The 41,640-nt window shown below is 59.0% G+C and carries 32 protein-coding genes; 4 read left to right on the top strand and 28 right to left on the bottom strand.

Going from position 1 to position 41,640, the window contains the following annotated elements; all coding sequences use genetic code 11:
* Nucleotides 1–158: 158 nt before the first annotated feature.
* From DWV43_RS06970 to uvrA, 25 genes are all read right to left on the bottom strand, one after another.
* Entirely contained in the window at nt 159–1,187 is a 1,029-nt protein-coding gene (locus tag DWV43_RS06970) for an ABC transporter ATP-binding protein (protein WP_006236139.1), read from the bottom strand.
* Nucleotides 1,188–2,279, bottom strand: a complete 1,092-nt coding sequence (locus DWV43_RS06975; protein ID WP_117564867.1) for an ABC transporter ATP-binding protein — start codon at nt 2,277–2,279, stop codon at nt 1,188–1,190.
* A gap of 2 nt (nt 2,280–2,281) precedes the next feature.
* Nucleotides 2,282–3,217, bottom strand: coding sequence for an ABC transporter permease (locus DWV43_RS06980; RefSeq protein WP_117584279.1), 936 nt, complete (start codon nt 3,215–3,217; stop codon nt 2,282–2,284).
* A 14-nt stretch (nt 3,218–3,231) separates the two neighbouring features.
* Nucleotides 3,232–4,269: an ABC transporter permease gene (locus tag DWV43_RS06985; protein ID WP_089572952.1), complete on the bottom strand. Its 1,038-nt coding sequence runs from the start codon at nt 4,267–4,269 to the stop codon at nt 3,232–3,234.
* Nucleotides 4,270–4,426: 157 nt separating this feature from the next.
* Nucleotides 4,427–6,103: an ABC transporter substrate-binding protein gene (locus DWV43_RS06990; protein WP_117584278.1), complete on the bottom strand. Its 1,677-nt coding sequence runs from the start codon at nt 6,101–6,103 to the stop codon at nt 4,427–4,429.
* A 290-nt stretch (nt 6,104–6,393) separates the two neighbouring features.
* Nucleotides 6,394–6,648 (bottom strand): preprotein translocase subunit SecG, encoded by a 255-nt coding sequence (gene secG / locus DWV43_RS06995; RefSeq protein ID WP_006236144.1) that lies wholly within the window; start codon nt 6,646–6,648, stop codon nt 6,394–6,396.
* A gap of 164 nt (nt 6,649–6,812) precedes the next feature.
* Nucleotides 6,813–8,366 carry a 2,3-bisphosphoglycerate-independent phosphoglycerate mutase gene (gene gpmI, locus DWV43_RS07000; RefSeq protein WP_117584277.1) on the bottom strand — a complete coding sequence of 518 codons (1,554 nt, stop codon included), beginning with the start codon at nt 8,364–8,366 and terminating at the stop codon, nt 6,813–6,815.
* Nucleotides 8,367–8,371: 5 nt separating this feature from the next.
* Nucleotides 8,372–9,139 carry a triose-phosphate isomerase gene (tpiA, locus tag DWV43_RS07005; protein WP_089572945.1) on the bottom strand — a complete coding sequence of 256 codons (768 nt, stop codon included), beginning with the start codon at nt 9,137–9,139 and terminating at the stop codon, nt 8,372–8,374.
* Nucleotides 9,132–10,322, bottom strand: coding sequence for a phosphoglycerate kinase (gene pgk, locus DWV43_RS07010; RefSeq protein ID WP_099431437.1), 1,191 nt, complete (start codon nt 10,320–10,322; stop codon nt 9,132–9,134). Before pgk ends, tpiA begins: the two co-directional genes overlap by 8 nt.
* 140 nt (nt 10,323–10,462) lie before the next feature.
* Nucleotides 10,463–11,488 carry a type I glyceraldehyde-3-phosphate dehydrogenase gene (gene gap, locus DWV43_RS07015; RefSeq protein WP_022094880.1) on the bottom strand — a complete coding sequence of 342 codons (1,026 nt, stop codon included), beginning with the start codon at nt 11,486–11,488 and terminating at the stop codon, nt 10,463–10,465.
* Nucleotides 11,489–11,681: 193 nt separating this feature from the next.
* Complete coding sequence (gene whiA / locus DWV43_RS07020) at nt 11,682–12,611, bottom strand: DNA-binding protein WhiA (RefSeq protein WP_099431435.1); 930 nt, start codon at nt 12,609–12,611, stop codon at nt 11,682–11,684.
* Between the two features lie 6 nt (nt 12,612–12,617).
* Nucleotides 12,618–13,538, bottom strand: a complete 921-nt coding sequence (gene rapZ, locus DWV43_RS07025; protein ID WP_022094878.1) for an RNase adapter RapZ — start codon at nt 13,536–13,538, stop codon at nt 12,618–12,620.
* Between the two features lie 101 nt (nt 13,539–13,639).
* Nucleotides 13,640–14,326 carry an N-acetylmannosamine-6-phosphate 2-epimerase gene (locus DWV43_RS07030; RefSeq protein WP_022094877.1) on the bottom strand — a complete coding sequence of 229 codons (687 nt, stop codon included), beginning with the start codon at nt 14,324–14,326 and terminating at the stop codon, nt 13,640–13,642.
* Between the two features lie 140 nt (nt 14,327–14,466).
* Nucleotides 14,467–15,432: an ROK family protein gene (locus DWV43_RS07035; protein WP_006236155.1), complete on the bottom strand. Its 966-nt coding sequence runs from the start codon at nt 15,430–15,432 to the stop codon at nt 14,467–14,469.
* Nucleotides 15,433–15,602: 170 nt separating this feature from the next.
* Nucleotides 15,603–16,523, bottom strand: coding sequence for a dihydrodipicolinate synthase family protein (locus DWV43_RS07040; protein ID WP_089573615.1), 921 nt, complete (start codon nt 16,521–16,523; stop codon nt 15,603–15,605).
* 68 nt (nt 16,524–16,591) lie between these two features.
* On the bottom strand, nt 16,592–17,443 hold the full coding sequence (locus tag DWV43_RS07045; protein ID WP_117584275.1) for an acetylxylan esterase: 852 nt from the start codon (nt 17,441–17,443) through the stop codon (nt 16,592–16,594).
* A complete protein-coding gene (locus DWV43_RS07050; protein ID WP_117584274.1) occupies nt 17,436–18,413 on the bottom strand; it encodes an acetylxylan esterase in 978 nt (325 codons plus the stop codon). Before DWV43_RS07050 ends, DWV43_RS07045 begins: the two co-directional genes overlap by 8 nt.
* 80 nt (nt 18,414–18,493) lie before the next feature.
* Nucleotides 18,494–19,321 carry an ABC transporter ATP-binding protein gene (locus DWV43_RS07055; protein WP_089573612.1) on the bottom strand — a complete coding sequence of 276 codons (828 nt, stop codon included), beginning with the start codon at nt 19,319–19,321 and terminating at the stop codon, nt 18,494–18,496.
* A complete protein-coding gene (locus DWV43_RS07060; RefSeq protein WP_035138893.1) occupies nt 19,322–21,337 on the bottom strand; it encodes a dipeptide/oligopeptide/nickel ABC transporter permease/ATP-binding protein in 2,016 nt (671 codons plus the stop codon).
* Between the two features lie 3 nt (nt 21,338–21,340).
* Nucleotides 21,341–22,297 carry an ABC transporter permease gene (locus DWV43_RS07065; protein WP_055251823.1) on the bottom strand — a complete coding sequence of 319 codons (957 nt, stop codon included), beginning with the start codon at nt 22,295–22,297 and terminating at the stop codon, nt 21,341–21,343.
* A 155-nt stretch (nt 22,298–22,452) separates the two neighbouring features.
* The gene (locus DWV43_RS07070; RefSeq protein WP_117584273.1) at nt 22,453–24,066 is read right to left on the bottom strand and encodes an ABC transporter substrate-binding protein; all 1,614 of its coding nucleotides are present in this window, start codon (nt 24,064–24,066) and stop codon (nt 22,453–22,455) included.
* 365 nt (nt 24,067–24,431) lie between these two features.
* Nucleotides 24,432–26,372 (bottom strand): excinuclease ABC subunit UvrC, encoded by a 1,941-nt coding sequence (gene uvrC / locus DWV43_RS07075; protein WP_324249369.1) that lies wholly within the window; start codon nt 26,370–26,372, stop codon nt 24,432–24,434.
* 6 nt (nt 26,373–26,378) lie between these two features.
* Nucleotides 26,379–27,959, bottom strand: coding sequence for a murein biosynthesis integral membrane protein MurJ (murJ, locus tag DWV43_RS07080; protein ID WP_117564878.1), 1,581 nt, complete (start codon nt 27,957–27,959; stop codon nt 26,379–26,381).
* A 105-nt stretch (nt 27,960–28,064) separates the two neighbouring features.
* Nucleotides 28,065–28,565 (bottom strand): Cys-tRNA(Pro) deacylase, encoded by a 501-nt coding sequence (gene ybaK / locus DWV43_RS07085; RefSeq protein WP_089573609.1) that lies wholly within the window; start codon nt 28,563–28,565, stop codon nt 28,065–28,067.
* A gap of 132 nt (nt 28,566–28,697) precedes the next feature.
* The gene (uvrA, locus tag DWV43_RS07090; RefSeq protein ID WP_117817435.1) at nt 28,698–31,577 is read right to left on the bottom strand and encodes an excinuclease ABC subunit UvrA; all 2,880 of its coding nucleotides are present in this window, start codon (nt 31,575–31,577) and stop codon (nt 28,698–28,700) included.
* A 193-nt stretch (nt 31,578–31,770) separates the two neighbouring features.
* On the opposite strand from uvrA, the gene DWV43_RS07095 reads away from it, so the two are divergent.
* The 4 genes from DWV43_RS07095 to DWV43_RS07110 all read left to right on the top strand — a co-directional run bounded on the left by DWV43_RS07095 (nt 31,771) and on the right by DWV43_RS07110 (nt 37,893).
* Nucleotides 31,771–33,924 (top strand): LTA synthase family protein, encoded by a 2,154-nt coding sequence (locus DWV43_RS07095; RefSeq protein ID WP_158569844.1) that lies wholly within the window; start codon nt 31,771–31,773, stop codon nt 33,922–33,924.
* Nucleotides 33,925–34,069: 145 nt separating this feature from the next.
* A complete protein-coding gene (locus DWV43_RS07100) occupies nt 34,070–34,900 on the top strand; it encodes an Mrp/NBP35 family ATP-binding protein (RefSeq protein WP_117817431.1) in 831 nt (276 codons plus the stop codon).
* The gene (locus DWV43_RS07105; RefSeq protein ID WP_117817429.1) at nt 34,901–36,172 is read left to right on the top strand and encodes an NAD(P)/FAD-dependent oxidoreductase; all 1,272 of its coding nucleotides are present in this window, start codon (nt 34,901–34,903) and stop codon (nt 36,170–36,172) included.
* Between the two features lie 80 nt (nt 36,173–36,252).
* Nucleotides 36,253–37,893, top strand: a complete 1,641-nt coding sequence (locus DWV43_RS07110) for an NAD(P)/FAD-dependent oxidoreductase (protein ID WP_117817427.1) — start codon at nt 36,253–36,255, stop codon at nt 37,891–37,893.
* Between the two features lie 65 nt (nt 37,894–37,958).
* On the opposite strand, the gene uvrB is transcribed toward DWV43_RS07110, so the two are convergent.
* Genes uvrB through coaE form a run of 3 tightly spaced genes read right to left on the bottom strand, consistent with a single transcriptional unit; the run spans nt 37,959 to nt 41,466 of the window.
* Nucleotides 37,959–40,199 carry an excinuclease ABC subunit UvrB gene (gene uvrB, locus DWV43_RS07115; RefSeq protein WP_117817425.1) on the bottom strand — a complete coding sequence of 747 codons (2,241 nt, stop codon included), beginning with the start codon at nt 40,197–40,199 and terminating at the stop codon, nt 37,959–37,961.
* Nucleotides 40,200–40,250: 51 nt separating this feature from the next.
* Entirely contained in the window at nt 40,251–40,832 is a 582-nt protein-coding gene (locus DWV43_RS07120; RefSeq protein ID WP_117817424.1) for a lytic transglycosylase domain-containing protein, read from the bottom strand.
* The gene (coaE, locus tag DWV43_RS07125) at nt 40,825–41,466 is read right to left on the bottom strand and encodes a dephospho-CoA kinase (RefSeq protein WP_117817422.1); all 642 of its coding nucleotides are present in this window, start codon (nt 41,464–41,466) and stop codon (nt 40,825–40,827) included. The genes DWV43_RS07120 and coaE overlap by 8 nt, the downstream gene beginning before the upstream one ends.
* Nucleotides 41,467–41,640: the final 174 nt, after the last annotated feature.

A 41,640-nucleotide genomic window follows, 5' to 3' on the forward strand; every position in this document is an offset into this window, starting at 1 on the left:
GGCCGAGCGCAAAATGGATTCTAAAAAAACACCTTGCCAAATAGGAGCGTCAGGACGCAAGTAACCCCCGCCGCACGAAGTGCGCAGCGGGGGTTACTTGCATGTCCGAGGACGTTCTGAAAAGTAACACCAGGGCGGGCCCGGACGAGAACAACCGACTACAGGTCGATGTGCGATTCCTTGATCGGGAACGGCTCGGCGAAGTGGCACGCGCAGCAGTGGCCCGGGGCAACTTCCTTAAACTCAGGAAGCTTCTCGGAGCAGATGCCCTGCGCGATCGGACAGCGCGTGTGGAAACGGCAGCCGGTCGGCGGATCTAGCGGCGACGGCGGATCGCCAGCGAGGATGATGCGCTTGCGGGTCTTCTGAATATCCGGATCGGGCACCGGCACGGCAGACAGCAGTGACTGCGTGTACGGGTGGTGCGGCTCGCTATAGAGTGTCTTCCAGTCCGAAACCTCGACCATCTTACCCAGATACATAACGGCAACGCGATCGGAGATGTGCTGCACGACGGACAGGTCGTGGGCGATAAACAGATACGCCGTACCGAACTTGTCCTGAAGTTCCTTGAGCAGGTTCAGAACCTGGGCCTGAATGGAAACATCCAGAGCGGAAACGGGCTCGTCGCAGATGATCAGCTTGGGCTTCAGAGCGAACGCGCGGGCGATGCCGACACGCTGACGCTGACCGCCCGAGAACTCGTGCGGATAGCGGTTGATGTGCTCGGGGTTGAGGCCGACGACGTCCAGCAGCTCACGGACACGCTCAATGCGCTCCTCCTTGGTGCCCACGCCATGAATAGTCATGGGCTCGGAGACGATCTCGCCGATGGTCATACGAGGATTGAGCGAAGCATAGGGGTCCTGGAAGATGAACTGCATCTCACGACGCATGTCCTTGATCTCATGCTTGCTCATCTCGGCAACGTCTTTGCCCTGGAAGAACACCTTACCTGCCGTCGGCTTGGTCAGGCGCATGATGGTGCGGCCCGTGGTGGACTTACCGCAACCAGACTCGCCGACCAGGCCAAAGGTCTCGCCCGGATAAATCTCGAACGAAATGTCATTCACAGCAGAGACGACGCGCTTGGAAAAACGCTTGGCGAACATGCCGGACTCTGCGGGGAACTCCTTAGAAAGATGCTCGACCTTCAGCAGCGGAGTGCGCTCGTTATTGTCTGCCATTTACGCCTCGCCTCCCTTCTTGGAATCCTTGCGCGTGCGGGACGTCTCAGGGGCGTTCTTGAGGAACTCGGGGTCACCGGAATAATGGCACGCAGAATAGTGGCCGGACTCGGTGACAACGCGCTCGGGGCGCTGCTTGCGGCACTTGTCGGTCGCATAGGGGCAGCGAGGAGAGAAGACGCAGCCCTCGGGCAGGTTCATGAGCGAAGGCGGGTTGCCGTGAATCGGCGTCAGCGGCTTCTTCTCATCGATGGCCTGCTCCGGGATGGAGCGAATAAGACCCCAGGTGTAGGGATGGCGGCTCTCGTAGAAGATTTCCTCAGCAGTACCGAACTCGACGGGACGGCCGGCGTACATAACCATAATCTTATCGGCCATATCGGCGACGACGCCCAGGTCATGGGTAATCATAATAATGGCGTTGCCGTTCTTCTCCTGCATCTCCTGCATGAGCTCGATAATCTGAGCCTGAATGGTAACATCCAGAGCCGTCGTGGGCTCGTCGGCAATCAGGATATCGGGATCGCAGGCAAGAGCCATAGCGATCATGACACGCTGACGCATACCGCCGGAGAACTGGTGCGGATACTCATTGACGCGCTTCTCGGGCTCGGGGATACCCACGAGGTCCAAAAGCTCGGTAGCGCGCTTGAGCGCCTCCTGCTTGGAGTAGCCGCGGTGCAGACGAAGGCCCTCGCCCACCTGCTTGCCGATCTTATAGACCGGGTTCAAGGAGGTCATAGGATCCTGGAAGATCATCGCGATGTCGTTACCGCGAATGTGCTGCATCTCTTCCTCGGTCATCTCGAGGATAGAACGGCCGCGATAGCGAACGTCGCCGCCCTCAATCTTTCCCGGAGGCATCGAGATAAGACCCATGATGGTCATGGCGGTCACAGACTTACCGGAGCCGGACTCACCGACGACACCGAGGGTCTCGCCGCGATCGAGCGTGTAGGAGACACCGTCGACAGCGCGAACAACGCCATCTTCGGTGTGGAAATACATCTTAAGGTCATCGACCTCGAGCAGATGCTGGCCCTCGGGAACCGGCTGGTCCTTCAGGTCCACATAGTTCTTGTTCTTCTTCATCCTTATGCGTCCTTCATCTTGACGTCGAGGGCGTCGCGCAAACCGTCACCCAGCAGGGTGAAGGCGAGCACCGTCGAGAGAATTGCCAGACCGGGCATGATCATCATCCAGGGAGCAGTCAGAAGATACTGCTGACCGTCCTGAATCATGGAGCCCCACGAAGGCGTAGGCGGAATAACGCCCATGCCGAGGAAGGACAGAGCGGACTCGGTCAGAATAGCGCCGCCGATGTTCATGGTCGCGTAGACCACGATGGAAGCAACGGAGTTCGGGAAGATATGGCGCATAACGATACGGGCATCGGATGCACCCATGGCGCGGGCGGCGTCAACATAGTCGTTCTCTTTGACCGTGAGGATCGCGGATCTAAAGACGCGCGCAATCGAAGGCCAGCCGAGAATACCGATGGCGATAAAGACGTTCTGAAGGCCACGGCCGATAACGGCGATCATGGCGACGACGAACAGCACGTACGGGAACGCCAGGAAGATGTCCGCGCAGCGCATGATAATCGTATCCCAGATGCCGCCATAGAAACCGGCAAGGGCGCCCATGACCAGACCGATCACCGTGGAGATGGCGGTGGCCATAATACCGACGGAAAGCGAAACACGTGCACCGTAGATAACACGAACGAGAATGTCGCGGCCAAGGGCGTCGGTGCCAAACGGGTGCTCGGCACACGGAGCCAGCAGCGACGTCTCGGCCATGGTGGTCGAGTCGGAAGCCGTCGGCGAACCGAGCCAGGGCTTAGCCCACAGATCTGCGGTCAGGGCAACCAAAACGACGACGATGATCCAGCAGACACCGATAACGGCGAGCTTGTTCTTGCGAAGACGCTTAAAAGCGTCGCCCCACAGCGTGCGGGACTTGGCGGGAGCAGATGCGGCCTTGGTGGCGGTAGCCTGCTCCTGAGACTGAGAATCAGTTTCCTGCATGAGACGTACCTCCCTTAGGCCTTATCCGACGGACCGCCAAGGCGGATGCGCGGGTCGAGGAATGCATAGCTAATGTCGACGAGCAGGTTGATCACCATGACGACGACGACGATGAGCGTAACGCCGCCCATAACGATGGGCCAGTCACGCATGCTAATGGCGCGATAGACCTCATAGCCGATACCGGGCCAGTTAAAGACCGTTTCGGTCAGGATGGCACCCGAAAGCATGCCGCCAAAGTCGACACCAATATAGGTAACGACGGGGATGAGTGCATTCTTAAGCGCATGCTTGATGATGATCGCGCGATTGGAGAGACCCTTGGCCTTTGCCGTACGGATGTAATCTTGGTTCATGACGTCAAGCAGCTGTGAACGCATAATGCGGGCAGCATAAGCGGTCGAAACCGAAGCCAGCGTAATGGTCGGAAGCACATAGTGCATCCAATCCTGATACTGAGAGCTGGAACCGCCGGCACCCGAAATCGGCATGGAGAATGCGCCGCCGGTGAGATCCTTAAGGATGACGCCGAAGAACAGCTGCAGCAGCATGCCGAGCCAGAAGGCGGGAACGGCAACGAGGATCGACGTGGTGAGCGTTACCAAAATATCCCAGAAGGAATAACGCTTTACCGCCGAAATGATACCCGCACCGATACCCATGATCGCCTCGAGCACGATGGCGCACGCGGCGAGTTTGACCGTATACGGATACTTCTGGGCAAAGATTTCCGTAACCGGCAGCTTGCGCTGGTACGAATTACCCAGATCGCCATGAAGCAGACCGTTCATGTAATACAGATAACGGTCTACAAGCGACGTCTGAACGGGATCGCCGTTCTCGTCAAGGATCGCGTTACCGTCCTCGTCCGTCTGGACCAGGTGATAGCGTACGCGAAGCTGAAGCTCTACCTCGGGGGACAGAGCCTTGTCTCCACCGATCAACTTGATCGGATCTCCCGGCACGATATTCTGGAGGGCGAACAGAATCAGCGTGACGCCCAAAAACACCGGGATGAACTGAAGCACACGTTTAACGATGTACTTACCCATACCACTCCCCTATCTAGGGATTAACCTAAATGGGATGCCGATCGCCAGACCGGCATCCCAAAATTACCATCAGCCAGTTTACCCCAGGTTAGGGGGAACTGTATGTTTCCCATGAGGTCTACGTAAATACTTGACCCTCACGGAAGCTGCAAAACTCTTAGGCGAGCTCAGCGGTACCCAGATCGGCGTGCTTCTGCGGATCAACGTAGAGGTACTTGACGCGGTCGGAGCCAGCGATGGTGTGCGTGTAGAACATCACCGGGATGACCGGGCAGTCGGCGGCGACCATGGCGTCGGCCTCCTGCATCTTGGCGATACGCTCGTCGTCGTCAACCGTGGCACGGGCCTCGTCAACCTTGGCGTCAAAGTCGGGGTTGCTGTAACCGGAGCGGTTGTCGCCACCCAGGGAGTCGGAGTGGAACAGCGGATACAGGAAGTTGTCCATGATCGGGTAATCGGCGATCCAGCCCAGACGGCCGAACTGATAGTTGAAGTTCTGATACTGCTCGAGCAGGGCAGACCACTCAGGGGTATCGGAGACGGCGGTGACGCCCACCTTGGCGAGGTCGCCGATGATGGACTCCATGATCTCCTTGTGGCCGCCGTCCTGGTTGTAGGACAGGGTCACATTGATGCCACGATCGCCGTTAGCGCCAGCGGGAGCGACCTTGTCGAGGTACTCGTTAGCCTTGTCGACGTCGTAGGCGCAGAACTCCCATGCGCCCTCCTTGTAGCCGGCGATTCCCGGAGGAACGATGCCGTCAGCGGGGGTACGGGTGCCCTTGAAGATGGTCTTGCAGATGGCCTCACGGTTGATAGCCAGGGAGATGCCCCTACGCAGGTCAGCGTTGTTGAACGGCTCGGCCGTGGTGTTGCACGTCAGATAGTACGTGGAAGGCTCGGAACCGAGCAGCATGCGCGCACCATCACTCATGGTGTAGCCATCCTTGGACTCGCCGCGGTCCTTCTTGGCGGCGTCGATCTGAGCAACGGGAACGTCGCAGACATCAAGGTTACCGGCCTGGAACTCCTTGTAAGCGGTCTCCACGTCCTTGATGACCTGGAAGTGGATGGCGTCGATCTTGGCCTTGTCGCCATAATAATCGTCGAACTTCTTGAGGTTGATCTCCTGACCATCCTCCCACTTACCGTCCATCATGAACGGGCCGTTGCCGACCGGGGCAAGATAGAAGCTCTTGACATCGGTCTCGGCGCACTCGGGAACCGGGGACAGAGCCGGGTGAGAGGCGACGAAGGGGAAGTCGGCGTAGGCGGAAGTCAGCTTGACGACGAGGGTCTCGTCATCCGGGCAGGTAACGCCGGACAGCTCGGTAGCATTACCGGCAAGCAGATCGTCATAGCCCTCGACCATGGAAAGGTGGTAGGAGACCTCGGAAGGACCATACTCGGTAGCGATGGCCGACTTAGTGTTGACCAGGCGCTCCCAGCCGAGCTTGAAGGACTTGGAGGTAACGTCGTCACCGTTGTGGAACTTGGCCTTCTTGATCTTGAAGGTGAACTCGGTGGCGTCGTCGTTAGCCTCAAAGGACTCGCAAGCCAGCGGAACGATCTCGCCCTTCTCGTTATCGTACTCCGTCAGAGCGTCGAAGAGCTGGTACTCGACCTGAGTGCCCTGATCCTCCTGGACGTTGTAGGGGTCGATGCAGACCGGGTTGTTGATGTAGAAGTTCAGCGTCGAACCGGACTCAGAACCGGAAGCGTCGCCGCCCTTCTTGCCGCATGCGGCAAGAAAAGCCATGGAGCTCGCAGCGAGGGTGCCGCCAACAAAGGCGCGACGACCCATAACGGGCTGGTGGAACATAGAATCAGCCATGCCATCCTCCTTATGAGATAGGACAAAGTGAATTCGGCCGGGCAACGTCAAGACAGCCCGATCGAACCATTCAAACGCGGTCCGCCGTTATGGCTGGTTATGCAGTGCGGACCAACGTTTCGCAATACAGTAGCGCATTTTATGCACAATATGGCGCTAATTCCGGTTAACGGTCGAGAATTTCTTTAGTTAGGCGAAGTATGTGGGGATATTTTGACTCTATTACAAGTCTGTAAACAAAAAGGGCCCCGCACATGCGGGACCCTTTACAAACGTATATACGCCGATGCTTAGTAGCCGACGATGCCCTGCGGGAAGAAGAACATGCACAGAACGACACACACAGCAAAAACGACGGCCATAATTACCGTCAGGCGATCGAGGTTCTGCTCCATGACGCCCGTGGCAGAGCTGGAGTTATACAGCGAGCTAGCGATCATATCCGAAACGCCGGTGCCCTTACCGGAATGCATCAGAACGAGAATCGTCAGCGCCACGGCAGAAACAGCCCAAACGACAAACAGAAGAATCTGGAACGGACCCATAGATAAGCTCCTTAATAGAACAATTCAAACTCCAGTACTGTACCACAACCTTCAACACTCCCCCACCTGCCATTTAGGGACGGGGTAGAAATGGCAGAAATACCAAAAAGGGGGTCGTCCGGTTGTGGACAACCCCCTTACTAGAAAACGGTATTTGTTTTCTATTAGGCCTCGGTGGCGAGCACGCGACCCGTCATCTCGGCGGAAGGCTCAATACCAGCCATGGTGAGCATGGTCGGAGCGATATCGGAAAGACGGCCGTCCTCGATACCGGTGAGCTTGGCCTTATCATCAACGATGATGAACGGCACGCGGTTGGTGGTGTGAGCCGTAAACGGATGCTTGGAACCGTCGGAAGCAACGTCAAACATGTGATCGGCGTTGCCATGGTCGGCGGTAATCAGCGCAAAGCCGCCCTTGGCGAGAATCGCCGGGACAACCTTGGACAGAGCATCGTCAACAGCCTCGACGGCCTTAACGGCGGCGTCGAAGACACCGGTGTGGCCAACCATGTCGCAGTTCGCGAAGTTCACGATGTAGAAATCAGCGCGATCCTCGTTAATAGCGGCGACGAGCTTCTCGGTAACCTCGGGAGCGCTCATCTCGGGCTGCAGATCGTAGGTAGCAACCTTGGGGGAAGCGACGAGCACGCGCTCCTCGCCCTCCTTGGGCTCCTCGATGCCGCCGTTGAGGAAGAACGTCACATGGGCGTACTTCTCGGTCTCGGCGGTGTGCAGCTGCTTCAGGCCATTGGCGGCGATAACGTCGGCCAGAACGTTCTCGGGGAACGTCTTGGGGAAGGCGACCTCGACGTCAAACGTCGGATCGTACTCGGTCATCGTCACAAAGTGCGAAAGCTTAATCTGCTCGCGCTCAAAGCCGTCGAACTCCTTGTCCGTGAACACGCGAGTCATCTGACGAGCGCGGTCGGGACGGAAGTTGAAGAAGATGGCCGCGTCGCCCTCGTGAATGCCCTCGTTGTGGGCAGCAAAGGGCTCGACGAACTCGTCGCCGCGCGGATCCTTCTCGTAGTAGGCCTTGATACCGGCAACGGGGTCGGTATCGGCATCGGACGCGTTGACCATGACGTCGTAGGCACGCTGGATGCGCTCCCAGCGGTTGTCGCGGTCCATGGCCCAATAGCGGCCCGAAACGGTGGCAACGCGAGCGTCGCAACCGGTCTCCTCGGAGATCTTAGCCAGAAAAGCGCAGAACTCGCTCATGTAGCCGGCACCGGACTGCGGGTCGACGTCGCGGCCATCCATGAAGGCGTGGACGCGAACGGTCTTGACGCCATGCTGGGCAGCCATCTTGACCAGAGCCTCGACGTGGTTCATGTGAGAATGAACACCGCCAGGGCTCATAAGGCCCATAAGGTGGAGAGTCTTGCCGTCAGCCTTGACGTCGTCCATAGCCTTGACGAAGACCTCGTTCTTGGCGATGGAGCCGTCCTTGATGGCGTTGTTGATGCGCGAAAGCTCCTGGAACACGATGCGGCCGGCACCGATGTTGAGGTGACCCACCTCGGAGTTGCCCATCTGGCCGTCGGGAAGGCCCACGTCCTCGCCCGAAGCACCGAGCGTGGTGTGAGGATACTTCTCGTACAGGCTATCAAGGAAGGGCGTCTTGGCAGCGGCGACGGCGTTCTCGCCATCAGCCGGAGCAAGGCCGCAGCCATCCATGATGATCAGGAGTGCAGGAAGATGACGCTGTGCCATATGTCCTACTCGCCTGCCTTGACGACCATAGAGGCGAAGTCGGCAGCCTTGAGCGAAGCGCCGCCCACGAGGGCGCCGTCAACGTCGGGCTTGGCGACGAGCTCGGCAATGTTGCCGGGCTTAGCGGAACCACCGTACAGGACGCGGATACCGTCGGCGAGCTCCTCGCCAAACATCTCCTTGAGGGTCTCACGGATAGCGCCGCAGACCTCCTGAGCGTCCTCGGCGGTAGCGGTCTTGCCGGTGCCGATGGCCCAGATGGGCTCGTAGGCGACGACGACCTGCTTGGGGCAGGTGATCTCAAGACCAGCAAGGCCAGCTTTGACCTGGTTCACGACGTGCTCGACATAGGTGCCAGCCTCGCGGACCTCGAGGGACTCGCCGCAGCAGAAGACGGGAACAAGACCGGCGGCAACGAGGGCCTTGGCCTTCTTGTTCTGGTCCTCGTCGGTCTCGTGGAAGTAGTCGCGACGCTCGGAGTGACCGATGATGCAGTAGGTGCAGCCAGCGGACTTGAGCATGTCGCAAGAGGACTCACCGGTGAAGGCACCCTTGGCCTCCCAGTACACGTTCTGTGCACCGAGGGCGATGGGGGCAGCCTGAATGCGGTCATGAACCGTGGTGATGTCAATGGTCGGAGGGCAGACGAGCACCTCGACGCCAGCCGGAACCTCGGGCAGAGCCTGAGCCAGCTCGTCGGCGAGCTTGGCGGCCTCGGCGACGTCGTTGTTCATCTTCCAGTTACCAGCGATAAGAAGGGTGCGATTAGGCATCGAGAAGCGCCTCCACTCCGGGCAGGGCCTTACCCTCGACGAGCTCCATGGAAGCGCCACCACCGGTGGAGATCCAGCTCATCTTGTCGGCCAGGTTGAACTTGTTGACAGCCGCGACAGAGTCACCACCGCCGATGATCGAGGTGCAGTCGGCCTCGGCGACGGCCTCGGCGATAGCCTGGGTGCCGTGAGCGAAGTTGTCGAACTCGAAGACGCCCATGGGGCCGTTCCAGAACACGGTCTTGGCGCCCTTGACGGCCTCGGCGTAGAGCTCCTCGGTCTTGGGGCCGATGTCCATGCCCTCACGATCGTCGGGGATAGCGTCGGAAGCGACAACCTCGGGGACAGCGTCCTCGCCAAAGTGATCGGCAACGCGGTTGTCGATGGGGAGCAGGATCTTGACGCCCTTCTCCTCGGCCTTCTTGAGCATCTCGCCGGCGCGCTCGACCCAGTCCTCTTCCTTGAGGGACTGACCGACGGTCAGGCCCTGAGCCAGGAAGAAGGTGTAGGCCATGCCGCCACCGATGATCAGGGTGTCAGCGGAGTCGATGAGGTGATCGAGAACGCCGATCTTGGAGGAAACCTTGGAACCGCCGACGATAGCGACGAAGGGGCGCTCGGGCTCGGCGAAGATGCCGGTCAGCGTGTCGACCTCCTTCTCGAGCAGGAAGCCGGCGACGGCAGGCAGGTAAGCGGCGGGGCCCACGACGGAACCCTGGGCGCGGTGAGCGGTGCCGAAGGCATCGAGAACGAAGACGTCACCATAGGAAGCGAGCTTCTTGGCGATCTCGGGATCGTTCTTCTTCTCACGCTTGTCGAAACGGACGTTCTCGAGAACGAGGACCTTGCCCGGCTCGACGGCGGCGACAGCCTCAGCAGCCTTCTCGCCGTAGGTGTCGGCGACAAAGGCAACATCGAGACCAGAGAGCTCAGCGAGCTTCTTGGCGACAGGCTCAAGGGAGAGCTCAGGCTGGAAGCCGGTGCCCTCGGGACGGCCGAGGTGGCTCATGAGAATGACGCGAGCGTTGTGCTCAACGAGGTAGTTGATGGTGGGCAGGGCAGCCTTGATGCGGGTGGTGTCGCCAACGACGCCATCCTTGATAGGCACGTTGAAGTCAACGCGGACGAGAACGCGCTTGCCGTCGACATCGATGTCGCGGACGGTCTTCTTGGTAAAGGCCATGTTTGCTTCTACCTTTCGTACGTGTCTGCCTCCCATTACGGCAGACGATTTCCTATAAAAAGGGCGCGACCCTAGGGTGTAAGCCCTATAAGGCCGCGCCCTTCTTTAGACGCTCAACGAGCTATTCGCTAAAAGCTAAATTAAGCAACGAACTTCTCGAAGTACTTGATGGTGCGGACCATCTGAGAGGTGTAAGAGTTCTCGTTGTCGTACCAAGAGGTGACCTGAACGAGGGTCTGGCCGTTGCCGAGATCAGAGCACATGGTCTGAGTGGCGTCGAAGATGGAGCCGTGGGTCTCGCCGATGATGTCGGTGGAGACGATGTCGTCCTCGTTGTAACCGAAGGTCTCGGAGATGGTGGCAGCGTAGGCCTTCATAGCGGCGTTGACCTCGTCGACGGTGACCTTCTTGTCAACGACAGCGTAGAGGTTGGTGATGGAGCCGGTCGGCGTCGGGACGCGCTGGGCGGCACCGATGAGCTTACCGTTGAGCTCGGGGAGAACCAGGCCGATAGCCTTGGCAGCACCGGTGGTGTTGGGGACGATGTTGACGGCGCAGGCGCGGCTACGACGCTTGTTGCCCTTGCGCTGCGGGCCGTCGAGCGGCATCTGGTCGCCAGTCCAGGCGTGAATGGTGGTCATGATGCCGGACACGATGGGAGCGAAGTCGTTCAGACCCTTGGCCATCGGGGCGAGGCAGTTGGTGGTGCAGGAAGCAGCAGAGATGATGTTGTCCTCAGCGGTCAGCGTCTCGTGGTTGACGTTGTACACGATGGTGGGCAGATCGCTGCCGGCCGGAGCGGAGATGACGACCTTCTTGGCGCCAGCGTTGATGTGGGCCTGAGCCTTAGCCTTGCTGGTGTAGAAGCCGGTGCACTCGAGAACGACGTCGACGTCGAGGTCGCCCCAAGGCAGGTTGTTGGCGTCGGCCTCCTTGTAGATCTTGATCTCCTTGCCGTCAACGGTGATGGAATCCTCGCCAGCAACGACCTCGTGATCGCGAGCGTAGTTGCCCTGCGTGGAGTCGTACTTCAGCAGGTAAGCGAGCATATCGGGAGAGGTGAGGTCGTTGATAGCGACGATCTCGGAGCCCTCATGACCGAACATCTGACGGAAAGCCAGACGACCGATGCGACCGAAGCCGTTAATAGCAACCTTTACTGCCATTGTGTCTCCTTTCGTAAGGCCCCCGCAAGCTACAGCGCCCGCCGTTGAGGCCCACAAACTAACCACTCGCCTAATATACCTTTTTTTTGACTTGAATTTCACGAGAATAGTCGAAATTGAAAATCAAATTTACGTTAAAACGTTTTAAAGAATAAAATAGCAGCTAAATCCGTATATAAGTCGATACTTTAAACTACCGGTTTGCTTCAATGAGCTTTTCAAGCCTCAAAACTCGATGGTAGAGGGCCGACTTCGACAAGGGAGGGTCAGCCATCTCACCTAAATCACGCAGCGACAGATCGGGATAGCGCTCGCGCAGGTCGCAAAAGACCGCCAAGGCATCCGGAAGCGCATCGCGAAGGCCGCGCTGCTCGAGCTCATCGATAAGCGCAAGCTGATGTTGGGCAGCACCGGCGCTTCTGGTCTGGTTGGCGAGCTCGGCGTTCACGCGACGGTTCACATCGTTCTTAACCAACTTGACCGCGCGCGCCTCCTCAATCTCGGCAACGCTGCGCTTGGCACCAATCAGCTTTAATAGATGCTCGATTTCCTCGGCGCTCTTAATGTACACGGCATATGACCCCCGCCGTGCATTAACACGAGCATGGACCCCAATCTGCCCCAACAGGTCGCAAAGCCCCTTAGCATATTGCTCGCCCTGCACCGCGATCTCCAAATGAAAATCGCCGCGTGGATCGGCCACGAAGCCGCCCGCGATGAGCGCGCCGCGGATGTAGGCAAGCCTGCAGCAGGGACGGGCAACGATGTGTCGGGGAACACCAGCGACGAGCCCTCCCCTGCGGTCTAGAATGCCCAGCAGCACCAGAGCCTTGTCCAGGTCGGGTTGATCGGGCAGGGTAATGAGATAGTTACGGACCTTATGCAAGACCGATTTACGAACGGTGAATTCCGTTTTGAGCTTAAGAATGCGATGCGTCAGCGTGATCATCGTGCGCGCGACGGCTCCCGTCTCGGTCGCGACCGTCAAACGATACCGCCCGGAGCCGGCCAACGAAAGCGTACCGCTCACACGCGTCAGGGCGGCAAGCGTCGACAAATCGCAGTATTCACATTCGGGTTCGCAGCGCGCAAGCTCGTCACGCACCTCGGCGGTAAACGACATGCAGGCCTATGCCTTCGTGTTGGCGCGCGACAGGTCGCGGTGGGAGATGCTCACGTGATACTGGGCGCCTTCCAGGTAACGGGCCGTGGCCTCGGCGATGGCGACGCTACGGTGCTGTCCGCCCGTGCAGCCGATGGCGATAGAAAGCTGCGGCTTACCCTCCGCGATATAGCCCGGCATCACCGTATCGAGCAGCTGCGTCCAGGCCTTCCAGAACTCCTGGGTCTTGGGATGGTCCAGAACAAAGTCGGAGACCTTTTTATCGAGACCGGTCATGGTGCGCATCTCGGGATCGTAGAACGGATTGGGCAGGAAGCGAACGTCGATCATAATGTCCGCCTCGACGGGCATACCGTGCTTAAAGCCAAACGAGAACACGTGAACGTCCATGAGCTGCTGGTCGGACAACTCGGAGAACGCCATGCGCAATTTGTTGCGCAGCGCAGAGGTGCGTAGGCGGCTCGTGTCGATAATCATATCGGCTCGATCGCGCACACCCTGCAGCTGCAGGCGCTCGCGCTGAATCGCATCGGCCGTAGTCTCCCCCGGCTTGGCAATGGGATGACGGCGGCGATTTTCGCTGTAGCGACGAATCAGTACCTCGTCAGAAGCCTCCAGGAACACGATGTCGCAGCTCATCTCGCGCTCTTCGAGCGCGGCGACCGCATCGAGCAGCTCATCGAACAAGCCCTGGCTACGCAAATCGCAGGTGACGGCGAGATGCCTGCCCACGCCCGTATTAATGCCGACGAGCTCGGCAAGCTGGGCGATCAGACGCGGAGGCAGGTTATCGATGCAAAAATAGCCCATGTCCTCGAACACGTGCATGGCCTGCGTGCGGCCCGATCCGGACATTCCGGTGATGATGACGATATCGGGGATGCGCTCCGAGCGCTCCGCCGCATCCATGGCATCTCCCTTTTGCATGTGCTGCCTCCCGAAAACAAGCACGGGACCCAGCAACCCGGATCCCGCGCGGTCAATTGCCTTTATTGAGTATACCGCCCCGAGCGGATACGAGGCCTGTCTTACGCCTCAAGCGCAGCCTTGAACCAACTTGTAATACTCGTGGGGTGCGTGATGGCGGTGCCGACGACAACGGCCCAGGCGCCAGCATCGATCGCGGCGCGAGCCTCCTCGGGCGTATGCACGCGACCCTCGCAAATGATGGGAAGGCCGGGGAATTCCTCGGTCGCCTGACGCAGGAGCGGCAGGTCGGGGCCATCGGCCATGGTGCAGTCGATGGCGGCGACACCGTGAGAGAGCGTGGTAGATACCAGGTCGAAGCCCATATCAACCGCACGGCGAATGTCCTCGATGGTGGCACAATCCGCCATCAGGAGCACACCCTCCTCGTGCAGCGGACGGAAGGTATCCTCGACCGTCTTGCCATCGGGGCGCGGACGATCGGTGGCATCGATCGCCACGATATCGGCACCAGCAGCAACGCAGGCGCGGGCGTGACGCAGCGTCGGCGTGATGTAAACGCCCTCGTGTCCATCCTTCCATAGGCCAATAACAGGAACCTCACAGCGACCCTTAATGGCGGCAATGTCGGCAAGGCCCTGGCAGCGAATGGCGGCGGCGCCGCCGAGTTCGCAAGCGCGAGACATTTGAGCCATGGTCTCGGGCGTACGAAGCGGCTCGCCCATATACGCCTGAACGCTCACGACGAGCTTTCCCTTCAGGGATTGAATCAAAGGATCAACGGTCATGTGCGACTCAACCTTTCTCAAAACAGCCTTCTGAGACACCGCACCTTGACGTTCAAACCGTCGCTCGCGTACCGAAGTACGCTTCGCTCCTCTTTCACGTCAATCTGCGGCACCTCAGAAGGCGCACTTGGTAGTTATGTTTACTTCAACGACGCAAGAAGGTGTTCGGCGGCACCGATAAGCGGCGCGTCGCCCTCCAGAGAACCGATGAGGATCGGCGTGTCCTGAAGCGGGTCGAGCGCCTGGCTGGCATAGCCCTCGTGCACCGAGTCCTTCCACGTCTGCGAACGCCAATCGGGACCCTGATGAATTACGCCGCCCGAAAGCACGATGACCTCTGGATCCAGAATATTGGCAAGCGAGCCCAAGCTGGCGCCCAGCGCAAAGCCGGCGTCATGGATGACCTCGGTCGCCTTTGCGTCGCCAGCACGACACAGGTCGTTCACATCGCGACCGACCGAAGGACGGCTGGGGTCGACGCGGCCAAAACGCTCATCGTACATTCGACCAATGGAAGTGCCCGAAGCAACCGACTCCAGATGGCCGGAACGCCCGCAGGCGCAGGGAATGCCGGCGGCAGCCGAGCACTCGATGTGGCCCATATGGCCGGCAGCACCGTGGAAGCCTTGCATCACGCGGCCGTTCTCGACATATGCGCCGCCGATACCCGTACCGATGCCAAGACACAAGACGGAGAACTTGCCCTTGCCGACGCCCCAGTGGGCCTCGCCCAGAGCATGAGCCTGCACGTCGCCTACAACGGCAACGGGAAGACCGAGATCCTCGCGCAGACGCGGCCCCAACTGAACGCCGGACCAGCCGGGCATGATCTCATTGGCATACGCGATGGCGCCCGTCTTGGGATCGACGACGCCAGCGGCACCGATACCGACGCCAAGGACCTCGACATCGGGATTCGCCTCGAGAGCAGCCTTGATGGATGCCTCGATACGCTGGAAGACGGCCTCGCCGCCCTCTTGGGCCTCGGTGGGAACCTCAGCTTCAAAGACCGGATGGGGCACGCCGCCATCAGCCGGATACTCCATAATGGCAGTCGCAATCTTGGTGCCACCGATATCGACGGAGCAAACGTACTTGTTCTCCATGTCGCTCTCCTTAGGAGATAAAAACAACTACAGGAAATGAGGGCAGAATTATCGCCACAGGTTGATAAAGGTTTCCCAGGTGCCCGAGGTTGGGGTGAAAGTGGTCGGGCGTTGACCTAATGGGTCACGCCCGACCACTTGAGCCCCAAGATCGGGTGCCTGGGGAAGCTTTACAGGAGACCGTTGTCCTGAAGGACCTTCCTAATCGCCTCGACGTTCTCGCCAGTCATGGCCTTCACCGGGCGCGGCATGGTCGGGCTGTCGAAGATGCCCATGAGGTTCATAGCGGTCTTGAAGGCGCCGACGCCACCGGCATAGCCCTGGACGCCCGAGGTGACATCCCAGATGTGGGAGATCTCGTTGAGGCGATCCTGCTCGGCCTTGACGGTAGCCCAGTCACCGGCCTGAGCGGCCTTCCACTGGCGCACGTAGCCCTCGGGCTCAACGTTGGCAAGGCCCGGGACAGAACCGTCGGCGCCACCGAGGTAAGCGCCGTCGACGACAACCTCGTGACCGGTGAGGATACTCATCGGATGACCGTTCTTCTCGTTCTCCTGAACGAGGTAGCGGAACGAGATGTCATCACCCGAGGAATCCTTGACGCCAGCAAGGACGCCCTCGGCGCCGAGCTTGGCAAGGAGCTTCCAGGGGAGCTTGGTGTGAACGCAGACGGGAATGTCATAGGCAAAGATGGGCAGGTCGAGCTCCTCGTGCAGGATGCGGAAGTGCTCCTCGACCTCGGTCATGCCCTGCAGGGCATAGAACGGGCAGGTGGCGACAAGCGCATCGGCGCCCAGCTCCTGAGCGACCTTACCGTGCTCGATCATGCGCTCGGTCTCGGTATCGATGATGCCGACCAGGACGGGCACGCGGTGGTCGACGATACGAACGGCCTCGGCGATGATCTGGCGACGACGCTCATCGGTGGAGAAAACGACCTCGCCCGAAGAGCCCAGGAAGAACAAGCCATCGACGCCGGCATCGATCATGCGGTTGATGCTGCGCTCAAAGGAGGCAACATCGAGCTGGTGGTCTTCGGTATCGGGAACAACGACGGGAGGGATAACGCCGGTGAATTTCTGAGTTGCCACAAGAATCTCCTTAGTTGTCTGGCGGGCGGCCCTATGCCACCCACTCTTGTTGGCAGTGTCCAGGCCGTCTAGGCCAAAGAACACGGGTAGAACGTTTGGTTAAAAAAGTCGACGACTTTGTTTTCGAACGCATTGATGCGCTCGTGAGCGTATTTTGCATAGATGATATGCCTCCGGTCACACTCAAGACCGTTGAATACGGCAAACTGATCCTTGGGATCGCTCACGGTATCCATAAGCGATGTGCCCATGAGCACCGATCCGCGCACCCGAGACGACAGCGCCTCGAGGCCGCCAGGAAGCGGATTGGCAACCGCCGTGCAGGCGAGGCCCCGCTCGTCCAGAGCAGAAACCGCCAGCGCGACTCCGCCGCCAAGGCCCTCGCCCCATGCAAAGATGCGGTCGGGGTCCACGCCATCAAGATTGCGCGCCACCTTCGCCATCGCGCAACCCCAACGGACGCGCTTGACAAAAGCAGGAGAGGCAATCCCCTGCTGCAGCTCGCTGGATCCAATCGCCTCATCGTCCAGCGCAAGCACGGCATATCCCATGGCCGCAAACCTCGTCATGTGATGCCATCCCCGCACGGGTCGGTCGATGTCGTGAAACATCAGACATAGCGGCACAAGCTCGGATGCTCGGGCGCGACCGGCAGGCTCAATCAAGCGTGCGTGGACCACATCGCCACCAAGCTCAAAGGAAACCTCGGAGTAGCGGGCATACGGATTGGCGAAATCGATCACCGTAATACTCGGCCCGCAAACCTCAAGGTCCGAAGCGGCTATCTCTAATTCGGAAACATCCGCAGAAGCATCACCGCGCCAATCCCGGAAATCAGCGAGCCTTGACGAGACCGTTCCGGGAATCCCCACAAGGTCGGAGACAATCAGCTCATTGACATTGCTCTCGCACTTAGACATAAGCCTCCCCTCCCTTGCAGAAAAACGGAATGATCAGATCGTCAAAATCCTGAATCTCCTCGTGGCCAAAGCCTTCAAAGAACTCATGACGCTTTTCACAGGTCAGGTTGTTATAGACCGCAAACTGCGTCGCTGGCGGACAGACGGTATCGGCTGTGCCGGTGCCAAACAGCACGGGGCATTTGACCATAGGGGCAAAGTTCTTGGAATCGAAGTACGCCAGCTTGGCATAGGCTACGTCGATACGAGTCGAGTCCTCGTCAAACCAGCGAGACCAATAGCGCAGGCCCTCGTAGGCAATGTCGTCGGCATCCAAATCCCAGACCAGGCGGAAATCCGACAGGAAGGGATAGAGGATGGCGGCGCGATTGATAAGCTCGCTGTTAAGTGCACAGGTCGCAATGCCCAAACCGCCGCCCTGCGACGCGCCGTTCACAAACACACGGGCAAGATCGATGCCCTCGAGCTCGCGAACGATGCGGCACAGGATGCGAATATCTTGGTGCAAGCGGACATAGTAGAGGTTGGCCGGGTCGCCGTCGATACCGGCGACGATATGGCCCGCGACCGTTGTGCCCTCAAATCCACCAATGTCCTCGGAGGGACCTCCTTGGCCGGGGCAGTCGAGGGCGATGAGTGCCATGCCCATGCCCGCAAACGACGCCTGCTCAAACCAGCTGCGGCTTGCACCCGGATACCCATGGAACTGAAGTACCAATGGCACGGGCTCGTCCGAGACGGGTTTAAGGTACTTGGCATGCAGGCGAGCGCCACACATGCCGGTATACCAGAGGTCGAAAAGCTGGCAGGTCACGGCATCGGTGACCGATGCCGTCTCGATCGCATAGTCAAGCCCGACGGCGTCGGCCTCGGCCATGCGATCCTTCCAAAAGAGATCGAAATCTGATGGACGGGGCATGGCGCCTCGATATTCACCAAATTGCTGTTGCAGCTCCTGAGCACTTGGCATGGCTCGTGAACCCAACCTTTCGAAATCGCAACGGAGGTGCGCCCGGCAAGGGAACCGGGCGCACGGGAGGGAAAGCGAGACTACTCGCCGAGCTTGGGATGCAGCAGCGACGGCGCAGCGCCGAGCAGCATCTTGGTGTAGGGGTCCTGGGGGTGCTGGAAGACCTGCTTGGCCTCGCCCTGCTCGACGATCTTGCCGCCATTCATAACGATGATGTCGTCAGAGATATAGCGGACCGTCTGGATGTCATGGCTGATGAACACCATGGCCAGGCCGAGCTCCTTCTTAAGGTCGGTCAGCAGGTTCAGAATCTGCGCGCGGACCGAAACGTCCAGAGCCGAGGTGGGCTCGTCGGCGATGATGGCATCGGGGTTCAGCGACAGGGCACGGGCAATTGCGACGCGCTGGCGCTGGCCGCCCGAAAGCTGACCGGGAAGAACCTCGGCGGCGGAGCTGGGCAGACCGGTGAGCTCCAGGAGTTCCTTGACGCGCTTCTCCTGTTCGGCCTCGGTGCCCAGATTGTGGACGCGCATGGGATCGAGCAGCTGCTCGCGAACGACCATGCGGGGGTTGAGCGCCGTGGCCGGGTTCTGGAACACGACCGAGATGACGCGACCCATGTGGCGACGGTCCTCGGCGGTACGCTTGGTTACGTCCTTGCCCTTAAAGTAGACCTTGCCGCTCGTGGGGGCCTGCAGGCCGCACATGACGTTGGCGGTGGTGGACTTACCGCAACCGGACTCGCCGACGATGCCGATCGTCTGACCGGGCATGAGCCTAATCGTTACACCCTGGACGGCGTGAACCAGGTTGGGGTGCAGAATCGAGCCGGTACGGGTCCTAAAGGTGACGTGGACGTCATCAAGGAAGATGATCGGCTCGACGCCGTTGACTGCGGTCTCGCTCATCTACATCACCTCCGCGTGAGGGGTCAAACCATTTGCCTTGAGCACCTCGTCGGGGAGCTCGGAATAGAAGTGCTCGGTGCCGGGCACGCGCTTGAAGACCGGACGGGTGTCCAGGCCAATGCGCGGATGGCTCGAGCGGGGCGCGAAGCGATCGCCCTTGGGGAAATCGCGCGGGCTCGGAACGGCGCCGGGCACCTGGTGCAGACGGCCCGAACCGCTCTCGATGGACAGAACGGAGCCCAGAAGACCGCGGGTATACTCGTGGATCGGGTTAGTGAGCAGCTCCTTGGTGGGCGCCTGCTCGATAACCTGACCGGCGTACATAACCGTGATGTTATGGGCGACCTCGGCGACCAGCGCCAGGTCATGCGAGACGAAGATCATGGCAAAGCCGAGCTTGGCCTGAAGGTCGTTGAGCAGCTTGATGACCTGCTTCTGGACGGTAACGTCCAGAGCGGTCGTGGGCTCGTCGCAGATGACCAGCTTGGGGTCGCGGGTAAGGGCCATAGCGATCAGGACACGCTGACGCTGGCCACCGGAAAGCTCATGCGGGTAGCTCTCGAGCGTACGCTTGGGGTCGAGGCCCACGAGCTCCAGGAGTTCCTCGGCGCTGCGGGTGCCGCCGCGCTTGGTGAGCTGCTTCATCTGGGCAGAGATGAGCATGGAGGGGTTGAGCGAGGACAGGGCGTCCTGATAGACCATAGCGATATCGGTACCGCGCAGGCCGAACCACTCCTTCTTGCTCATCTTGAGCAGGTCGCGGCCCTCCCAGAGGACCTCGCCGGAAAGGTGCTCGTCATCGTCGGTCAGGCCCATGATGGCCAGCGTGGTGATGGACTTACCGCAACCGGACTCGCCCACCAGGCCCATGGTCTGACCAGGACGGACGTCAAAGTTGACATGGTCGACGACGTTGATATCGCCGTGATGCTCAAACTGGATGCAGAAATCGCGGACCGAAAGGATCGGTTCGACAGACTCGTCGGGCACATGGCGATCGTCACGCTTGAGCTCGACATCGCGCAGGGCGCCAAGGCGAGCGGAGAGGGACTGGGCCTGCTCCTTGTAGGCGCGAACGGGGTCAGAGACCAGCAGGTCGGCCTCGCGACGCTTGGAGGAATCGGTCGGATCCAGGGCGGCGGAGGGAGCAGCGGCCATGGCGTCGGTAATGCCCTCGGAGAGGATGTTGAGTGCCAGGCAGGTGATCATGATGGCCAGGCCCGGGAACAGCGCCTGCCACCAACGGCCGGCGAGCACGCCGCCGCGGGCGTCGGCGAGGATGTTGCCCCAGGTAGCGGTGGGCTCCTGAATACCAGCGCCGATGAAGGTCAGCGAGGCCTCGAAGATGATGGCGTCGGCGACCAGGGTAACGGTGAAGACCATGATCGGGGCGATGCAGTTACGCAGAACATGCTTGATCAAAATCCACGGAGCCTTGGCGCCGGAAACGATGACCGCGCGGACATAGTCCTCGCCGTACTCGGACACGATGTTGGCGCGCACGATACGGGCAATCTGCGGAGTGTACATAAAGCCGATGGCGAAGATGATCGACGGCACGGAGTTGCCCAGGATGGAGACGAAGACGGCCGCGAGGGCGATGCCCGGGATGGACATGATGATGTCCAAGATACGCATGATCGTCTCGGAGACGGCCTTGCGCGAAACCGCTGCAAGGGCGCCCACGACCGAGCCGCAGACCAGAGCCATAGCAGTGGCGCCAAAGCCGATAATCAGCGAGTAACGACCACCGTAGAGCATACGCGACAGAATGTCGCGACCCTTATCGTCGGTACCGAAGATAAATCCGTTGCCGGGAGCCTGGCGAGCCGTAAAGATCTCGACCGGGCTATAGGGGGCAAGAAGGGGCGCCAGAATCGCAGTCAGGGCGACCAGCACCAGCACGACGGCGGCAATCTTAGAAGACAGCGTCATCTTCTTCCAGCCACCGAGCTTGAGCCCCTTGGAGGCAGCCTTCTCGAGCTGCTCGGTTTGCTTCTCTCGAATCTTTACCATAATCTACACCGTCCTGATGCGCGGGTTGATGAGCAGGTAGAGCATGTCAACCACGATGTTGATGATGATGAAGGCAAGAGCAACGACGATAACGACGCCCTGAACCAGGTTCGCCTCGTTGCCCTGAACGCCCTGCAGAATCGCGGTGCCCATGCCGGGGAGGTTGAAGATAACCTCGATGACGACGGCGCCGCCCATGAGATAACCGATCTTAAGACCGAGGGTGGTGACCGGGGTGATCAGCGCATTGCGAAGAACGTTGATGCCGACGACGACCTTCTCGGGAACGCCGGCACCGCGAGCCATACGGACATAGTCCTTGTCGAGTTCCTCGACCATGGCGGTGCGCACGATACGAGTCATCTGGCCCGTCAGCGGAAATGCCAAGGCGATGGCGGGCATAATCATGCGGCCCAGATAACCAGCCGGATTCGTGGTGAAGTGAGGCAGGGCACCCGATGCCGGGAGGACCTTGAGATAAGAAGAGAACAGCAGGATCAACAGAACGGCAAGCCAGAACGACGGGGTTGCCAGGCCGGCGATGGAAAAGACGCGGATCACTTGGTCCGGCCATTTGTCGCGATACAGTGCCGCGATGACGCCGAGCAAAAACGAAACGACCGCACCGATGGCAAGGCCGATGAAGGTCAGCTGCATCGTGACGGGCAGGGCCGTGGAGATGCGCTTGGCAACGGAGTTGCGAGCAGCACCATAGGTGCCCATGTCGCCATGGATCAAATCGCCCATATAGCGCACGTAGCGCACGGGCCAGGGGTCGTCCAGACCATACTTCTCATGGTACTCGGCAACCGCCTCGGGCGAGGCACCGTCACCCAACGCCGTGTAGGCGGGGTCGGTCTTGGAGAACGACATAAGGAAGAACACCAGGACGGTGACGCCCAATGCCATGATCGGCAGCGCCACAAGACGCCTTCCAATCAAACGTAGCAAGTTGTTCACGTTCTCTCCCCTTTCTTTTGTCGGTAGGACCAACTGGTATATGAGTACGGATACTCATTACAAGACCCGAGCGACATCGAGGTCGCCCGGGTCTTTGTTTCAACTATGAGGACGTTGCCTTACGACCGACGCCCTACATATGACTCAAGCGAGTCTTAGGCCTTGACGGTCGCGACGCCCCTGAAGGACATGCTCGTCGTGCCGATGCCCTTGAAGCCATCGAGGGCCTCGCCGTTGGGCGCGGTGGACGGATCGTCCCAGGAAGCGGAGACGGTCTTAACGTGGACAACGGGGTACAGAACGGCGTTGTCGGCGATGATGTCGAAGCACTCGTTCCACTTCTTCTGCTGCTCGTCGCCCTCGGCGGCAAGAGCCTCGTCCATGAGACCGTGGAGCTTCTCCCACTCAGCGGACTCCTTCCACGGGCAACGGGTCTGCATCCAGACGTTGTCACCGTACCACCAGTTAAGCAGCAGGTCGGGATCAGCGCCGAAGCAGGACGGATCGCCAGGGGCAAGGAGGATATCGTAGGCCTCGCCGCCGTCGATGGCAGCGTAGGTGGCCGGCGAGGTATCGGTCTGGATGGTCACGTCGAAGCCGAGAGCGTCGAGGTCGTTCTTGACCTGGGCGGCCATGCCCTTAATCTGCTCGTTGTCGGTGGTGCGCAGGGTGATGGCACCCGGGGTGATGCCGGACTCCTCAATGAGCTTCTTGGCCTTCTTGGCGTCGGTCTTGTAGACCGTGGAAGCCTCATGATAGTTGGTGAAGCTCTTGGGCAGGTAGCAGCTGGCAGCGGTGGCAAGGCCGGCGAAGGTGTTGCTGACCATCTTCTCGGTGTCGAGCGCGTACATGACGGCCTGACGGACCTTGACGTTGTTCCAAGGCTCCTTGGCAACGTTGAACATAATGAAGCGGGTACCGAAGCCCTGGACGTTGTCGATCTTGCAGCCGGCGCTCTCGAGCTGGTCGACGGCGTCAGCGGTGACGAGCTCCATAACGAGCGTGGAGCCCTCCTGCTGAGCGGTAACGCGAGCGGTGGGGTCGGTCAGGATGCTGTACTGGATCTTCTTATCCTCGGCAGCATACTCACCGTTGTACTCGGGGTTGGGAACCAGGGTGATCTCGGTATCGGAGATAGAGTCGTACATCCAGGGGCCGGAGCCGATCGGCTGCTTGGCGCGATCCTCCTCGGTCTGGGTGGCCGGGGTAACGCGGACGATGGCCAGACGATCCTTGAGCAGGGAGAAGTTGGGGACCTTGGTCTTGACCGTCACGGTGCTGGCGTCCTTGGCCTCGATGGACTCGAAGGGCTGGAAGAACGGAGCATAGGTAGCGGAAGCGGCGCAAGCGGTGTAGGAGGCGACGACATCGTCAGCGGTGACCTCGGTGCCATCGGAGAACTTGGCGCCCTTGCGGATGGTGACCTCGAAGGTGGTGTCGTCCACAGACTTGGGATCGTCGGTGGCGAGCTCGTTGAAGGTGCTGTAGTCGTGGTAATCGATGCCGTAGAGGCCCTCGACGACGTGCCAGTTAGCACCCAGGCCCACAGCGGAGCCGGTGCTGGCGGGATCGAAGCTGGACGGAGCGTAAGCGGAACCAGCGGTGATCACGCCGCCGCCACGGTTGGCGGAATCGGTGGAACCGGAAGCGGAACCCTCGTCGCTAGAGCTGCCACCGCAGCCGGTGAGACCAAGCCCTGCGACAGCAGCGACGCTGCCGGTGAGGCCGAGGAACGAACGCCTGGACATACCCTTGTTGATGATGGCCATGTCTTCTCCTATCAATAGAGAATCTTACCCGGGAGCACCTAGACGCGCCCCCGCGCAACTTGCGGACGATATATACCTTACCTACCGACGAACCCAACTGAGGTGCCGCGCTCGGCGACCGATACATACATACGCTTGAACGGTATTTACTACCGTTCACCGAATTCATTGACAAACGATTCGCCAGACAGTATGTATCGACGAGGTGAGATATCAGTCTTCGTCAACCCGCAGAATAGCAGGGTTGTTCACCATGGCTAGTCAAACGTTTTAGCGTTAATAAAACCCGAAATCTGCTGGTAATCGCCGTGAAATACATGATTGAAAATCACGCAATCATGTATATCAGTGGTTTAGAGGCGTGTTTAGTTTTCGGATTGCTTTGCCGCCGCCTCGGCGCGCTCGGCATTCCATGCAACGAGCGCCTCGTGAACCGCTTTGGCGACATCGGCAGGAATGCCTCGAACTTCCGCGATCTCTTGCTCGCTCGCCGCGCGCAAACGCTTCATCGAGCCAAAATGGCGCATAAGGGCACGTTTTCTGGTGGGTCCCACGCCTGGAACGTCATCGAGTACCGAAACCGTCATGGCTTTATCGCGCAATTCGCGATGGAACGTGATGGCAAAACGGTGCGATTCATCGCGCACCTGTTTAATTAGATAGAGCGACGCGGACCCGGTCGGCAGCACGACGGGAGTCTCGTCCCAAGGCACAAAAACTTCCTCATCGGCCTTCGCCAAGCCACAAACTGGTATATCGAGCCCAAGAGCCTCAAGTTGCTTGATCGCAGCGGTCAATTGCGGCTTACCGCCATCGACAACGAGCAAATCGGGGCGCGAGCCAAAGCGCTCGTCGGCCATGCGCTCGGGAGCATAGCGTCGTCCCAAAACCTCGGACATCGACACGAAGTCGTTTGCCTCGTCCAATTCGGCCTGGATTTTAAAACGACGATACTGGCTCTTGTCGGCGCGCCCGTTGGTAAACACCACCATCGAGGCGACCGTAAAGGTGCCATGCAGCGTCGAGATATCGAAGCACTCGATACGCAACGGCGGCGATGGCAGCGCCAACGCACTTTCGAGCTCCAGGAGCGCTTGATTGGTGCGGTCGTCAGCGTACCCCGTTCGCATCATGTAGCGCATGAGGGCATGGCGCGCATTTTTGGATGCCATATCGAGCAGACGGTGCTTTTCGCCACGCTGCGGCCTATGGAGATGGCAGGAACGCTCACGCTTGCCCGCAAGCCACTCCCCCAGCGCCTCCGCATCCTCAAGCTCGACGGAAAGGTTGACCTCAGCTGGAATATCAGCCGTCTCGTCGTAATAGCGCTTAAGAAAGCCCGACTGGAGCTCTTCCTCGTCAACATCAAGACCCTTGTCGAGAATGAACTCGCAGGTGCGAACTGTTCGGCCCTCGCGAACGACGAAGACGCAAGCGGCGGAGATGGTCTCCTCGCGATAGAAACCGATGACATCTATATCGACACTGGAGGGAAAAACGACTTGCTGACGATCGTCCAGACCCCTGATGACCTCCAAACGACGTTTGACGCGTGCCGCGCGCTCAAAGTCGAGCGCCTCAGCGGCATCCGTCATCTCGGAGGTCAGCTCATCGACGACATCCTTGCGATGGCCCGACAAAAAGCGCTCGACACGCTTGACGTTCTTGGCATAGTCTGCCGGGGAAATCGCGCCGACACACGCACCCGGGCCGCGCCCGACATGGTAGTCAAAGCAGGGGCGCCCGTTTTGCGCGCAAATCATATTGACGATGTCTTCCTCGCCCTTGTGGGACTCGACGATACGGCGACAACGACGCCACTCCGCACAGGATGCGGAGCAGATGGGGATAACCTTGCGCAGCGTATCTATCGTCTCACGTGCCGCGCGGCTATCGGTATAAGGTCCAAAATAGCGCGTTCCCGGCTTATGACGCTCACGCGTGTATTTGATAGCGGGATACAGGTCGCCCTTTGTAATGGCGATAAAGGGGTAGCTCTTGTCATCCTTGAGGTCGACGTTAAAGTACGGATGGTACTGACCAATCAAATTGCGCTCGAGCACCAACGCCTCGTGCTCGGTCTCCACCACGATATAGTCAAAGCTCGCCACCAGCTGCATCATCAGCGGGATCTTCTGGCGCTCGTCCTGCAGCGTCACGTACTGACGCATACGGGCGCGCAGGTTTTTCGCCTTGCCCACGTAGATGACATCGCCCTTGGCGTCTTTCCAAAGGTAGCAGCCGGGCTGCGTGGGAACGCGCGAAACCTGCTCGGCAAGCGTTGGAATGTTGTCGTGACCGGCCACGCGCACCTACTTGCGACGAATCAGCGCCGAGACCTCGGGCATCTTAAGGACGACGGCAAGGCCAAAGGTAACAGCAAGCGAGACGACACCCGCAACGCAAACGTAGCCAAGAGTAATCAGAATCGAGCCGCCAAGTGCCCCGACAAAGTGCTCAAGCGCCCACATGACGCCGGCGCCTGCGGCAGCACCCAGGCCACCGAGCAAAAGGCCAAAGAAACCGCCATGCAGGATAGATTTAACCTGAAGACCACGCAGACGACGACGCAGCCACCACAGCGAGCAACCGACCAAGATCACGTAGTCGACGACATACGAAAGCGCGATTGCCGGCATACCGAAGCCCAGCACAACGCCAAACAGCAGAACCGAGCCGGCCTGGCCGATGGCGGAATACAGACAATAGCGGCTATAGGGCTTCATGTCGAGCAAGGCAGAGAAGCTCTTCTGCATCAGCACGACCACGCCGTAGAGCGGCAGGGAAAGTGCCAGGTAGATAAGGAACTCCGACACCAGCGCCACACCGGACTCATCGAACTTGCCAGCGCAGTAGATCATGTTGAGCGGACGCGCGAAGACAATCAGGTACAGCGCGAATGGAATCAGGAAGAACAGCATCTGGGCGACGCCACGCGAAATGCCCGTGCGGACGCTGTCGTAATCCTTCTCCTGTGCGTCGTGAGAGAGCTCGGTATAGAGCGCCGTCGAAAGCGAGGCGGCAATCAGCGCGTAGGGCAGCGTGTACCACAGGCGCGCATAGGCGATGACGGAAGGACCAGTCTCGGGCTGGACCACCAGCGCAGCAGCGTTGGTGATAGAAGTCGAGACAAACATGCACACCGTGGCGAGCAGCGTCGGGATACCGAGCGCAATCGTCTGGCGCAGTGCGGGGTCCTTAAAGTCGATATGGATATGGGGATGCACGCCGTGCTTGCCAAGCGCGGGGATCTGACATGCCATCTGAACAAAGACACCGAGGGTCGTACCGGCCGCAATCAAGATGATGCCGGCACGTTCGCCAAACTGTGCGGACACGGGCGCAAAGCCCATAAAGCTCGCAATGACGATCACATTGTTGAGGACCGGGGCAAACGTCGACCAGAAGTAGTCGCGGTGTGCGTTGAGGACGCCCGAAAACACCGAGCCCAAACCATAAAACAGAATCTGGATGGCAAAGAAACGGAACATGAACGCAGCGGTATCCATGCTGCCGCCGTCACCCGAAAGGAACGATTGCGTCCAGATAAAGCCCGGGGCGAACACGGTCCCCAGCAACGAAATGCCACCCAGCACCAATAGCAGAATACCGAGCAGGTTGCCCACGTACTCGTTAGAGGCCTCGCGACCCTGCTCACGCCTCACGCCCATGTACACGGGCAAAAACGCCGTCACGAGCATGCCGCCCATCACGAGTTCGTAGAGCATATTGGGCAGGTTGTTGGCGACCTGATAGGAAGACGAGAGCAGCGACATGCCGATAGCGGCCGCCATTGCCCACGTGCGGATAAAACCGGTGACGCGAGACACGATGGTCAGGATGGTCATAAGCCCGGCGGAACGACCAACCGTGGAGTAGTCCGACGAGCCCATGTCGTCAGTGTCGTCTCGCGACGAAGAAGCTTCGGATGAGGGTGTCTGAGGCGCAGATTCTTTTGCAAAATGAGCTCCGCACTTCAATTCTTCCTGCGGCATCGCTCAGTCCTCTCTCGTAATCGGGGCGACCGTCGCCCCGCAAAATGCAATTAAATCATCGGGTGCAAGCTCAAGCTGATAACCACGCTTGCCTCCCGAAATAAAAATGGTATCCCAAAGGACACATGTCTCATCAATGAGCGTCCGGTAGCGTTTTTTCATACCGACCGGACTGCAGCCGCCGCGAACGTAGCCAGTCGCCGCAAGCAAATCCTTCACATGCATCATGGCCAAGGACTTCTCCCCCGCGGCACGCGCGGCGGACTTTAGATCGAGCTCGTCGGCAACAGGGATGCAGCACACGACGTGGTCGTTGGACGGCGTCACGCAGACCAAGGTCTTAAATCCTTGTCCGGGCTCCTCGCCAAGCTGCTCCGAAATCGCGACCCCCAGGCCCGCCGACTCATCACCATCGTCTTCGTACGTATGTAGAACATAGGAAATGCCGGCGCTTTCCAGCTCGCGCATCGCATTGGTTTTTGGCGTCTTTACAGCCTTTGCCATGGCATATCCTTTCCCTCGCATTCGGACGCAAGGATTAAGTATATGTCCAATTCGGCTGCATACGTCACTTCGACACAGCAAGCGCCATCGAATCACAAGGAGTCGATGGCGCCCATAAACTGAATCGCCTATTTATTGAGCATCAAGTTGAGCCTGACGCTCCCGGTCACGCCTGAGCAACGGCGCCAAAAACTTGCCCGTATAACTCTGCGGACAGTCCGCAACCTGCTCCGGTGTGCCCGAAACCACGACGGTTCCGCCGCCGTTACCGCCCTCGGGGCCCATATCAATCAGGCGGTCGGCAACCTTGATGACATCAAGGTTGTGTTCAATCACCAGCACCGTGTTGCCCGCATCGACCAAGCGCTGCAGCACATCGAGCAGCTGGCGGACGTCCTCAAAATGAAGGCCGGTCGTCGGCTCGTCCAAAATATAGAACGTCTTGCCCGTCTGGCGTCGATGAAGCTCCTTGGCGAGCTTCACACGCTGCGCCTCGCCGCCCGAGAGCGTCGTGGCGGGCTGGCCCAGGCTCACGTAGCCCAAGCCTACATCGTACAGCGTCTGGAGCTTGCGCTTAATCTGCGGGATATTCCCAAAGAAGGCCAGTGCCTCGGTGACGCTCATGTCGAGCACGTCCGAGATGGTCTTACCACGGTAGGTGACCTCGAGCGTCTCGCGGTTATAGCGTTTGCCGCCGCAGACCTCACAGGGGACATAGATATCGGGAAGGAAGTGCATCTCGATCTTAATTTGTCCGTCGCCCTTGCATGCTTCGCAGCGGCCGCCGCTCACGTTAAAGGAGAAACGTCCCGGCGAGTAGCCACGCGCCTTCGACTCCGGCGTACTCGCAAACAGTGCGCGAAGATCATCCCACAGGCCAATGTACGTAGCAGGGTTGGAACGCGGCGTGCGGCCAATCGGCGACTGGTCAATGTCGATCACCTTATCGATGCACTCGATACCCTCGAGCTTTTTGTACGGGCCCACAGGACGCGTCGAACGGTGAATGGCATTCGTAAGCGCAGGCGCAATGGTGTCGGTAACCAGGGAGCTCTTGCCCGATCCCGACACGCCGGTAACAACCGTAAGCGTACCAAACTCGATCTTGGCGGTAACGTTTTTGAGGTTGTTGGCGCGGGCGCCCGTGATCTTAAGGCAGCCGCGACCGGGCTTGCGGCGTTCATCGGGAACCCGAATCATTCGCTTGCCGGTCAGGTAGGCACCCGTCATCGAATCGGGGCACGCCATGATATCGGCAGGCGTTCCCGCGGCGACCACGTGTCCGCCGTTCACGCCCGCACCGGGGCCCATGTCGATCACATAGTCGGCAGCACGAATCGTATCCTCATCATGCTCGACGACGATGACGGTATTGCCGATATCGCGTAGGCGCTCAAGCGTCTTGATCAGGCGCTCGTTATCGCGCTGATGGAGGCCGATCGACGGCTCGTCCAAAATGTACAGCACACCCATGAGGCCGGCGCCGATCTGCGTTGCCAGGCGAATGCGCTGGGCCTCGCCTCCGGAAAGCGTCGCCGAGGCACGGTCGAGGGTCAGATAGTCGAGTCCGACATCGACCAGAAAGCGCAGGCGCTCCAGGATTTCCTTAACGATGCGCCCGCCGATAAATTGTTGGCGCTCGGTGAGCTCCAGGCCCTCAAAAAACTCGAGCGACTCGCGGCACGATAGGCAGCAGACCTCGTAAATGGACTTACCGCCTACGGTAACGGCGAGCATCTCGGGGCGCAGACGAGCACCATGGCAACTCGAGCACGGCTCCTCGCGGATGTACTTCTCCAAGCGCGCCTTGGTGTTCTCATTCGTCGTCTCGGTATAGCGCTCGTACAGGATATTGCGCACACCCGAGAACTTGGTGTCCCACTGGCTGCGGCGCCCATCGAGCTTTCGATAGTCGACCGAAATCTTCTGGTCGCCCATGCCGTCTAAAAACGCGTGACGCACCCGCGGAGGCAGATCCTCCCACGGCGTATCGACGCTCACCTTAAAGTGTTTGCAGACCGCAGCGAAAATCTGCGGATAGTAGTTAGAGTTGCCAAACAGGCTGCCAAAGACCCCGTCGGCGATCGACTTCGAGGGGTCTTCGATTAGGGCCTCGGCATCGACCGTCTTCTTAAAGCCCAGGCCATCGCACTCGGGGCACGCGCCATAGGGCGCGTTGAACGAGAAATCACGCGGCTGCAGGTCATCGATGGAGTGTCCATGCTCCGGGCACGCTAACGCCAGCGAATACTCCAGCAACTCGCCTTCGGTCCCCTCGGGAGCGTCGCGGTCGGGCAGCATGTACACGTTTACATTGCCATGAGCCAGCGCAGTCGCCTGTTCAACGGACTCGGCGATACGGCCCAGAGAGTTCTCACGGATCACGATGCGATCGACCACGACCTCGATATCGTGCTTGAACTTCTTGTCCAGATCGATCGGATCGTCGAGCGAGCGCACTTCACCGTCGACACGCACGCGGCTAAAGCCCTCGGCGCGAAGGTCCTCAAACAGTTTGGTGTACTCGCCTTTTCGCCCGCGTACCACCGGTGCCAGCACAAACGCGCGGCGGCCCTCCCCCGCCGCCAAGACCTTGTCGGCAACCTGATCGGTCGTCTGACGCTCAATGACACGGCCGCATTCGGGACAGTGCGGGGTGCCCACACGGGCGAACAGCAGGCGCAGATAGTCATAAATCTCGGTTACGGTGCCAACCGTCGAGCGAGGGTTTTTAGACGTCGTCTTTTGGTCGATCGACACCGCCGGCGAAAGGCCGTCGATTGAATCCAAGTCGGGTTTGTCCATCTGGCCCAAGAACTGGCGCGCATAACTCGAAAGGCTCTCGACGTATCGACGCTGGCCCTCGGCATAGATAGTGTCAAATGCCAGCGAACTCTTGCCCGAGCCAGAAAGACCGGTAATGACCACGAGTTGGTCACGCGGAATGGAAACATCGATATCACGGAGGTTGTGCTCACGAGCGCCGCGAATAACGATAGAAGAATCAGACATGGAAGCTCCTTGCCTCCTATTGCATCGAATCATACTGCCGATGAGTTTAGCGCACTCGACGCGCACAGATGTTCGTAATACAAGATTCGCAGACCTTTAGCTTTGCGTATCGGGCGCTTTGTTTCTCGAAATGCCGTGGAAAGGTTACAGTAATCTAATACTGAACTTAATTTGCTGTACCAGAGGAACGTCCATGACCGAAGATATCCCCCTTGAAATCACTTCGAGCGACATGGCCAATCTGCCCATATTCATCGCCGTCCTTATCGTGGCCGCCGTCGTTGTGCGTGTGCATTTTTCAATCAAACGCAACGAAAAGCCACCCATTACCCGCGTCTTTTGGTGCGCGACGCTCCTCATCCCGCTCGGCGTGGTAGCTGCATGGGTTACGAATCAATTGCTCGTAAATGAGGGCAGCTCCCTATGGGTCCTTTCTTATTCGGCGCTCGGTGCTGCCGCCGTCATGCTTCTTGTCGAGCCCTTGGTTTCGGGACTTATCGACCAAACCGACCTTGCGACGGGAACGGTTGCCTGTATTTGCCGTGACATCCTTGTCATCGCCGCTGTTTCAGCGCTCTCGTTCGTTTCACTCGAAATTGCCTGTAACGAAACGTTCTATCGCATTCCCGCCAACTCATTCGGGTTTTCCGTCGGGCTGCTCGCGACGGTTCTGCTCTCCCTTTATTTGCTGGGACAGCGTCATGGAGGCGTCATGGCTCTCGTGCCCGTCGTCTGCTGCATCCTTGGCATTGCCGAGCACTTCGTCATAACGTTTAAAGGCGAAGCCATCCTGCCAAGCGATATCTTGGCCCTTGGCACCGCAATGGAAGTGAGCGAGGGATACGAGTTTACCTTTACCGCCGGAATCGTAACCTCTCTCGCCCTGCTGGAAATTTCCCTGGGGCTTCTTTCGCTCATCCGACCGCGAAAGCCCCGTACGCCCACCCATGTCTTCCCCGCTATCGCCGCTAACCTCTGTGCTTTTCTGCTAGTGACCGTTGTGGGGCTCTCAGGCTTTTCCAACATCGACTTGGAGCAGGCGCTGGATTTTGGATTTGACCGTTGGCAGCCCATCACCACGTATGCGTCTCAGGGTTTTATCACTTCGTTCACCGAAATGGTCAACGAGTTGCCCATTGAGAAGCCCGAAGACTATACGCCCGATGAGGCGCAGAGCATCGAGCAGGAGCTCGCCGCCGTCTACGACAGCACATATGGCTCGAGCGAGCAGCGCGCAGCGGCCGTTGCCCAGTTCAATGAAATCAAGCCGACGATTGTTGCCGTCATGAACGAGAGTTTTAGCGACCTTTCGTGCTTTGAGCAGCTCCAGGCGGCCGGGTACACCGGCCCCGCATTCTACAACTCGCTTCCCGACACACTTGTTCGCGGCACCATGCTCGCTTCGGTCGCCGGTGGCGGAACGGCGAACTCCGAATTCGAATTTTTGACCGGAGCGACAACGGCCTTTGTCGGATTAGGCAAAATTCCCTATCAACTGTATCAGATGAATGGCGTCAACAGCCTGGCAAAGGACCTTAAAGAGCTTGGGTATACCGCTACCGCTATGCACCCGCAAAACCCCGTCAACTACCATCGAGATAAAATCTATCAGCAGCTGGGCTTTGGAGACTTTCTTTCAATCGGCGATTTCGAAGGTGCGCCCTATTACCATGCCGGCGTATGCGACTACGCCACCTACGACAAGATACTCGACCTGCTTAGAACCGACGAAGCGCCGCAGTTCATCTTTGACGTCACGATGCAAAATCACGGCGGCTACGACTATGGCACCGTTCCCGCCGAAGAGCTGACAAACTATTGGGTCGAGGGAGCCAGCGAGGGCGCCAACAGCGCGCTCAACACCTATCTCACCTGCATCAACGCATCCGACCGGGACCTCGAGTACTTTATTAATGAGCTCCGCAATATCGGCAGACCGGTTGTTCTTGTCTTTTTTGGCGACCATCAGCCGAGCGCCGCAACGACTCTCAACGACGAGCTGTACCCTCAGGAAGATACGGCAAGCCACGCCTTCCGTATCTATCAGTCGACATATCTCGTCTGGGCTAACTATGAAATCGCCGGCAATACCGAGCTCAACGTCTACGACACCGTCGGGGCAAACGAGATTGCAGCCATTACCCTTAATAAGATCGGCGCCCCGCTCACCAATTACCAAAAGGCCCTGCTTGCGACAAGGTCAGATGTGCCCACCATCAATGTCGCCGGCTATCTCGGTGCCGACGGGCTGCGCTACGACTTGGAATCGGAAGACAGCCCCTACGCCTCGACGATCGACAAGCTGCAGCGCATGCAATACCTCGAGTTCGCCAGCAAAGTTCAGTAAGCCCGCCCATTCGCTTGGGCCCATCGTATTGCAAGCACGCTCGGCCCAAACGCATCGCAAATGACTCCCGCTCGCAAACGAGGGTACAATGACGCTCGTGTCACATCGCGGGGCCCCGGCCCCAGCATATACAAAGGAGTCATACATGGGTTGCGAACACGCACAGGCCGCCGGCGGACAAACGTCGCCGTCGCAATTTGAGGAGAACACGCTGTCCGAGGTCAAGCGCGTCATCGCCGTGCTTTCCGGCAAGGGCGGTGTCGGCAAGTCATTTGTCACCGGTGCCATCGCCACCGAGCTTGCCCGTCACGGCCACAAGGTCGGCGTCCTCGATGCCGACATCACCGGTCCCTCTATCCCCAAGATGTTCGGTATGAGTGGACGCCACGTCCATGCCCTTGGCAACCTTATGCTGCCCGAAATCTCCGAGCACGGCGTCAAGGTCATGAGCTCCAACCTGCTGCTCCAAAACGAGACCGACCCCGTCCTTTGGCGCGGTCCGGTCATCGCAGGCGCCATTAGGCAGTTCTGGAGCGAGACCTCGTGGGGCCCCATCGACTACCTACTGGTCGACATGCCTCCGGGAACAGGCGACGTCGCGCTCACCGTCTTCCAGTCGCTGCCGGTCGACGGCATCGTCATCGTCACGAGCCCGCAGGATCTGGTCTCGATGATCGTCGCCAAGGCGGTCAACATGGCCGAGAAGATGAACGTCCCCATTCTGGGCATTGTCGAGAACATGAGCTATATTGAGTGCCCCGACTGCGGCAAGAAGATCGAGGTCTTTGGCAAGAGCAAGCTCCCCGAGGTCGCAGAGCGCTATAACCTCGACATCTTGGGCCAGCTTCCCATTAATCCGGCACTCGCCGAGGCCTGCGATAAGGGCGAGGTCGAGACCGCGCTGCCCGATGGCATGTTGCCCAAGGCAGTCTCTGCCGTCGAGACTATTACCCCACACGAGACCGACGAGGCCTAAGTGAACGCGAGCGCCCTCTATGACGTCTTGGTAATCGGCGGCGGGGCTTCAGGCCTCGCCGCCGCCATTACGGCCGCACGCGCTGGCAAAAGCGTCTGCATCGTTGAGCGCGATGTCGCCTGCGGCCTTAAGCTCCTTGCGACCGGTAACGGCCGCTGCAACCTCTCCAACGAATCGATCGATCCTCAGCGGTATAACCACCCAGCATTCGTCACATCCGTCATGGGCCCCCAGCCCGAACAAGAGCTTATGGGTTTCTTCTCCTCGCTGGGCATCATGACAACCTCCGAGGAAGGCCGGCTGTACCCGCGCTCCCTTCGCGCCGAATCGGTGCGCGACGCGCTTCTCAACGTTTGCGACCGCCTAGGCATCACCTTAATCTGCGGAGCCAACGTTGCCTCGGCGCACAAAGCTTCCGAAGGCTGGGCACTCCAAATAGACCGTCCAGCGCGGGCGCTCAAGGCAAAAAAGCACGATGACCGAAAATCGGAGCTCCGCTCGCTTCGGAAAGCGCTCGCCGATGTCCCTCGCAAGAACGAGGCCCTGCAGGCACATGCCGTAATTATCGCTACGGGCGGCAACCCCACCGGTATCGCCGATACGTTTCGCCTCCCCCTCACTTCGCCGCGCCCCATCCTCTGCCCCGTATCGGCAACGGTCGTTGGCGATCGGGCGGCACTCAAGACGTTGGACGGCCTGCGCGTCCGTGTCCGCTTGACGCTCGCCCGCAATCATAATGAGCTCTGGCACGAAGACGGTGAAGTGCTGTTTCGAACCTTCGGTATCTCGGGTGTCGCTGTCTTCAACCTCTCTCGTCGTATCCAGCACGGCGATACGATCCTGCTCGACGTTTTCCCCGACCTCTCCAAAGACGAGTTGCTCGATATGCTCAACCGGCGCGTTGAGCTGTTCGGTGACTTTTCACCCCGCGATCCCCGTTGGCTCGACGGCATGCTCGCCCCGCAACTCTCCCGCGTCGTCTGCACAGCGTTCGAGCAGTGCCATCCATGCTCCAACGATGTCATCCACCTGGTCTCGATCCTCAAGCACTTTAAATTGCTCGTCGAGGGAACAACCGAGGAGCGCTCAGCGCAGGTCACGCGTGGTGGCGTATCTGTCGAGAGTATCTCAACACCCAGCCTACGCGCGCGCAGCGTTGTCGACGCCCCGCTTTACGTTTGCGGTGAAGCGCTCGACATCGACGCCGATTGCGGAGGCTTTAACCTTGCGTGGGCCTGGATCTCGGGCATTCGCGCTGCAAGCAGCCTGTAGCCGCGCAGTCTATAATCAAAAACGCATTCGGGCCGTCTGGGATACCGGACGGCCTCTTTCTTGCCTCTAAGGAGACCTCGATGATCGAAATCACCCAAGTCAACGCGTCGCTCGATGAAGCCGACGATGAAAATGCCTGTCTCATTGTTGGCAAGCGAGTCGCCAAGCGCGTCCTACGTTGCAAGGACTCCGAGATCAAGTCCATCGAGCTCCACCGCAAGTCAATCGACGCTCGCAAAAAACGAGACGTCCATTTTATCCTGAGCTTTCGTGTTGAGCTGACTAGTCCCCACCTCGAGCGAGAAGCGGTCGACAGCGTTGCCGAGCGTGACCGCTCGCGCGTACGCGCGATAGAAGACGATGAGCCTTCATTCCCCTCCCCCGCCTCCGACGCACCTCAAGAACGCCCTGTCGTTGTCGGCGCCGGATGCGCCGGCCTTTTCGCTGCGCTTACGCTCGCCGAAGCAGGTCTTAAGCCCTTGCTCATCGAGCGCGGCGACCCGGCATTTCGCCGCTCGCAGGCGATCGACCTCTTTCTAAAGGAGCGCATCCTCGACCCCGAGAGCAATATCCAGTTTGGCCTGGGCGGCGCGGGGACCTTCTCGGACGGCAAGCTCAATACGGGAACCAAAAATCCCGCCCATCGCCTTATCCTCGAAACCTTCGTCGAGGCGGGTGCGCCCCGCGATATTCTGTGGGATGCCAAGCCGCACATTGGCTCCGACATCCTTCCCACGGTCGTCACCGCTATATCCCAGCGCATCGAGCAGCTCGGAGGTGTCGTCCGTTATCGAACGAAGCTCGTCGACATTCGCATCGACGCGTCTGGCGCCATCACCGGTATTGATGTCCAATCGTCCCAAGACACCGCTTGCGAGCCAATCGAGACAAAGCACCTCATCCTCGCCTGCGGGCATTCTGCTCGCGATATTTTTGAGCTCCTTAAGGACCACAACGTGGTCCTCGCACAAAAGACCTTTGCCATGGGCGTTCGCATCGAGCATCCGCAGCGCGACATCGACCGAGCCCAATTCGGAGCCTCGGCGGGACATCCTGCCCTCGGAGCAGCCCCCTACAAGCTCGTCGCCCATCTTCCCAACGGCCGCAGCGTGTTCTCGTTTTGCATGTGTCCCGGCGGGCAGGTTGTCGCCGCCTCTTCCGAGCAGGGCCACTTGTGCGTCAACGGCGCCAGTCTCAATGCCCGCGACGGACGCAACGCAAATGCCGCCCTGCTCGTTAACGTCACGCCTGAGGACCTTCCCAACGATGACCCACTCGCCGGCATCGAGCTCCAGCGCGCCTGCGAGGCGGCCGCCTACCGCCTGGGCGGTTCCAACTGGAACGCACCGGCACAGCTCGTCGGAGATTTCCTCGCAGGACGCGCCAGCAAGGCGCCCGGAAAGGTAAAGCCCACCTATCCGCTCGGTGTGACCTGGACGGCAATTGACGAAGCCCTGCCGCAGCATATCGTCGAGTCGCTCCGCCTGGGACTTCCCCTACTTGGAAAAAAGCTACGAGGCTACGACCGCTCCGATGCTGTCCTTACCGGCGTGGAGACTCGCTCGAGCTCACCGGTCACCGTCACCCGAGACCGAACATGCCATGCCGTGTCGACCCCGGGCCTCTACCCTTGCGGTGAGGGAGCTGGATATGCCGGCGGCATCATGAGCGCCGCCACCGACGGCATCCGTTGTGCCGAAGCCCTGATCGCAGACCTCTAACGCACGAATTCCAGCGCGCAAAAGACGCATGCCCCGAGCTCCGCAGGGAACTCGGGGCATGTTCGCTATTTCTTAAACCGTGCACCCTGGCGTTTTCTGCCCGATGCGAACGTGGAACCCTTGCGAGCCTGCGAACGTAAGCGCTCGATCGTCTCGTCCTCAGACGCACCCTCGAGCATCGCCCGAATCTGAACGACGGCATCGCGCAGGCGCGCCGCCTCCTCAAAGTCCATGGCGGCAGAAGCGTTACGCATATCCTCTTCCATGGTTTCGACGATCCGCACGAGCTCGTCATGCGGCAGTTCTTCCAACTGCTCCGCAAGTGTCTGCTCGGACGCCACCGTTTCCGGCACGCCACCCTCGCCCGACTCATCGGGCGTATAGAATGCGCCATGGCCAAGAGAGTCGCCCTTCGAGCGTCCCTTGGAACCCACGGTTTTTTCGGCCTCGGCAATAAAACTTGAGATGTCGTTGATGGCCTTGCGCACCGTCTTGGGCACAATGCCATGCTCTTCGTTATATGCCATCTGAATCTCGCGACGGCGCTGCGTCTCCTCGATGGCCTCTTTCATCGAATCGGTCACAACGTCTGCATACATGATGACTTCGCCATCGGCGTTACGGGCCGCGCGACCAATCGTCTGAATCAGCGAACGGCGGTTGCGCAAGAAGCCTTCCTTATCGGCATCGAGAATTGCCACCAGTGAGACCTCGGGAAGATCCAAGCCCTCGCGAAGCAGGTTGATGCCAACGAGAACATCGATCTTGCCCTCGCGCAGCGTTCGCAGGATCTCGACACGGTCCATTGTCGCCGTATCAGAATGCATGTAATTGACCTTAATGCCCGCATCAAGCAGATGGTCGGTCAGGTCCTCGGCCATGCGCTTGGTCAACGTGGTCACCAGCACGCGCTCCTTGCGGGCAACGCGCTCGCGAATCTCGTCCTCAAGATCGTCAATCTGCCCACGAACCGGACGCACATCGATCTTGGGATCGAGCAGGCCGGTCGGACGAATAATCTGCTCAACATCGTTCTGGCTCACCCGCAGCTCGTAGTCGCCCGGCGTGGCCGAAACGTAGATGAACTGGGGGATCCTTGCCTCAAACTCATCGAAACGAAGCGGGCGGTTATCGAGTGCAGAAGGAAGGCGAAAACCGTGTTCCACCAGCGTCACCTTACGCGAGCGGTCACCTTCGTGCATGCCGCGAATCTGCGGCACCGTCACATGGCTCTCATCGATGATGCAGAGCATGTCCTTAGGGAAGTAATCGATCAGGGTAAACGGCGGCTCGCCCGGTTTTCGACCGTCCAGATGACGCGAGTAGTTCTCGATACCGTTACAAAAACCCATGGTCTCGAGCATCTCGAGATCATAGTCGGTGCGCTGCTGCAGACGCTGTGCCTCGAGCAACTTGTCGGTCGCCTTGAGCTCGGCCACACGCTTCTCGCACTCTTCACTGATTGATTTCAGAGCCGCCTTGACCTTCGGCTTCTCGGTCACGTAGTGCGATGCCGGCCATACGGGGATGGCCTCGTACTCACGAAGCATCTCACCGGTAACCTCATCGATCTCGGCAATAAGCTCAACCTCGTCGCCAAAGAACTCAAACCGCAACGGATGCTCGGCATAAGGCGGATACACGTCGACAACATCGCCGCGCACGCGGAACGTGCCGCGCGCTAGGTCATAGTCATTGCGATCATATTGAATGTCGATAAGTGCATGGATAAAGTCATCGCGCTCGAGCGGCACTTTCTTGTCGACATTCGGCGCCAGCCCCGCATAGTCCTCGGGAGAGCCGATACCGTAGATACAGGACACCGAAGCAACGACGATTACATCGCGTCGAGAGAGCAACGAGGCGGTCGCCTGATGTCGCAGCATCTCGACCTCTTCGTTAATCGAGGAGTCTTTCTCGATATATGTATCGCTTTGCGGCACATACGCCTCGGGCTGATAGTAGTCGTAGTACGAGACAAAGTAGACCACAGCGTTGTTGGGAAAGAACTCTTTGAGCTCGCTCGCAAGCTGAGCGGCGAGCGTTTTATTGGGAGCCATGACCAGCGTCGGCTTCCCCAGGGCCTCAATAGTCTTAGCCATCGTGAAGGTCTTGCCCGAACCAGTCACGCCCAGCAAAACCTGATAGCGATCTCCGTCCCTCACACCCTGCACAAGCGACTCAATGGCCTTAGGCTGAGAACCTGCAGGCTCATAGGGAGAAACGACTTCAAACGGCACCTCAGCGCCCTCAACGCCAAAGCGCTTAAGTTCACCACCAACGCGTTCTACTTCAAATTCCGCCATGGATACTCCTAACTCATACATCTGCAGTATACGCAGGAGGTGGGCTTAGTCCTATACGAACCGATCGGGATAGAGCGTCTTATAGCGAACCCAGGCATTATTGACGCGAATCAGATAAGCCTGCGTCTCGGGGAAGGTAATCGCATTGTGAAGCGAGGTGCTCTGCTGCGCCCAACCATCCACATTGCCCATGCCGGCGTTATATGCGGCAATAGCGCTATCCGTCGACCCGTTGAAATACGTTAGAAGATACGAAAGATACGCACAGCCAAACTCGATGTTCGTAGCGGGATCGTTAAGGTTGTCGGCCGAATACCCCCCACCGTCGACAAGACCCTTAGCGATCATATCCTGGGCAGTCTCGGGCATCAGCTGCATCAATCCCTGAGCACCCTGATTCGACTCAGCCTCGGGATCCCAATTCGATTCCGACTTAATGACAGCGCACACCAGATACGGATCCAGATTATGCGAAATACTAGATTGCTTTACATACGCCTCGTAGTCAATGGGATACAGCGGCTTAAAGAAAGCCGCAGGAGCACACGAGTAAACGAATGAGATAAGGCCGAAGGCAAAAACGGCAGCCAGCGATATAAGGCGATACCACGCAAAGAAACGTGTCTTAGGCATCGGCATCCTCCTTATTCGCAGTGTCTATAAACCCATGGCATGCAAGCCATGAGTCAAGCTGCTCAAAGAGCGAATTATCGCCTGCGGCATTATCAATCACCGTTGTAGCGAGATTGCACAGCGCAGACTCATCGGGCTGGCAAGCAGAACGGGCATCGAAATCAGATGGCTCCATGCCACGCTGAATAGCACGCTCGCGACGAACTGACAAAGGGGCGCTGATGACCAGAATTTCATCAGCCAAGCCAAATGCATCCTCAAAACCAGTCGGAGCAGAAACCTCGACAACCGCAAAGGGATAACGGGGAGATGAAACCGTACAACAAACCGGATCGAGAATCCTAAGCGAAAGCTGTTCAATGAGAACGGGGTGCACAAGGTCATTGAGCCGTGCGACCGAATCAGGAGAAGCGAAAGCTCGAGAAGCGAGGATGCTGTGGCGAATGCCGCCCTCCTCATCCAAAATATCCCAGCCAAATTCTTCCGCGAGGGCATTGACGATATCGGAGCCTGGCACATACAGCGATTTGGCAAGCTCGTCCAGATCGATAAGCATGGCGCCATGAGATTCGAGATAGCGGCAGGCAGTCGACTTACCCGAAGCAATATTGCCCAAGACAAAAACGGTAAACATCAAGTCCTCCCTAACGCCAATGGGAGTTATTATCGCGCAAATACAAAAGAAGGACTCAAAATACAGCCAAACAGTAAGACAAGCTAAAAGAAGGCGAGTTCTTGTATTACAGCTCTTTATAAAACGCAAAAAAGGGGGAGGCCGCGAGGCCTCCCCCTTCTTCAAGTCATCAGA

This window comes from Collinsella sp. AF05-9 (assembly GCF_003465595.1).
Classification (GTDB): Bacteria; Actinomycetota; Coriobacteriia; order Coriobacteriales; family Coriobacteriaceae; genus Collinsella.

What these genes read in the sequence shown, in the direction of transcription:
- DWV43_RS06970 (WP_006236139.1), bottom strand. Translation starts at nt 1,187, where the DNA reads ATGGCAGACAATAACGAGCGCACTCCGCTGCTGAAGGTCGAGCATCTT.
- DWV43_RS06975 (WP_117564867.1), bottom strand. Translation starts at nt 2,279, where the DNA reads ATGAAGAAGAACAAGAACTATGTGGACCTGAAGGACCAGCCGGTTCCC.
- DWV43_RS06980 (WP_117584279.1), bottom strand. Translation starts at nt 3,217, where the DNA reads ATGCAGGAAACTGATTCTCAGTCTCAGGAGCAGGCTACCGCCACCAAG.
- DWV43_RS06985 (WP_089572952.1), bottom strand. Translation starts at nt 4,269, where the DNA reads ATGGGTAAGTACATCGTTAAACGTGTGCTTCAGTTCATCCCGGTGTTT.
- DWV43_RS06990 (WP_117584278.1), bottom strand. Translation starts at nt 6,103, where the DNA reads ATGGCTGATTCTATGTTCCACCAGCCCGTTATGGGTCGTCGCGCCTTT.
- secG (WP_006236144.1), bottom strand. Translation starts at nt 6,648, where the DNA reads ATGGGTCCGTTCCAGATTCTTCTGTTTGTCGTTTGGGCTGTTTCTGCC.
- gpmI (WP_117584277.1), bottom strand. Translation starts at nt 8,366, where the DNA reads ATGGCACAGCGTCATCTTCCTGCACTCCTGATCATCATGGATGGCTGC.
- tpiA (WP_089572945.1), bottom strand. Translation starts at nt 9,139, where the DNA reads ATGCCTAATCGCACCCTTCTTATCGCTGGTAACTGGAAGATGAACAAC.
- pgk (WP_099431437.1), bottom strand. Translation starts at nt 10,322, where the DNA reads ATGGCCTTTACCAAGAAGACCGTCCGCGACATCGATGTCGACGGCAAG.
- gap (WP_022094880.1), bottom strand. Translation starts at nt 11,488, where the DNA reads ATGGCAGTAAAGGTTGCTATTAACGGCTTCGGTCGCATCGGTCGTCTG.
- whiA (WP_099431435.1), bottom strand. Translation starts at nt 12,611, where the DNA reads ATGTCGTTTACCGCCGAGGTGCGTGACGAGCTTGCGCGCTGCGAACCC.
- rapZ (WP_022094878.1), bottom strand. Translation starts at nt 13,538, where the DNA reads ATGCAAAAGGGAGATGCCATGGATGCGGCGGAGCGCTCGGAGCGCATC.
- DWV43_RS07030 (WP_022094877.1), bottom strand. Translation starts at nt 14,326, where the DNA reads ATGACCGTTGATCCTTTGATTCAATCCCTGAAGGGAAAGCTCGTCGTG.
- DWV43_RS07035 (WP_006236155.1), bottom strand. Translation starts at nt 15,432, where the DNA reads ATGGAGAACAAGTACGTTTGCTCCGTCGATATCGGTGGCACCAAGATT.
- DWV43_RS07045 (WP_117584275.1), bottom strand. Translation starts at nt 17,443, where the DNA reads ATGTCTAAGTGCGAGAGCAATGTCAATGAGCTGATTGTCTCCGACCTT.
- DWV43_RS07050 (WP_117584274.1), bottom strand. Translation starts at nt 18,413, where the DNA reads ATGCCAAGTGCTCAGGAGCTGCAACAGCAATTTGGTGAATATCGAGGC.
- DWV43_RS07055 (WP_089573612.1), bottom strand. Translation starts at nt 19,321, where the DNA reads ATGAGCGAGACCGCAGTCAACGGCGTCGAGCCGATCATCTTCCTTGAT.
- DWV43_RS07060 (WP_035138893.1), bottom strand. Translation starts at nt 21,337, where the DNA reads ATGGTAAAGATTCGAGAGAAGCAAACCGAGCAGCTCGAGAAGGCTGCC.
- DWV43_RS07070 (WP_117584273.1), bottom strand. Translation starts at nt 24,066, where the DNA reads ATGGCCATCATCAACAAGGGTATGTCCAGGCGTTCGTTCCTCGGCCTC.
- murJ (WP_117564878.1), bottom strand. Translation starts at nt 27,959, where the DNA reads ATGGGCTCGTCGGACTACTCCACGGTTGGTCGTTCCGCCGGGCTTATG.
- ybaK (WP_089573609.1), bottom strand. Translation starts at nt 28,565, where the DNA reads ATGGCAAAGGCTGTAAAGACGCCAAAAACCAATGCGATGCGCGAGCTG.
- uvrA (WP_117817435.1), bottom strand. Translation starts at nt 31,577, where the DNA reads ATGTCTGATTCTTCTATCGTTATTCGCGGCGCTCGTGAGCACAACCTC.
- DWV43_RS07095 (WP_158569844.1), top strand. Translation starts at nt 31,771, where the DNA reads ATGACCGAAGATATCCCCCTTGAAATCACTTCGAGCGACATGGCCAAT.
- DWV43_RS07100 (WP_117817431.1), top strand. Translation starts at nt 34,070, where the DNA reads ATGGGTTGCGAACACGCACAGGCCGCCGGCGGACAAACGTCGCCGTCG.
- DWV43_RS07110 (WP_117817427.1), top strand. Translation starts at nt 36,253, where the DNA reads ATGATCGAAATCACCCAAGTCAACGCGTCGCTCGATGAAGCCGACGAT.
- uvrB (WP_117817425.1), bottom strand. Translation starts at nt 40,199, where the DNA reads ATGGCGGAATTTGAAGTAGAACGCGTTGGTGGTGAACTTAAGCGCTTT.
- DWV43_RS07120 (WP_117817424.1), bottom strand. Translation starts at nt 40,832, where the DNA reads ATGCCTAAGACACGTTTCTTTGCGTGGTATCGCCTTATATCGCTGGCT.
- coaE (WP_117817422.1), bottom strand. Translation starts at nt 41,466, where the DNA reads ATGTTTACCGTTTTTGTCTTGGGCAATATTGCTTCGGGTAAGTCGACT.